The sequence below is a fragment of the Gottfriedia acidiceleris genome (assembly GCF_004138285.1).
GTDB lineage: Bacteria > Bacillota > Bacilli > Bacillales > Bacillaceae_G > Gottfriedia > Gottfriedia acidiceleris_A.
On record NZ_SCFN01000007.1, the window covers coordinates 1 to 57,671 of the forward strand.

The 57,671-nt window shown below is 33.0% G+C and carries 54 protein-coding genes, 1 tRNA gene, 6 pseudogenes and 1 riboswitch (1 of these 62 running past the window's edge); of the genes and pseudogenes, 21 read left to right on the top strand and 40 right to left on the bottom strand.

The genetic code is table 11. The features are described 5' to 3' along the window. Positions 1-226: pseudogene (locus EP747_RS24585) on the top strand (hypothetical protein); the annotation flags it as partial. Positions 227-1,066: 840 nt separating this feature from the next. Here EP747_RS24585 and EP747_RS25095 read toward each other — a convergent pair. Continuing rightward, positions 1,067-1,975 carry a hypothetical protein gene (locus tag EP747_RS25095; protein ID WP_213083852.1) on the bottom strand — a complete coding sequence of 303 codons (909 nt, stop codon included), beginning with the start codon at positions 1,973-1,975 and terminating at the stop codon, positions 1,067-1,069. 104 nt (positions 1,976-2,079) lie between these two features. Beyond that, the gene (locus tag EP747_RS24515; RefSeq protein ID WP_205753831.1) at positions 2,080-2,409 is read right to left on the bottom strand and encodes a hypothetical protein; all 330 of its coding nucleotides are present in this window, start codon (positions 2,407-2,409) and stop codon (positions 2,080-2,082) included. Between the two features lie 765 nt (positions 2,410-3,174). On the opposite strand from EP747_RS24515, the pseudogene EP747_RS25365 reads away from it, so the two are divergent. Beyond that, positions 3,175-3,396: pseudogene (locus EP747_RS25365) on the top strand (tyrosine-type recombinase/integrase); the annotation flags it as partial. Between the two features lie 493 nt (positions 3,397-3,889). Here the strand turns inward: EP747_RS25365 and EP747_RS11960 are convergent. The 9 genes from EP747_RS11960 to EP747_RS12000 form a co-directional block, all read right to left on the bottom strand. Next, positions 3,890-4,141, bottom strand: a complete 252-nt coding sequence (locus EP747_RS11960) for a dockerin type I domain-containing protein (protein WP_129690237.1) — start codon at positions 4,139-4,141, stop codon at positions 3,890-3,892. Positions 4,142-4,170: 29 nt separating this feature from the next. Continuing rightward, a complete protein-coding gene (locus EP747_RS11965; protein ID WP_129690239.1) occupies positions 4,171-5,748 on the bottom strand; it encodes a hypothetical protein in 1,578 nt (525 codons plus the stop codon). Positions 5,749-5,877: 129 nt separating this feature from the next. After that, positions 5,878-6,588 (bottom strand): DUF421 domain-containing protein, encoded by a 711-nt coding sequence (locus tag EP747_RS11970; protein WP_129690241.1) that lies wholly within the window; start codon positions 6,586-6,588, stop codon positions 5,878-5,880. A 261-nt stretch (positions 6,589-6,849) separates the two neighbouring features. After that, positions 6,850-7,680, bottom strand: a complete 831-nt coding sequence (locus EP747_RS11975) for a cupin domain-containing protein (RefSeq protein WP_129690243.1) — start codon at positions 7,678-7,680, stop codon at positions 6,850-6,852. A gap of 211 nt (positions 7,681-7,891) precedes the next feature. Next, the gene (locus EP747_RS11980) at positions 7,892-8,479 is read right to left on the bottom strand and encodes a hypothetical protein (protein ID WP_235832863.1); all 588 of its coding nucleotides are present in this window, start codon (positions 8,477-8,479) and stop codon (positions 7,892-7,894) included. 290 nt (positions 8,480-8,769) lie between these two features. Then, the gene (locus EP747_RS11985) at positions 8,770-9,291 is read right to left on the bottom strand and encodes a ferritin (RefSeq protein ID WP_129690245.1); all 522 of its coding nucleotides are present in this window, start codon (positions 9,289-9,291) and stop codon (positions 8,770-8,772) included. 926 nt (positions 9,292-10,217) lie between these two features. Beyond that, positions 10,218-11,630, bottom strand: coding sequence for an amino acid permease (locus EP747_RS11990; protein ID WP_098862703.1), 1,413 nt, complete (start codon positions 11,628-11,630; stop codon positions 10,218-10,220). Positions 11,631-11,965: 335 nt separating this feature from the next. After that, positions 11,966-12,883 (bottom strand): response regulator, encoded by a 918-nt coding sequence (locus tag EP747_RS11995; RefSeq protein WP_098862702.1) that lies wholly within the window; start codon positions 12,881-12,883, stop codon positions 11,966-11,968. A 5-nt stretch (positions 12,884-12,888) separates the two neighbouring features. Next, positions 12,889-14,169, bottom strand: a complete 1,281-nt coding sequence (locus tag EP747_RS12000; protein ID WP_235832864.1) for a sensor histidine kinase — start codon at positions 14,167-14,169, stop codon at positions 12,889-12,891. 154 nt (positions 14,170-14,323) lie between these two features. On the opposite strand from EP747_RS12000, the gene gltP reads away from it, so the two are divergent. After that, entirely contained in the window at positions 14,324-15,610 is a 1,287-nt protein-coding gene (gltP, locus tag EP747_RS12005; RefSeq protein WP_129690248.1) for a glutamate/aspartate:proton symporter GltP, read from the top strand. A 425-nt stretch (positions 15,611-16,035) separates the two neighbouring features. Here the strand turns inward: gltP and EP747_RS12010 are convergent, their stop codons facing one another. The 8 genes and pseudogenes from EP747_RS12010 to EP747_RS24520 all read right to left on the bottom strand — a co-directional run bounded on the left by EP747_RS12010 (position 16,036) and on the right by EP747_RS24520 (position 24,324). Continuing rightward, positions 16,036-16,935 carry a DMT family transporter gene (locus tag EP747_RS12010; protein WP_129690250.1) on the bottom strand — a complete coding sequence of 300 codons (900 nt, stop codon included), beginning with the start codon at positions 16,933-16,935 and terminating at the stop codon, positions 16,036-16,038. Between the two features lie 425 nt (positions 16,936-17,360). Continuing rightward, positions 17,361-18,005, bottom strand: a complete 645-nt coding sequence (locus tag EP747_RS12015; RefSeq protein ID WP_205753829.1) for a formylglycine-generating enzyme family protein — start codon at positions 18,003-18,005, stop codon at positions 17,361-17,363. Between the two features lie 271 nt (positions 18,006-18,276). After that, entirely contained in the window at positions 18,277-18,582 is a 306-nt protein-coding gene (locus tag EP747_RS12020; protein WP_129690254.1) for a hypothetical protein, read from the bottom strand. 246 nt (positions 18,583-18,828) lie between these two features. After that, positions 18,829-19,782, bottom strand: a complete 954-nt coding sequence (gene mmuM, locus EP747_RS12030; RefSeq protein ID WP_129690258.1) for a homocysteine S-methyltransferase — start codon at positions 19,780-19,782, stop codon at positions 18,829-18,831. Continuing rightward, positions 19,757-21,166 carry an S-methylmethionine permease gene (gene mmuP, locus EP747_RS12035; protein WP_129690260.1) on the bottom strand — a complete coding sequence of 470 codons (1,410 nt, stop codon included), beginning with the start codon at positions 21,164-21,166 and terminating at the stop codon, positions 19,757-19,759. Before mmuP ends, mmuM begins: the two co-directional genes overlap by 26 nt. An 83-nt stretch (positions 21,167-21,249) precedes the next feature. Then, a riboswitch (SAM riboswitch) is annotated at positions 21,250-21,356 on the bottom strand. Between the two features lie 252 nt (positions 21,357-21,608). Beyond that, a pseudogene (locus tag EP747_RS12040) lies at positions 21,609-22,322 on the bottom strand (NADP-dependent oxidoreductase); the annotation flags it as partial. Positions 22,323-22,788: 466 nt separating this feature from the next. Beyond that, on the bottom strand, positions 22,789-23,886 hold the full coding sequence (locus EP747_RS12045; RefSeq protein ID WP_129690264.1) for a spore germination protein: 1,098 nt from the start codon (positions 23,884-23,886) through the stop codon (positions 22,789-22,791). A 138-nt stretch (positions 23,887-24,024) separates the two neighbouring features. Next, a complete protein-coding gene (locus EP747_RS24520; RefSeq protein ID WP_205753826.1) occupies positions 24,025-24,324 on the bottom strand; it encodes a hypothetical protein in 300 nt (99 codons plus the stop codon). A 4-nt stretch (positions 24,325-24,328) separates the two neighbouring features. Between EP747_RS24520 and EP747_RS12050 the strand changes: the two genes are divergently transcribed. Continuing rightward, positions 24,329-25,444 (top strand): site-specific integrase, encoded by a 1,116-nt coding sequence (locus tag EP747_RS12050; protein ID WP_205753827.1) that lies wholly within the window; start codon positions 24,329-24,331, stop codon positions 25,442-25,444. A 283-nt stretch (positions 25,445-25,727) separates the two neighbouring features. Here the strand turns inward: EP747_RS12050 and EP747_RS24845 are convergent, their stop codons facing one another. The 3 genes from EP747_RS24845 to EP747_RS12060 form a co-directional block, all read right to left on the bottom strand. Continuing rightward, positions 25,728-25,946: an NUMOD1 domain-containing DNA-binding protein gene (locus EP747_RS24845; RefSeq protein WP_235832865.1), complete on the bottom strand. Its 219-nt coding sequence runs from the start codon at positions 25,944-25,946 to the stop codon at positions 25,728-25,730. Next, on the bottom strand, positions 25,928-26,185 hold the full coding sequence (locus tag EP747_RS24850; protein ID WP_235832867.1) for a hypothetical protein: 258 nt from the start codon (positions 26,183-26,185) through the stop codon (positions 25,928-25,930). The genes EP747_RS24845 and EP747_RS24850 overlap by 19 nt, the downstream gene beginning before the upstream one ends. 486 nt (positions 26,186-26,671) lie before the next feature. Further along, entirely contained in the window at positions 26,672-27,166 is a 495-nt protein-coding gene (locus EP747_RS12060) for a DUF6998 domain-containing protein (RefSeq protein ID WP_129690268.1), read from the bottom strand. A 201-nt stretch (positions 27,167-27,367) separates the two neighbouring features. Between EP747_RS12060 and EP747_RS24855 the strand changes: the two are divergent. The 6 genes and pseudogenes from EP747_RS24855 to EP747_RS12090 all read left to right on the top strand — a co-directional run. Next, positions 27,368-27,658 (top strand): annotated as a pseudogene (locus EP747_RS24855) (IS1595 family transposase); the annotation flags it as partial. Positions 27,659-28,067: 409 nt separating this feature from the next. Further along, a complete protein-coding gene (locus EP747_RS12070) occupies positions 28,068-28,640 on the top strand; it encodes a phosphoglycerate mutase family protein (RefSeq protein ID WP_129690272.1) in 573 nt (190 codons plus the stop codon). Positions 28,641-28,864: 224 nt separating this feature from the next. Continuing rightward, a complete protein-coding gene (locus EP747_RS12075; protein WP_129690274.1) occupies positions 28,865-29,578 on the top strand; it encodes a response regulator transcription factor in 714 nt (237 codons plus the stop codon). A 1-nt stretch (position 29,579) separates the two neighbouring features. Further along, positions 29,580-30,515 (top strand): sensor histidine kinase, encoded by a 936-nt coding sequence (locus EP747_RS12080; RefSeq protein WP_129690276.1) that lies wholly within the window; start codon positions 29,580-29,582, stop codon positions 30,513-30,515. Positions 30,516-30,612: 97 nt separating this feature from the next. Then, positions 30,613-31,536, top strand: coding sequence for an ABC transporter ATP-binding protein (locus tag EP747_RS12085; protein ID WP_129690278.1), 924 nt, complete (start codon positions 30,613-30,615; stop codon positions 31,534-31,536). Continuing rightward, the gene (locus tag EP747_RS12090; RefSeq protein WP_129690280.1) at positions 31,529-32,218 is read left to right on the top strand and encodes an ABC transporter permease; all 690 of its coding nucleotides are present in this window, start codon (positions 31,529-31,531) and stop codon (positions 32,216-32,218) included. Before EP747_RS12085 ends, EP747_RS12090 begins: the two co-directional genes overlap by 8 nt. Positions 32,219-32,470: 252 nt before the next feature. On the opposite strand, the pseudogene EP747_RS12095 reads toward EP747_RS12090, so the two are convergent. The 9 genes and pseudogenes from EP747_RS12095 to EP747_RS12135 all read right to left on the bottom strand — a co-directional run. Beyond that, positions 32,471-32,662: pseudogene (locus tag EP747_RS12095) on the bottom strand (type I restriction endonuclease); the annotation flags it as partial. A 58-nt stretch (positions 32,663-32,720) separates the two neighbouring features. Next, complete coding sequence (locus EP747_RS12100; protein ID WP_129690282.1) at positions 32,721-33,377, bottom strand: hypothetical protein; 657 nt, start codon at positions 33,375-33,377, stop codon at positions 32,721-32,723. 158 nt (positions 33,378-33,535) lie between these two features. Continuing rightward, entirely contained in the window at positions 33,536-34,621 is a 1,086-nt protein-coding gene (locus EP747_RS12105; RefSeq protein WP_129690284.1) for a tyrosine-type recombinase/integrase, read from the bottom strand. Positions 34,622-34,744: 123 nt separating this feature from the next. Further along, a tRNA-Val gene (locus EP747_RS12110) sits at positions 34,745-34,817 on the bottom strand. A gap of 134 nt (positions 34,818-34,951) precedes the next feature. After that, the gene (locus EP747_RS12115) at positions 34,952-35,146 is read right to left on the bottom strand and encodes a hypothetical protein (protein ID WP_129690286.1); all 195 of its coding nucleotides are present in this window, start codon (positions 35,144-35,146) and stop codon (positions 34,952-34,954) included. A gap of 283 nt (positions 35,147-35,429) precedes the next feature. Then, on the bottom strand, positions 35,430-36,644 hold the full coding sequence (locus EP747_RS12120) for a DUF6944 family repetitive protein (protein ID WP_129690288.1): 1,215 nt from the start codon (positions 36,642-36,644) through the stop codon (positions 35,430-35,432). 100 nt (positions 36,645-36,744) lie between these two features. Further along, entirely contained in the window at positions 36,745-37,401 is a 657-nt protein-coding gene (locus EP747_RS12125; protein ID WP_129690290.1) for a potassium channel family protein, read from the bottom strand. Between the two features lie 14 nt (positions 37,402-37,415). Then, a complete protein-coding gene (locus tag EP747_RS12130) occupies positions 37,416-38,732 on the bottom strand; it encodes a TrkH family potassium uptake protein (protein WP_129690292.1) in 1,317 nt (438 codons plus the stop codon). A gap of 165 nt (positions 38,733-38,897) precedes the next feature. Further along, positions 38,898-39,812, bottom strand: coding sequence for a DMT family transporter (locus tag EP747_RS12135; RefSeq protein ID WP_129690294.1), 915 nt, complete (start codon positions 39,810-39,812; stop codon positions 38,898-38,900). Positions 39,813-39,927: 115 nt separating this feature from the next. Between EP747_RS12135 and EP747_RS12140 the strand changes: the two genes are divergently transcribed. The 4 genes from EP747_RS12140 (at position 39,928) to EP747_RS12155 (ending at position 44,216) form a co-directional block, all read left to right on the top strand. After that, complete coding sequence (locus EP747_RS12140; protein ID WP_129690296.1) at positions 39,928-40,656, top strand: alpha/beta hydrolase; 729 nt, start codon at positions 39,928-39,930, stop codon at positions 40,654-40,656. Between the two features lie 113 nt (positions 40,657-40,769). Further along, the gene (locus EP747_RS12145) at positions 40,770-41,285 is read left to right on the top strand and encodes a YjcG family protein (protein ID WP_129690298.1); all 516 of its coding nucleotides are present in this window, start codon (positions 40,770-40,772) and stop codon (positions 41,283-41,285) included. Further along, complete coding sequence (locus tag EP747_RS12150) at positions 41,282-41,710, top strand: GNAT family N-acetyltransferase (protein WP_129690300.1); 429 nt, start codon at positions 41,282-41,284, stop codon at positions 41,708-41,710. Before EP747_RS12145 ends, EP747_RS12150 begins: the two co-directional genes overlap by 4 nt. Positions 41,711-41,921: 211 nt before the next feature. Next, positions 41,922-44,216 carry an ATP-dependent helicase gene (locus EP747_RS12155; protein ID WP_129690302.1) on the top strand — a complete coding sequence of 765 codons (2,295 nt, stop codon included), beginning with the start codon at positions 41,922-41,924 and terminating at the stop codon, positions 44,214-44,216. Between the two features lie 83 nt (positions 44,217-44,299). On the opposite strand, the gene EP747_RS12160 is transcribed toward EP747_RS12155, so the two are convergent. Both EP747_RS12160 and EP747_RS12165 read right to left on the bottom strand, forming a co-directional pair. Then, complete coding sequence (locus EP747_RS12160) at positions 44,300-44,506, bottom strand: cytochrome C oxidase subunit III (RefSeq protein WP_129690304.1); 207 nt, start codon at positions 44,504-44,506, stop codon at positions 44,300-44,302. A gap of 68 nt (positions 44,507-44,574) precedes the next feature. Next, entirely contained in the window at positions 44,575-44,925 is a 351-nt protein-coding gene (locus EP747_RS12165; RefSeq protein ID WP_129690306.1) for a DUF1360 domain-containing protein, read from the bottom strand. Between the two features lie 300 nt (positions 44,926-45,225). Between EP747_RS12165 and EP747_RS12170 the strand changes: the two genes are divergently transcribed. After that, positions 45,226-45,768: a CotY/CotZ family spore coat protein gene (locus EP747_RS12170; RefSeq protein ID WP_129690308.1), complete on the top strand. Its 543-nt coding sequence runs from the start codon at positions 45,226-45,228 to the stop codon at positions 45,766-45,768. 61 nt (positions 45,769-45,829) lie between these two features. Here the strand turns inward: EP747_RS12170 and EP747_RS12175 are convergent, their stop codons facing one another. Then, on the bottom strand, positions 45,830-46,360 hold the full coding sequence (locus EP747_RS12175) for a CotO family spore coat protein (RefSeq protein WP_129690310.1): 531 nt from the start codon (positions 46,358-46,360) through the stop codon (positions 45,830-45,832). Between the two features lie 243 nt (positions 46,361-46,603). Here EP747_RS12175 and EP747_RS12180 point away from each other — a divergent pair, with 243 nt between their 5' ends. Continuing rightward, positions 46,604-47,077, top strand: a complete 474-nt coding sequence (locus EP747_RS12180; protein ID WP_129690312.1) for a spore coat protein — start codon at positions 46,604-46,606, stop codon at positions 47,075-47,077. Between the two features lie 384 nt (positions 47,078-47,461). Then, positions 47,462-48,127 carry a DUF2642 domain-containing protein gene (locus EP747_RS12185; protein WP_129690314.1) on the top strand — a complete coding sequence of 222 codons (666 nt, stop codon included), beginning with the start codon at positions 47,462-47,464 and terminating at the stop codon, positions 48,125-48,127. Between the two features lie 468 nt (positions 48,128-48,595). Here EP747_RS12185 and fabI read toward each other — a convergent pair whose 3' ends face one another. Further along, complete coding sequence (gene fabI / locus EP747_RS12190; RefSeq protein ID WP_098844207.1) at positions 48,596-49,366, bottom strand: enoyl-ACP reductase FabI; 771 nt, start codon at positions 49,364-49,366, stop codon at positions 48,596-48,598. 251 nt (positions 49,367-49,617) lie between these two features. Here fabI and EP747_RS12195 point away from each other — a divergent pair, with 251 nt between their 5' ends. Together EP747_RS12195 and prpE are read left to right on the top strand one after the other, a co-directional pair. After that, a complete protein-coding gene (locus EP747_RS12195) occupies positions 49,618-50,781 on the top strand; it encodes an FtsW/RodA/SpoVE family cell cycle protein (RefSeq protein ID WP_129690316.1) in 1,164 nt (387 codons plus the stop codon). Positions 50,782-50,943: 162 nt separating this feature from the next. Further along, positions 50,944-51,702 (top strand): bis(5'-nucleosyl)-tetraphosphatase PrpE, encoded by a 759-nt coding sequence (gene prpE, locus EP747_RS12200; protein WP_129690318.1) that lies wholly within the window; start codon positions 50,944-50,946, stop codon positions 51,700-51,702. A 222-nt stretch (positions 51,703-51,924) separates the two neighbouring features. On the opposite strand, the pseudogene EP747_RS12205 reads toward prpE, so the two are convergent. From EP747_RS12205 to EP747_RS12220, 4 genes and pseudogenes are all read right to left on the bottom strand, one after another. Further along, positions 51,925-52,813 (bottom strand): annotated as a pseudogene (locus EP747_RS12205) (RluA family pseudouridine synthase). A gap of 14 nt (positions 52,814-52,827) precedes the next feature. Beyond that, on the bottom strand, positions 52,828-53,619 hold the full coding sequence (locus tag EP747_RS12210) for an NAD kinase (RefSeq protein ID WP_097973651.1): 792 nt from the start codon (positions 53,617-53,619) through the stop codon (positions 52,828-52,830). Positions 53,620-53,634: 15 nt separating this feature from the next. Further along, positions 53,635-54,258, bottom strand: a complete 624-nt coding sequence (locus EP747_RS12215) for a GTP pyrophosphokinase (RefSeq protein ID WP_069032993.1) — start codon at positions 54,256-54,258, stop codon at positions 53,635-53,637. Positions 54,259-54,275: 17 nt separating this feature from the next. After that, entirely contained in the window at positions 54,276-54,656 is a 381-nt protein-coding gene (locus tag EP747_RS12220) for a hypothetical protein (RefSeq protein ID WP_129690320.1), read from the bottom strand. Between the two features lie 136 nt (positions 54,657-54,792). On the opposite strand from EP747_RS12220, the gene EP747_RS12225 reads away from it, so the two are divergent. Both EP747_RS12225 and EP747_RS12230 read left to right on the top strand, forming a co-directional pair. After that, complete coding sequence (locus tag EP747_RS12225) at positions 54,793-55,383, top strand: CYTH domain-containing protein (RefSeq protein WP_129690322.1); 591 nt, start codon at positions 54,793-54,795, stop codon at positions 55,381-55,383. 690 nt (positions 55,384-56,073) lie between these two features. After that, entirely contained in the window at positions 56,074-56,946 is an 873-nt protein-coding gene (locus tag EP747_RS12230) for a DsbA family protein (RefSeq protein ID WP_129690324.1), read from the top strand. A gap of 272 nt (positions 56,947-57,218) precedes the next feature. On the opposite strand, the gene pepF is transcribed toward EP747_RS12230, so the two are convergent. Next, positions 57,219-57,671, bottom strand: partial view of an oligoendopeptidase F gene (gene pepF, locus EP747_RS12235; protein ID WP_129690326.1) — the 3' portion only. It continues 1,368 nt past the right edge of the window; the window shows 453 of its 1,821 coding nt (coding positions 1,369-1,821); its start codon lies beyond the right edge, outside the window; the stop codon is at positions 57,219-57,221.

Here is a 57,671-nt window from a genome sequence, read left to right on the forward strand (position 1 = left end):
TCCGTCTGCTCCTGTTGTTCCCGCTGGACCTGTTGCTCCCGGGCCTCCCGCCGGTCCAGTAGGTCCAGTAATTCCGGTTCCTGTCGGGCCTGCTGGGCCTCTTCTTCCCCTTTCTCCTTGTTCACCTTCTTTTCCTCTTTTTCCTCTTTCTCCTTGTGGACCTGTTGCTCCTATTGGACATGGAAAACAGCAAGTACATTCACACGGAGTACAATCACATCGATGACATTTATATTTACATTTACATTTACATTTACATTTACATAAATCATTATTGCATTCGTGACATTTACATTTAAATAGATCATTATTGCATTCGTGACATTTACATTTACATTTACACGGATTACAATAACATCGTTGACATATCGGTTGAGACGGTATAATACTAGGTATCTTTCGTTGTTGTGACAAATTCTACACCTCTACTATATAATGTATGTTCACATTATATTAATATAGGACAAAGTGTTTCTTATAACTTAGAAAAATAAGCAATATAACTATAAAGTTGAATTAATCTACTATTTATACTTAAGTTAAAACTTTAAAAATCTAATAGTATAAGTGATCTTTTTGAGGCAATAAGCAGATACTAAGTTCCAATTGCAAATCTTTTGTTCTTATTCAACTGATATGAACGAAACTGTCAACTCACCATGCCCAAATGGTTTTGATTTTATTTTTTTCTGTTTTTAGGCAGACTTATTCTATTACTACCAACTTAGTTTTTAATTTTTACTAAGTATGTGAATTATCATTCTTTTATGAATCTTATCATCCACTTTGTTACAAATCATTTTACATTCTATAAAACTTCTAATCCCGCCCCAGTAACTTCACCATATTTTTGCGATTACTTCATTTTGAATTTTATAGATTACTCCACTAGGATTGCTATGAAACATCTATAGATTCCATAGTCTTCTTGATCATAAAAATAAACCTGTCATATAAATGACAGGTTTATTCCAAAATTAGAAATATTTTCAGGTGTGTCGGCTCATTTTCCTGAATCAATCATCTACACGTGTAACAAATAGCGGATTTAAATGCTTGAAGCTTATTATAAAGGAGTATAAGATAGGCTGGCGCTAAATGAGAGTTGGGTAATATCAGCTGCTGAGGGATCAGTCGATGCAAGCGTCCTTACACGAATACCAATACGATCACCCGCTGCGACAAGTAATGATCCTCCGATATTTATATTGGTTGCTGTACGGAAAGTACCGGCAGTTATAATATTATTAGGAAATCCAAATCTAACCGAGCTAGTCAGCGGAGTTGTCACATAAGATGAAGAAATATGATCAATCCCATTATTAGGAACTGACGGTGCGCGGAATACTTCAAAATCATATTGAAGACCTAGAGTATTAATTGAAACCACAGAAGCAACCAATAAATCTGCACTTATTTGTAAATTTTGAACAGTTCCCGCAAATGGAATTGGGAAAGCAAAACCTCCTGCTTCAGGCGGCGAAGTTGATTGTCCAGATCCATCAATAACTTCAACTGTGTGATTACCAAAACCCATTAAGATTGGAGCAGCTGATACTACTGTAGCACCACTGAGAATGATACCCGTTGAAAATGGAATTAATCCTCCAGCTCCTGCTGGACCGGTTGCTCCGGTTACTCCTGCTCCTGTTGCTCCTGTTGCTCCAGCTGATCCTGTTGCTCCGGCTGTTCCTGTTGCCCCTGTTGCTCCTGCTGGACCTGTTGCTCCCGCTGAGCCTGTTGCTCCCGCTGGGCCTGTTGCTCCCGCTAGGCCTGTTGCTCCCGCTGGACCTGTTGCTCCTGCTGGACCTGTTGCTCCCGCTGAGCCTGTTGCTCCTGTTGCTCCGGCTGTTCCTGTCGCTCCTGTTGCTCCGGCTGGCCCTGGTGGTCCTCCTGATGGACCTGTTGGACCTGTTGTTCCTACACCTGTTGGACCAGTTGGGCCGATTGGGCCTGCTAATCCTTGTGGTCCCATAGCACCTTGTGCTCCTGCTGGACCTCTTCTTCCTCGTTCTCCTTGTTCACCTTCTTTTCCTCTTTTACCTCTTTCACCTTGTGGGCCCGTTGCTCCTGTCGCCCCTATTGGACATGGACAACAGCAATGACATTCACATGGATTACAATCACATCGATGACATTTACAATTACATGGGTCACAATTGCATCGATGACATTTACACTTACATGGGTCACAATTGCATCGATGACATTTACAATTACATGGATCACAATTGCATCGATGACATTTACACTTACATGGATCACAATTACAGCGATGACATTTACACTTACACGGATCACAATTACAGCGATGACATTTACACTTACACGGATCACAATTACAGTGATGACATTTACATTTACAAGGATCGCAATTACAGCGATGACATTTACATTTACAAGGATCACTATTACATTTTTGACATTTCGGCTGCGATGATTTTAGACTACGAATCTTTCGTGGTTGTGACAAATTTTACACCTCTCCAAAAAAAATGTTTGCTCACATTATTTTATTAAAATAGGACAAAGTGGTTCTTTTAGATTAGAAAAATCAGCAATAGAACTATACTTAATTTAAATAATTTAATTAACATAATGATTGTTAGGCATATCTTGGTACTTCTGTTCCTACAAGACCACCTAATATCAAAAAATATTACATACAACCAACAGGAAGAAGGACTCGTACGATATATTAATAAAAGTAAGTAAGAGAGTTTTTCGTAGTTAATTGAGAGCAGAGAATACATGCAAGAAAATCCTTATCTATTCAATCGGTTACTTCGCCACAAATATGAAATTGAACTAGAAATTGAGTTAATTAGAGAATGTACTAAAAAAGAAGGATGGAACGAAGAATTAACATTTTTATGAGTTTAAAATGGAGTATCTTGATAGATTAATGACAAAAATCAACCCCATTTATATATAGGAGACAGCGAAGACTGAATAAGTAGTGAACATGCTTATCCAAGCACTTAAAGAGTTTATAGACAATATGACGAAATCGTTTGAACGCTTGATAAGCAGATTGAATCTTCGAGGCGACCGATTTGACTTTCACTAAGAAGATTTTTCCTTAAACATTGAACTCTCAAGGCTTTAGAGAAACTAGGATGAACGAGCCAAACTCCAAAAAGGATTAAAAGCTGAAATTGTTGGCGTTCGTTTAAACAGCGCATTCAAAAAGCGAATTTGCCTGATATTCCTTTTCATAATTTGTGCCACACTCATGCAATAATTTTAATGAGAATGGGCGAGAATCCGAAAATTGTTAGCAAGAGATTGAGCCATTCAAGATTTGAAACAACACTTGGTATTTACTCACATTTAAATGAGGAAATGCAGAAGTATACAGCTGATCAATTTGATGAGAGATTTGGATTAAATTAGTCGTGTAGTTTCTGTGCAGTCTATATGAAATGAATAAAATTCATAAAAAAAATGGCACTATCTTAAAATAAAAAAAAGCCCAAACCCTTGATACATTTAGGTTTGAGCCTGCTAATTAGTATGATCCCAACTGGACTTGAACCAGCGACCCCCACCCTGTCAATTACAGAGTATCATTATAATTCAGTATTTCTAAATATTTTAGGTCAATAGAGTCCAGTAAATCAAGCGGTCGATGAAATTTTATTCATTGTTATTCCACTATTTCTATTGTTTCTAGTTAGTCTGTGCAATTTGTGTGCAATTGAAAGTAGAAGTTTATTTTGAGGTGAGTGTAACGAACAGGATTACAGCCGATTGCATGACGAGATATGAAATAAAATCCCCCAATAGTAGACTGCCTATCCATTTTATCAGATAGGCTTTTTCATATGTCTACTATAAGGGGATAATAATATTCTCCAAATTACTTTTCCTGCTTTATATACGCATACTATTTTAATCCTAACTTCGTCAAAATACTTTCCAGTGTCGCCCCTTTATATGATGTCTTTGCTTTTGGTGCATTTGGAACTGAACTGTTTCGCAATCCAAAGTTTTTCACAACATAATTCATATCTTTTGCATCAACTACCTTATCGAAGTTAAAATCTGCTGATGCTTTATTTGTACCCCAGAACGTCTGAACTTTAAGCGCGTCTAACACATCGATTACATTATCTTTATTCGCGTCTCCAGCAGTCAATATTGGTGTTAAATAACGGACCGTTCTACCTACAGTTTCACCTGAACTTGATCAGAGATAACTAGTTGAACATTTTTCGTAAAATGGCCAGGTGCATCAAATGTTAATGTATAAGGTTTACTGTCAGCTTTAAAACCATCCACTCCAATTCCACCATTTGGCGATGTTAAAGGAACATTAATTGATTTTCCTTCATACGAAGTTAATGTAATTTTGGCACCAATAGTTGTTTGATCAATTTTATAATTCGTTTGGTTTGTAGCAGGATTGAGCGTACCTTCTAATCGGATAGAGCCATTAAGTGAAGATGTCTTCATCTTAAGAGTTGGTACTTCAAAATAATTGTAAACATTTTTTGTTTCGACATTAGACTGGTCAATTGTTGTTGCATTGATATTTCCACCCAAAGGGTATCTTATTTGATAACCATCAAGTGTTTTAATATCAAAATTGAATAATTGTAAGTCTTCAGGTAATTCTTTATCACCTAAATAAGTAAATGTCATCGTGTAATTGGTTGAGGTTGTAGTTCGGGGTGAAGTTTCTAATTTTACCTTTGCATCACCATATTGTTTTACAGCATCATTTACTGTGACATTTTCAATCGCAGCTGAACTATTCCCCATGTTTATTACAAATTTAGATGTTTTTAGTTTCTTAATATTATTAGAACGGACAGTGTAATTAACCGCCTCTCCGTTTGTTACTTGTTTTTTATTTACCTTCAAGTAATAGTATGGTGTTGTGTTTTTTGTAAATGCTACAGAGTCAATTTGACTAGCGTTTCTAGCTGCATCAAATGCATAGTAACTTACCGTTAAGAATGGAATACTATTTTTCACTAAAATTTGATCAGTATAATCACCATTTTCATCAGTTTGCATGGCAGGTGATGGAAATGACGAGTTATAGAAGGTTACAATACCATTTTGTGATTGATCCACATTTATACCATACCGCTTGGCTTCTTCAATTTCAGGATCATTTACATTAATATTAAAATCATAAATCATTTCACCCTTTGAATCTAGTTGACTATCTGTATATTCAATTACTTTTTGGTCTACTGAATCAAAACTAGTTGTAACATTTGGTGCACCAGATTCGAATAATATATCTTGTGCCGCTGAAAATGTTTTACCTTTATCATTCGTACCAATTAATCGCAATTTATAATGACCTTTTGGTACTAGTGCTGCTTCTTTACTAACTGGATTATTTTGGTCCCCAGTAAATGGAAAGTAAACACCACTAAATGCCTTTAAAATCAAATATTGTTGATTTTCATTCATTAATGTCGGGTCCAATGTACCTAATAAACCAATGTCCTCACCTGTAGTTGGATCTTGTAGCACTAAATCAATAGATCTCATATGTGATTTTAATGTAAAATTCGCATTAATAGTTGGTAAAGCTGTGTCGGGCCAAACAACTTTATCAGACATTAAAGGATTAAATAAATTAAATGCAGCAATTCCTTCTTCAACAACTCGCCCACCGAACGGAATTTGGTAAGTTTCAGTTGGGTCTGCCGTATTCGTAAATGTAACATATCCCTCATATGTTCCCTTCTCTGCTGTTTTCGGTATGATTAAATTTGTTGACAATTTCCCAGCTATTGCAAGTGGCCGTGAGAATTTCCTGAATTTTTATATCCTGTTTATGCTAAAAACCTTAAAATCTAAATCATCTTTTTATTAGAGATTGTTCTAGTTTTTTTCAAAAAATTTTAAAGCTCATTCTTGGTCCATTGGAGAAGTAATGTGATCTTTATACGTATCAATGTAGATATTTCCATTTGCTGCTAGCACAGCATAAGCAACATCCTTTGTATGGAGGTTACGTTTTTTTAGTTCGCGTTGTAACTCAAACTCCGTCTGATTGTTTTGTCTTAGGTTTTCTGTCATAATTTCTCCATCCATAATCAGCTCGATAGGGAGATTACTTTCTGATGTAGTCGGTATATTTAAATCTTGTTTTGTTACATTACGATATTGGGGTTTTTGTAAAACAGATACTCTACCATTTGTTTCAACAACAACATAAAGAACTTCTTCTATGTTAAAAATACTTTTTTCTCTTAATTGTTGATTTAAATAGTCCAGAGAATAACGCATTTTTCTCATATTGGCTTCCAAAATCTTTCCATTTTCAACAATTACTGTTGGATTTCCAGCAAATAAATTTCTTCCAATTCGACTTTTCATGGAAATATAGCTAACAATTATAATGATTGATACTAAAATTATAAAAGCGATGACTGAATGATGGATTTTTATATTTAAATTAAATGCTAAATTGGCAATAATACCTCCAATAGAAATAGCACCTATAAAATCAAAGGTATTCATTTCAGCAATAATTTGTTTTCCTAAAAGTTTGGCACCAATAAACAAGATCAAAAATGCTAGCATTGTCCTCATAATAATCTCATAATGTTGCGGCATTAGCAGTTATCCCCTTTAAATCAATTAATTAAATTGTAGTATTCTATACAGGGATAATATTTATCCTTGAAAGGAATGTATTATAAACAATAGTCTAAAAATCATTTATGTAATTGAATGAACTCTTGTAAAGTGACTATATTCTACCTGTAGATTTTACATTTTATATAATGTAAATATAAAAGGGGTTCAGCCACTCTGACAAAACCCTTAAAATTATGAAATAATTCTTTCTTTTAACTATATGCATTTACTCTAATTCTACATTTTTTTACTTTGCTGGAGAAGTTTGGATTCTCCTGTACGTTCCCATTCTTCTACTGTTTCAAATGCTTTTTCGGGAGAATATCCTTTCCCTACAAGTACTCCCATTAGAATAAATTCCTGCAGAATGTGTGTAGCATTTATTCCTCTTTTAACATCCTCTAACCCTTTATTTACTAAAAATTCCGTGTACTTTATCCATTCGTCTGGAGTCCTGCCAGAAATAACTGTCTTTCCATTGCCATGACCGTAACTATCTCTTTCAGTTGCTGCATCTGCTTTTGTTACATGAACTGTACCAAATGGATGGTTTGGAGGAGCATATATTGAGTAAAGTTTTAGTGGAATATTACCTGTATTGACTACATTGTGCCATGTTCCAGCGGGTATCATTATTGCAGAATCATCATAGATATTTCTTTTAAAATTTAATTTATCTTTACTATTGCCCATTTGAACAATCCCCTGACCTTGTTCAACACGCAAGAATTGGTCAACGTTAGGATGTATTTCCAAACCGATATCTTCACCAACATTGAGACTCATTAATGTAACTTGCAAATGAGTTCCTGTCCATAAAGCGGTACGGTACGTATTGTTTTGCTTAGAAGCTTCATTGATATTAACAACAAACGGTTCTGATCCATAATCTTTTAACAAAATCCTGACATCACTATTAGAAGTGCGAGCAAAACCAAGTTTGTTAGCATATTCAACTCCAACTGGATAAGTCCAGTAAAAAGACTGTCTATCATAATTATTTATTGGTACATTATGATAATAAGGATAATGATATTGATACGGATACATATTTGGAACATAGTACATTTTTTCTCCATCCTTCCTCAGCTTATTAAATTATCCTATGCTCTATGTTAAGGAAATGTACTCGTAACAACTTCTAATCTCCATTCATAACAATCTTTAATTGAATATGACATGTATAATCAAAAAAAATAGTGCAACTCATTTAAGAATTGCACTACTTTGTATAGAAATTAATATACTACCTGTGATTGATTACTCACACATCATATGACTATGCAAACGTAGCGTGTAGCATAAATAAAATTAGAAAACACATAGCCATTTTTAAATGCCATTTATTATCTTTCTTTTTATATCGTTTTAATCCCATAAACATTACTATAAATAAAATAATTATAGAGATTAAACCAGAAAAATATGTAAAATTTAATTCAAATCCTTTTAATATTGCCAAATATCCATGTAGTATAACAATACCTGTTGATATTAATGCGATTGGTACATGCCATGATCTTACGATTTTTCCAATAAATTGTAATATAGTTTTTAATTTAATTTGTCCGAATGCAATGTCCTTAATATATTTTAGTTTTATTAAATAAAACACAGGAAAAATAGATAATACAATAAAGAACCCGATTCGTGCAATTGATCCAACTTCCTTAAATAAATCCTTATAGGCATGCATATTTGTAGTTTGCCATTGAAGATAATGCATTGTAATATATAGAATACCTAATAAAAATAATGCACCACCAATCAAAAGTGTTAACATTATTCTTTTTCTTTCATTTGGATTTGGAATATAGGTCTTTAAAAAAGTTTGTTTTTCCTTCATTCCCAAATTATTTTTTTCCAATCTAAAATCTCCTTTTACATTATTACTTAGAATATAAATTCAAATTTTAAATTAATTTTGAGGTTAATGTGAACTCTAATTTTAATTCTCCTTAATCGCTTTCTAAAATATATAGCAGTTTTATGAAAATACGATGAAAATTTCATCAAAAATAAAAGGTCTAATAAGTTTTCCCAAATATATTTAAATAAAGTACTACCTGATACTCTCAATTGTATATTCAAACTTATATGAAGCCAGAAAAATAAAAAGAGCCTATAAAGGCTCCAAAATATTTAGTCATATTATATTCATCCACCAACAGCTGGTGCAGCAGGAGGTGCAACAGCAGGTTTCCTTTGTCCTAGTTCTTGATCAATAAGTAATAATGCTGAAGGATTACTATCAGCCAATTTTAAGCGATTAACTATTGTAAGTGTTTGCGCTTCTTCATCAATTTGTTCCCTTAAAAAATCTTGTATAATAACAGTTGCTTGTGGATCGACTTGATTTACATAATTATACGCTTGTCGATAAGAATTCGTAACATATTGTTCATGTTCAAGTGCTTTTTGAAAAGCTTCCAATGGAGTTCCAAAATTATTTGATTGAGTGGGAATCGTCATTAAATCCACAGTGCCATCTTTATCAACAACGAAATCAACTAATTTAAGCATATGTGTACGTTCTTCTTCTGATTGTAATCTCATCCAACTTGCCATTCCTGTTAAATTCAATTTTCCAAAATATGCAGACATTGCTAAATAAAGTGATGATGAAACATTTTCAATTTGAATTAAATTGTTGAATAATTTTTGAAGATCTTCATTCATATTTCTTCACTCCCTCAAAAAATAAAAACCTTTACTTAAATTGTTTTTTATAAAGTAGTATAAGAGCTAGATTACAGATAAAGTTGTAAATTTATAAAATAAAGTCCTCATATATTTTATGAATGAAATACAAATAAAAGAATCCATTTTTTATTTAGTTAAATAAGAAAATATACTAATTTTTAAATCAATAAAGTTTTTCTGCCCCAATCCTGCCCCATAAAACTGTTTCACCAATAATTAAATTCTGTTATAATACAAAAAACCTCTTGATATACAAGAGGTTTAGGTATGATCCCAACTGGACTTGAACCAGCGACCCCTACCCTGTCAATTACAGCGTAGCATTATAATTCAGTATTTATGTATATTTTAGTTCCATTGAGTCTAGTAAATCAAGCGGGTGTGAAATTTTATTCATTGTTTATTCCTTTATTTCAATAGTTTCTAATAAGTCTGTGCAATTTATGTGCAATTGAAAAGTAATTGGTTAATATGAGGTATGGTGCATATAGTAATTAGTTATTGATAACTCAGCTAAAAAAGACGATTCGAAGACACACATGCAGATACCAATTCTTCTAAAAATTATTGAACGGAGTCAAATTGAAAAAAATTGTTAACAACTTCATCGGTTACATCTGTAATTTGTTTATATTCATAGTTCGGTGGCGAAAGTACTGCTCATACAAGAAGATATATACATGTTCCAAAAACAAAAATGTCTATGATTAGCTTATATTAATCAGCTATGGAGACGACCAATACATTTTGGAACTAATTTGAAGGGAAAACAGTTTTATTTTGTTATGACGGAAAGAACTTGCATAGGAAGTATGTGCAATCCACTTAGTAATAGGTGATTTTTTGTATTTAAAAGGGCTTCCCAAAAGTCAGTTCTCCTAACTTAAGGGATAGCCCAATTTTTATTTATGCAGCTTTATTTGTGGTGCTTCTATACTGTCACTCTGATTTAATTTACTGTTTTTATAACCGTAAGTAGCGTAAATTACTAAACCTATTACTAACCAAACTACGAATCCCTTCCAAGTAAATGCTGAAAGTTGGAACATTAAATATCCACAGAATAAAATTGCTAATACTGGAACAACAGGAACCCAAGGAGTTTTAAATCCACGTTTTAAGTTTGGATGAGTTTTTCTTAAGACTAAAATACCAAGTGATACAGCTGAGAAGGCAAATAATGTTCCAATATTTGTTAATTCAGCTAGTTTATTTAATGGAATTAAACCAGCAAATGCAGCAACTAATCCACCAGTTACCCATGTACTTACAACCGGTACTTGAGTTTTACCATTAACTTTTGATAATTTTTTCGGAAGTAAACCATCTCTACTGATTGAGTAGAATAAACGTGTTTGTCCAAACATCATTACGATTAAAACTGTAGTAATACCAATTATTGCACCTAGTGAAATGAAACCAGCTGCCCAATCTTGGTGGATAAATGATAAAGCAAAAGCAACAGGATCTTTAACACCAAGTTGATCGAACGGCACGATACCCGTAAGAATTAAGGAAACAACGATATATAAGATTGTACAAATTGTTAATGCAGAAATAATACCGATTGGTAAGTTACGTTGAGGATTTTTTACTTCCTCAGCAGCAGTAGATACTGCATCAAAACCAAAGTAAGCAAAAACAACAACTGCAGCTCCAGCTGTTACACCAGAGAATCCCATTGGCATAAACGGTGTCCAGTTTCCTGGCTCAACATACCAAACACCTATAGCGATGAAAAGAATTACTACTGCTAATTTAACAATTACCATTACAGTGTTTAGTTTTGCAGATTCTTTTACACCTCTAGTAAGAACGAATGTAACTAATAATACGATAAGAACTGCTGGTAAATCTATAAAAGTTCCTTTAGAAGGATCAAATGCACTTGTTAATGCTGTTGGGAAATGAATTCCAAAACCTGATAATAAACTTTGGAAGTAACCAGACCATCCACTAGCTACAGCTGATGAAGCCAGTCCATATTCAAGTACCATATCCCAACCTAAAATCCATGCCACAATTTCACCGAATGCGACATAACTATACGTATATGCGCTACCTGCCTCAGGAATCATTGATGCAAATTCAGAGTAACATAATGCAGCAAATGTACAGGCTAAACCTGCAATTATAAATGAAAGTATAAGTGCTGGACCAGCATAATCTGCTGCTGCTACACCAGTTAGAACGAAAATCCCAGTACCAATAATTGCACCTATTCCTAGCATTGTTAAGTCAAATGCACCTAAAACTTTATTAAGTGAACTGTTAGATAATCCACTCGATACTGATTTTTTTCGAAATAAATTCATAAAAACCTCCTCTAAATTCTTGTGCTACTTTTCCAATTTTAATTATTTAGTACTTTCATAGTTGTTTGTAAAAAATAGAAAATTCGGACAACTAAAACCATAAAAATTTAATTGTTTGAATTAAACGCGATTTTTATCTTATCATACGATTTGTAACTATACAATGCATTTTTCAACAAAATAAAATATTCAGAAAATGTGTAGAAAGACTATATTCAGATCCTTTTCTAAAATTAAATAAACAAAGACAGCATTGGCTTATTATCCGTACCCTTGTTACAACCTGACTACAACACTTTTACACTCCCTGCAATTTGAAGAAACAAATTTATTGGCTAATCCACCAACTGCTTTGATTCTAAATAGAGCGATTGAATGAATTTTTTCATGTTGATTCGGCTTTGATTAGTGCTTTTTTCACTTTTACCTTCAAGCTCTAACATTTTCTTTCGGACTTCCGAGAAATCGAAAAATGTGGATGAATACGCTTCGAATTTTGGATTCGTGTAATCTGTTAATCCTAATGAGGCAATATGGATGAGCACATGGTAAATAGCTCTGCGAACCCGTTGTTCGGAGGCTTTCGATTCTTTTTGTATTTCCGCCTCGGTAGCCTGTTCTCCAAGCGTTTTTTTTGCATATCCATAAAATATGTCTTTTAGAGACGGAAAGATGTAGAAGGATCCAAACTTTTGTTTTTGGTCCTGCAGGAATTCTAAAATATTCATCAAGTCTTCACTACCGCTTTCTCCGATAATCCCTAAATCCGAAATCAATGAACGGCCGGCTTCGATTATGTTTTTTGTATGAGAAGAGCCGAATGGTGGCGACTGATGACCTTTTAATAAAGTTAACGATTCTTGTATGCCTCGAATTGATTTTTCCAGAATCACCCGTTCGTTAACCTTTTTTAACACTCCTGAGATTTCAATGCGGTTTAACGGCTTAGTGATGTAGTATTCTGCTCCTAAACTATATACTTCCCCTATGAGCTCCTTTGCCTCTACTTGCGAAATCATCACGAATTTCCCCTTGAATTCAGAAGAAAGAACACGAATTGTTTCAATTCCATCCCTCTTTGGCATCAGTAAATCAATAAGTACTACGTCTACTTTTTTGAGCGCAAGCAAGTCATTGTCTACCAATGATCCGTCTTCTGCTTCACCCATCACTTTGCCTAAATCCTCATCCTCAATCAAGTCTATCAGCATCGCTCTAATAGCTGGATCATCGTCTATTATAAAATAATTCATTTGATTTATCCTTTCTGTATCATCGCATTAATTGGAAGCTCGATAACAAATACTGTTTCTTTATGACTTTCTTTTAGCTTAATATGTCCGCCAAGCTTGTCCACGGTTAGTTTCACATATGAAAGTCCAATTCCTGTAGAAGGATTGCCGGAAGCATCATACTTAGATGTAAACCCCTCTTTAAAAATGACTTCTTTCAACTTCGGTGCAATGCCTGGTCCATTATCACAGACATGAAATTCTACAATCCAGTCTCTTCGAATGACATACAACGATACATGTCCCTCTTGCTCAATGGCTTCCACCGCATTTGCGATTAAGTTATTTATCAAAGATAATACCCTATATACATGATATGGCGGATGTTCCCCTTCGACGTGCATAGAAAACGAAATGTGTTTATTCAATAACTCTGCATACCGTCTATTGGAAACAAGGATAATGTTACTCAGTAACTCAATGCCCATGTAGTCCTCTAGCTTTTCAGTAGAAATCAACTGTGATAGTCCAGCATAAATTCGCTGATTATCTTTTTTTACTTCATGCACGAGACTTGCAATTTGCAGTGCGGTTTGGGAAAAATGGACATGAGAAACTTCCGATTTCAACCTACGATAAAAATCATAACTTATGCGGGTGATTTCTTCCGCATTTTGCATTGTTTTCTTAAGCTGTACCGATTCCTCATACAAATTCGAAATGAACAACAGCATTTGCTCGTTTTGTCTACGCTGCTCTTCCACTGCCAATTTTGATTCTCTCAGTTTAAAAATGTTAAAAAAGCCAAGTACGAAAAAACTTCGAATAAACGCGATAAAGATAATCTGTTCGATTGAGTGAAATGCAATCATTTTATCCGCTATAGAGTATCGAATCACCATTTCAACTAAACTTGCACCAATTTCTATGACCATTCCTAGTAATCCTATCATAAATGGCTTGTTATGCTGCTCATTCATCTTAGTAAAATGAAAGATGAAAGCGAACACCACGTAATAAAAGAGTACCGGAAAATGACTGTAAAATGCCTCATCAACCGGTATGTCACTGATTAGAACCGCCAAAAAAAACCGAAATACAAACACACTTGTCCCAGTCAAAATTCCTGCAATATTCGGGTGAATGCCCCTTCCCAATAACAAAAATAAGAAAAATGCCGGTGTCCCCAGGCTGACACGGAAAGCATCATTGAACGGATAGAATTTAAACTCTCCAGCGAGCGGAACGGTTATCATCAAAAATACAACTGCTAAAATTCGTTCCTTCAGTTCGACACCTCCAAACATTAAACATTTTACTCAAACCTTTGGAAAATTGAAATAGTTGTGAGAAAATTATTTATTTTTTATTTTTTATTTGTAGGTTTTTGTATGATTCGGTATGATTTCGAGTGGAATCGCTTACATTCATATTCTTAATAACCTTGAAGGGGTGTATGGGATGAAAAAACTAAAACTTGGGTTAGCTTGGCAGATTGTAATTGGTCTCATTTTAGGTATCGCAGTTGGAGCTGCCTTTTATGGAAATCCAAATATTGAAGGATTCCTAAAGCCGATTGGAGATATTTTTATTCGTTTAATCAAAATGATTGTTATTCCTATTGTTGTCTCAAGCTTAATTGTCGGTGTTGCCGGTGTTGGGAATATGAAAAAGCTTGGTAAACTCGGTGGTAAAACAATTTTATATTTTGAAATCATCACAACTATTGCCATTCTTGTTGGATTGCTAGCGGCAAATATCTTTCAACCCGGTAGCGGCGTTGATATGTCATCATTACAGAAAACAGATATCGGAAGCTATATACAAACAACCGAAACGACGAAAAGCCACGGTTTTGCTGAAACTTTCGTCAATATCGTTCCGCCAAATATCATTTCAGCAATGACAGAAGGAAACATGTTAGCCATTATTTTCTTTTCTGTTTTATTCGGACTAGGTGTGGCAGCGATAGGTGAAAAAGGAAAACCAGTCTTAAAGTTTTTCGAGGGTACAGCTGAAGCAATGTTCTATGTGACAAATCTAATCATGAAGTTTGCTCCATTTGGTGTATTTGCATTAATTGGTGTAACGGTATCAAAATTCGGTGTCCAATCACTGATCCCATTAAGTAAGTTAACGATTCTTGTTTATTCAACGATGATTTTCTTTGTGCTAGTTGTTTTAGGACTTGTTGCAAGATGGGCAGGCATTAACATTATTCATTTTATTAAGTTATTAAAAGATGAACTGATCCTTGCTTATTCAACGGCAAGTTCTGAGACTGTTTTACCTCGTATTATGAATAAAATGGAGAAATTTGGATGCCCTAAAGGAATCACATCGTTCGTTATCCCAACAGGATATTCTTTCAACTTAGATGGTTCTACGTTATATCAAGCATTAGCGGCCATTTTTATTGCACAAATGTATGGTATTGATTTATCGATTAGCGACCAAATCTCATTAGTACTTGTATTGATAGTAACATCTAAAGGAATTGCAGGGGTTCCGGGAGTGTCGTTTGTTGTATTGTTGGCAACGCTCGGTACAGTTGGAATTCCGGTAGAAGGATTAGCGTTTATCGCAGGTATTGACCGTCTTTTAGATATGGCGAGAACAGCAGTTAACGTCGTAGGTAACTCGCTTGCGGCAGTTGTTATTTCTAAATCAGAAGGTCAATTCGATAAACAAAAAGCGCAAGCTTATATTAAATCACTTGATTCCGGTAAGCAAACAAATGTAGCATAATCTTTCTTAACATGATAATTGAGTAGACCTAGATTCACTGACTACTAAATTGCAGGCATTGACTACATTTCTTATGAATTCTCTTTTTTAAAATGAGATCAAGCTCTACTTCTTGTAATCAACTAATATATATAACAATTAATCGTTGAAATTAAAAGCCTGTATCTTCAAATACCAAGTAATTTTCGATACAGGCTCTTTTTATCTATTAACATTGTTATGTTTAGACTGACAAAAAAGAGAAACTCGCAGGATAAAGAGTTTCCCTAAAAAATAGATGATATTGGTAAAAAAGAAAAATGCAACTGTACTTTATTATATAAAAATTATTATGTATTGTATTAGTTATTCGCCTTTCTTGTTGGAAGTCTTTTCCACCGTTATATAACTAAAGCAATACATTAGTTACACAAGAAAAGCCTTAGTTAACCCTGTATAGGCAATTTCATATTCTGATTTCTCGTTCCAAAACCTAATGCAATCGCGGCGCCAATACAGCAAAAAAAGCAACCAGCAATCAAATACACTGATGGATCAGACTCACCGATTAAAACAGAGGCCACTCCACCAATTGCGGGGAAAAGGGCAACCATATAGCCACTTTGAGCTCCTCCAATTTTTTCTACTAGCTTCAAATAGAATAACCATGCAGCAAAAGAAGCAACCAGCGTTAAATATAGCAACGCAGATAAGTACGTAAAAGAAGTTGAAATAATAATTTCTTTCCCTTGAAACAATATTATTGCTCCCATCAATAAACTGCCCACTGTAAATCCAATTGCATTTGCATAAATGGGATCAACCTTGCGATTTGCATTTCTTGCCGAGCAGGCGTCACCAATCGCTGTTAGGAGAGTACCTAGGAAAGCGAAAATAATTCCTTTTATGTCATGGAACCCTTGAAAATTTTCCAGTGAAGGATAAATTAGAATACACACTCCCACTACACCAAGAATACCTCCAATTAGAACTCGCGAATGTAATTTTTCTTTTAAAAAAATCCGGAGAGCAATCGGAGTTAAAATCACTTTTAAAGAAAATACCAGTGTTACGATTGCTGCAGAACTCAAAATTGTAGCGTAATAAAGACACAGATAGCTTAATGCAAAGTTACATATACCAAATGCCATTACAAAGGGGAGATCCTTTCTTGTTGGTCTCCCCTTTGGGCGAATGAACAAAACAAGAACTAAAAATAAAAAGGCTGTCATAACTAGTCGAAAAGTTAAGGATAATTCCAAGCTTATTGGAGTTCCTTGAATTTTTACAGCAATAAAATTAAGTCCCCATACAATCAAGCAAAACATATACATAAATTTTATCATTAATATTACCTCTTCCTACTGTTCCTCCAGTAATTGTAACAAATCAAACTAAAGTAGTTCAAAAGATTCTCGATTCATTTCTTTCAATAATTTGCTTTTTAGTCCAATTAAAAAGCGACCTTCTATTGAAGTATCGCATTGCATTAGTTGAACAAGAACTCACATTTCCGTTAATTTATTTGCCTTCGTGCCAAGCTTTTAAGACATAATACAAAAAAAATCTACTATTATAGAGTTGACATTCACAGAATTAGAAAATCTAATTTTTAAATTCTAGGTTGGTAGTCTTAATTTAAGTCTGTCTAAAAAATGAAAAATCCCTAAATTAAAACCTTTTTGGTTTGGTGGTTTGACAGTTTCGTTCATATCAGTTGCATAAGAACGTTTAAGCATTGACTAATAACTGTACCCATCCTTTCAGGAAATTAAAAAGACCGTGCAAGACGGAATCCAAGGTCGTCTATGCAAAATGACGGATGGCTACGACGACGACATGAAGCGCCACAACCTCTTGCTACCTCTGCCCAGCTACCACCTCGAAAAATTCGATATGACCCATAGACCTGTTCATCATATAAATCCCAACACCACTCCCAAACATTTCCTAACATATCATACAGACCCCATGCATTCGCTTCCTTTCTTCCTACTTCATGTATTTTATCTCCAGAATTTTCATTATACCAGGCAATTTTATCAAGTTCACCGTATCTATAACCCGTCGTCCCTGCTTTACACGCATATTGCCACTCTGCTTCTGTAGGAAGTCTATAGCCATCTGATTCCCAATCACAAAATATGTTTTCACCATCATTACTTATTGAATAACACTCTTTCAGTCCTGCTTTCTGTGAAAGTAGATTACAAAAAGAAATTGCATCATTCCAAGAAATATTCACAACTGGTTTTAGATCTCTGACAAAAGTATTAAGTGATGTATTTGTTATAGTATTGTATAAACCCATAGTTACAGGATACTGGGCAAGAAGAAATGGTCTTATTTCAGTTTTCCATTTACTTTTTATTCTATCGTCTCTTAATTCTATATTTCCCCCTGGAATTTTTACCATTTGATAGTCAATGTAACTCTTAATTTCATTTGACACTCTGTCTTCCTCCTAATGATCATGATTTAATAAAAATCACCTCGTTAAGAACTATAAGATCAATTCAAAAATTACGTTGGTTTTTTGTAGATAAAAATCCGTTAGTAAAATAAAAAAGTCTGCAAATCAGCATATTCGTTATACAACAAACGCATACGTTAGTTCAAAAAGATATTTATTATCTATGTGTTATAAAGTTAATAATACTTACCAAGTTTGGGGCTCTAATCGTTTATTACGTCATGCACCAACATAAAGGATCAGTTCCACCACAATGAGGGCAACACCCTCCTGTATAAGTAATTCTAATTTGATCTGAATGAAGTACATAATAATCAGTAATAGGTTCAACGCCAGGGATCACTATCCCACCTGGAATCTCCGGTAATTTGACCTCCCGCACTGTCATGTCAGACCACTTGCCGATCCAGGAACAAATACTGCACTTTAATATCTCTTCCGAAAAGTTCGGAGCATTTTGGATGACAAAAATACATTCTCTACTATTTGTATTACAATTAGGACAATCGTGTACTTTCACGAATCTCCACCTCACATCAAATTTAAAACTTTTCAAGTACCTTCTTTTTATTATTCTTTTTAACAGTCAATTAGTCCTTTTTAATAAAATAGAGGATAATCAAATGATTACCCTCTAAATGTTGTAAAACTAACGCATGCGTTAGTTGAATAACTTTCAGCAATATGAACTATTTTTTGAATAACTAAATTAACCTCTTCGTTAACTTTAATTACGAATAAATAGTCCCCTTCACCTTCAATTGGTTCAATACTCGGAAGAACGCCACTTGTTCGATATCTCCTCAATGTGATAAGGTGTCGTTCTGCAGCATCCACCTATTAAACGTGCACCTGCTTGGTACCATTCTTCAGATTGAATATCCAACACTTTACATTGTTCATGACCATGCCATGTTTTTGTTTCTGGATTATAAGTTTCACCAGAGTTTGGATAAACAATAATCGGTTTTTTGGTGTTTGCCCTCAACTCTTGTATTGCACCAGTCACAACGGTTACTGGCGCACAATTGATGCCTATCGCTACAATTTGTTCACTTTTCTCAAAAACTCGTGCACACTCTACGAGTTTCATACCTTCACTAATCTCTTTCTCATTTTTTAACGAAAAGGAAAGCCACGCATATGTTTCTGGATACTCACGTAATAATGTATCTAATACTCTTGCTTCTTGCAAGGAAGGGATCGTTTCAAATGCCAATAGATCTGCACCTGCTTCAATTAACGCTGACATTCTCGAACGGTGAAAGTCTGCTAATGTTTTATCTGTCACACCATAGTTGCCTACATACTCTGAACCATCTGCAAGGTAAGCCCCGTACGGCCCAACCGATGCAACAACCAATGGTTTAGGCCTATTCGTTTGCTTATTTTCCTTCCAAAAATCATCTCTTGCCCTTCTTGCAAGTAACACCGTTTTCTTAATTAATTCCAAAGCTTCCTGTTCTTGTATTCCACGCGCGGAAAAACCACTAATAGTAGCTTGATAGCTTGCTGTTATGGCACAGTCCGCACCAGCACGAAAATAGTCCGAATGAACCTGATAAATAAGTTCCGGATTTTCTAGTAACACACGTGCCGACCAAAGGGGATCGTCCAAATTACATCCATGCGCCTCCAATTCTGTAGCTAATGCTCCGTCAAGAAGCATAATGGAATGTTGGGATAAAATAGCATCAATTGGATTGACTTTGTTCGACATAATCTACGCCCCTCTTTTTTAAATTTTTTGTTAGATAATAACTTCCATAGCAAAACAAAATAAACGGTATGCCGCAATATAAGGCAATTCTCTGTGTTGGATCGAATGCAATTCCAATACACGATGCCAGACAAAGGATAAAAGAAGCAATTGGTACTAATGGATACAGTGGTGTGCGATAAATCAAGTCCTTTTCAGAATTTCCTTCTTTCAAAAATTGTCTGCGAAATAGGAACTGGGAAGCACTAATACTCATCCAAACTACAACTACTGCTAGACCGGAAATGGAAACAAGTACGATATAGACAGTATCTGGTGCCACAATACTTGAGAGCAAAGCCAAAGCTCCACCCACCATGCTGAAAATGACGGCGTTGATTGGAACACCTTGCTTCGTCATTTTTCCAAAAATCGGAGATATCGTATTCTTATTAGCAAGCGACCAAAGCATTCTAGAAGAGGCATAAAGGCCTGAATTTGCCGCAGATAAAATAGCTGTTAAGATAACGAAATTCATTATGTCAGCTGAATATGGCACCCCAATTCGTTCTAGAACTGCAACAAAAGGGCTCTCTAATACACCAGCATCGGAAATAGGCAATAACGCAGATAAAACAAAAATCGTTCCTACAAAAAAGATGATCAATCTCCACAGAGTAGTTCGAATGGCCTTCGGTATCATTTTTTCCGGGTTCGCGGTTTCTCCAGCTGCAATGCCTATTAATTCTGTTCCCGAAAAAGCAAAATTAACCGCAAGCATGGTCATTATAATGCCCGTAGCACCATGAGGAAATAAACCTCCACTTGTAAAATTAGAAAATAATGGTGCTACTTTTGAATTACTCATCGGAAGAAACCCTAGCATTGCCGCTGCTCCTAAAACAATAAAAATCACAATAGCTATAACCTTTATCGATGAAAACCAAAATTCGGATTCGGCGAAAAATTTAACAGTCATGACATTTAATACAAAGATCAAAATGGCAAAAATAGCACTCCATATCCAAACATTAATCGATGGAAACCATCGCTTCATAAGTAATCCTGCGGCTGTAAATTCAGAACCTAAAGCAACAGTCCAAGTTAACCAATACAACCAGGCTACTGTATACCCTGTACCCGGTCCAATGTATTTAACTGCATAACTGTGAAATGAGCCCGTTTCAGGCATATGTACGGAAAGCTCTCCTAAACATAGCATAACTAGATAAACCACTAGCGCACCAATCAGATAGGATAGTATTGTTCCAAACGGGCCAGCTTGTTGAATAGTGTAGCCCGAGCTTAAGAATAAGCCAGTTCCAATCACCCCACCAAGTGATAGCATGACTAAATGACGTGCTTGCATGTTCCTTTGAAATTCTTGCCCATTTTTGTTCCCCATTTCTACTCTCCTTTAGTTACTATCCAGAAAAAACAAAAACGCACTCTAAAAAAGAGTGCGCTACTGACAAATAAAAACGGAAGCTCTCATCTATCAGGTTATCACCCGCTGGAATTAGCACAGTGTCTACTTAAGCAGACCTGTTGCTGAGGCTTCAAAGGGCCAGTCCCTCCACCTCTCTGGATAAGAAATATTTTTTTATAACCATATCAATCCATTCGATAATTGTCAAGATAATTCGGTTTTTTTAAAAAATTATCAATTATTGACTTACTATTTTATCATTTCTTATGCAACTAAACTGCCAAATACCTAAATAAAAAACCAGCCAATGGCTGCTCTTGATCTTCAACTATCGCATGCGTTAGTTCTATAAGCAACCTCGATAAGTTAAAAAAACAAACACTTTCTACCTAAGGAAAGGTTTGTTAGATAAGACTAATTATTTTAATTTAAGTACTATTTTTCCTTTTGCTCTTCCCGCCTCTGCATACTCCAATGCTTTTTGGGCATCTTCGAAAATAAAAACTTTATCAAGTGTAGGCTTAATCACTTCTGACTCTAACATTTTTGTTAAAATTTTCAACTGCTCTCCACTATGCTTCATAAAAAGAAACGTGTATTGGACATTATGTTTTTTTTCTAGCTTCGTAAGTTTATAACTTGCAATTGAAAATAAGGTTTTTTTCAATGAGCTAAATCCATTTTCTTTAGCAAAGCGACCATTAGGGATTCCAGATATAGAAACAATCTTTCCTCCTTTTTTTAATGTTACAAATGATCTCTCTAACGTCGCCCCCCCAATGGTATCAAGAACTGCGTTGTAGTCACGAATCGAATGTTCGAATTTTTCTGTCTTGTAATTAATAACTTCGTCAGCGCCAAGAGATTTTACTAAATCACTACCATCACTAGCTGTAGTTGCGACAAAAGCACCCATATGTTTTGCAAGTTGGATAGCAAATGTTCCTACTCCCCCTGATCCTGCATGTATTAATATTTTATGTCCTTTTTCAATTCGCAGAATATCATGTAAAGCTTGGTAGGATGTCAATCCGACTAGAGGGATGGAGGCGGCTTCTTCAAAACTTAAATTTTTAGGTTTTAATGCAATATCTTCTTGGTTAACAGAGAGATAATCAGTAAAAGTTCCCATCATTAGTTGAACAAAATGATCGGCTATTTAGTCGATTTTTTTTAGATTCAATAGGTACATTATTTTTGTATTTATTTTTTCTATTGATTTTAAACATTCGTTTTTTTACAAACAAAACAACTTTAGGTAGTGAAATAGTTTTTAGTATTGTGCCTGTGTTCTTTTTTTATATTTATTCAAGATTTGAGATGGTTGTAAAAAAATAAGATCTTATTGAACTAACGCATGCGTTAGCCAACCATGAATCCTCAGATTCACCACAGTAAATGGAAGGTTATATCTTACTTCCATAGTAGTTGAATAGCGGTCAAACGGACCAGGCATCTTCAGTGAATTTATTCCATTCCACTTTAAAACTTTTCGCCTTAAGTTTAATACAACAATTTCGTTGTTGTTCTAACACCTAATAAGAGACAGAAGCAAAAGAACTAACAGTAAGACTAAAAGAAACCATACTTTGTTATGATTATGCTTTATACATCCTCTTTTTCAATTTTAAGACAAGCAGAAGTAGTGGCGGTTGTATACCAAATAAAAAAAACGCAACATTGCCCATCGTATCCCCAAGTTTAAATAGGTCATTCGTATTTTTCGGGGTCATGGAAATGATATAAATAACCGAAAGTAAGCCAAACATAAATGGATGAATGTTTTTTTTAAAGAGTTGGGCAAGCCCCAAAGAAGCAGCATAATGACTAACGTTAAAGCAAGTAAACATTTGCATAATCCATATTACAAGCAACAAAGACTCAAACCGTTCAAATAGCAAACCAGGCATTTCAAAACCTCGCATGAGATCAATCGTTGGCCAAGTTTTGGTTACCACACCATCGACGGATAGTGCACCGATGACCATTACGATAGTTATCACGTAAAAGATCAGTGGGATGAAAATTCCAACTAAAACAGCTTTTACTGCTTGGTTTGGCTGTTTCATAAACGCCATTATAATCAACAGGCTTTCAAAACCTATATATGAGAGAGCCGTTGTTTTGATTCCTTTTAGTACGGGTATGATCCCCAACCCCAGTACCGGGCGCAGATTATCCACTTCAAATATTTTAAAACTCATAAAAGTAATCACCAAAAAAACGCCGACCGTAATGGGGAAAATAATTTCAAACAGACGGGCAATCGGATTTATGCCACCCATAATTAAATAGAGACCTGTCCACATAAATGGCATCGCGATGGCCCAAGATGGGGTACCTTTCAACAAAAATAAACTTGTTACTTCTACTAATGCACGGATATGAAATCCACCCATCATTACAAAATAACATACAAGGATTAGACTTAGTAACTTACCCATCCATTTCCCTACAATTTCTTGGCTGTATTGATAAAAGGTTTTTCCTGGAAACCGTTGTCCTAATTTGACCATAATAACTCCTGCCACCATCGCAATCAGCCCGCCTAAAATTACAGTTAACCAGGTATCTGGTGTTTTCACTTTCTCTGTAGCTGTTCGTGGCAAGGTCAGAATTCCCGTTCCAAGTATATAATTGATAATGATAACAACTACTTGAATTGTTGTAATACGGTCTTTGGGGCTAGTAATCATCGCAGGTCACCTCACTTCTCATTTTTCCACATTTCTTCTTATAAATGGTACAATTTTACATTTCCAAAAAAGAATAAAAATTATGCATATTGTATTCATGTGAAGTTTACATAATAGCAAGCCTTCCAAGAGCATTACTTATTTTATTTCCCGTCTTTTTTTGTATAAAAACTTGTATAAAATTAAAAAGAAATTCCCTTTTAGGAATTTGAATGTTTCAACTAATTTCTGAAAATACTCCTTCTTTACGCTTGTTGCAACTGGACAGTAATCCCTAATTTCAGAACCAGTAAACCGTTCTTCAATATGTATTTCATAATAATCTTCTAAATTAAAGTTCGGTTTCTTCATGTCTCTCATGTAATAATTATCATATTTATTTATAATTTTTTTTATATTGGGACCGACTACAGCCCCAGGAATGCGATGAGCCGACATCGAGGTGCCAAACCTCCCCGTCGATGTGGACTCTTGTTTTCGAATCGAAGCAGGTATAGATCCAAAAACAGGTAATCGTAAACAAATTTACCGTAGCGGATTTAAATCCAAACGCGAGGCCCAAGAAGAAATGACTAAGCTTAAAAATGAAATTGAAGAAGGAATTTTCATTGAACCTTCGAAAGATCTATTTAAAGACTTCATTACAAGTTGGGTCAATTCAACATACAAAAGTGAAGTTCAAATAACTAGTTTTGAAAAGGCTCAAACAATAATTCTTGTCCATATAATTCCTTATTTTCAATCAACACCTTTAGCTAAAATCACAACATACGACATTGATCAGTTTTATGCTTCAAAATTAAATGAAGGTTTATCCAACGCATATGTAAAAATAATGCATAACATTTTATCAAAAGCGTTTCAGAAGGCTTTGCAATGGGAATTGATAAAAACTAATCCGGTAAAGGAAGCTACACCTCCAAGAATTTCAAAGACTAGAAAACAAACTTGGACAGTTGATGAAGCAAAATTTTTTTTAGAGGTGTGCGAACGAGAAAATTATTTAATCCCATTTCAATTAGCTATTTTTACTGGAATGCGTCGAGGTGAAATTTTAGCTCTTAGATGGCGTAACGTTGATCTAGTAAAAGGCGTCATTTATGTTGAAGAAAACTTAGTACGATCGAAAAATAAAGGACTTCTTGCAAAAGAGTTAAAAACCGATCATTCGCTTCGAGAAATCTTTATTTCAGAAAGCGTCATTAATTCATTACAAAAGCATAAGACCACTCAGGATCAGATGAAGTTAAAAATAAAGAACTTTAAAGATCTCGATTTAGTAGTTTGTGCAATGAACGGAAATTACTTAGAGCCTAGAAATTTAATTCGTAAATTTAAACAGCTTATCAAAAAAGCGAATTTGCCTGTCATTCCATTTCATAATTTGCGCCACACTCATGCGACAATATTAATGAGAATGGGCGAGAACCCGAAGATCGTTAGCGAGAGATTGGGCCATTCAAGAGTTGAAACAACACTTGGTATTTATTCACATTCAAATGAAGAAATGCAGAAGAATACAGCTGATCGTTTTGATGAAAAATTTGGTTCAAATTAATATGTTCGTGAAGTTTCTGTGCAGTCTTTGTGCAATGCATATTATTCATTACAAAAAATGGAAGTAACTGAAAATAAAGAAAAAGCCCAAACCCTTGATACACTTAGGTTTGAGCCTGCTTATTTATATGATCCCAAACGGGTTCGAACCGTTGACCTCTACCCTGTCAAGGATTCGTTAACTCAATTGAGATTTTGTGATTGATTAAACGTTGGCACAATCACGTTCCGTACATTCTATTGTGCCAATTATACCGCATTTGATCGAAACACTACAAGAGATTTTAACTATAATATTTAAAATAAAATCCAGTTGAATGTTGTTTCTCATTTTTCAAATAAAGTTGAATTGTATTCCTTGGAATGTTTAATATTCTGCTTGCTTCAGATACTGAAACAAATTGAATTGTTTCATTTTGCGCCAACGCAACTATTTTCTTCTGTTGTTTTTGGTATGCAAATTTCCTATTTTCCTCAGCAGTAACTACCACACAATTTTCCAATGAATATATGTTTCCACCTTAATATCTTTGTCGAGCTGATGTTCTTTTTCGTAAAGAAATTGTCCATTTTTTAATCGAGTATCTACATCATAAACAAAATTATCAAAATCATGCCAACGCTCTGAAACTGTTGTACCTTTGGCTCCATAATATTTAAACTTGTTATTGTTTGATTTATAGCACCTATCTAACATGGCTTTCCATCTAAAGTACAATGGATGCTTTTTCTTATTTTTCATTTCGTCCTCCAAAATAGTATTTACTACTATTTTATTGACGATTTTTATTTTGTAAGGAAGATTTCATATTATCCTATTTTTGAATATTAATATTCAAATAGCCCACCATTAGTAGTGGTTAACCAACAACTCTTCGCTACTCATTATGCAAGTAACCAAGTTATACATATTTAATGTTTATATTCGGATCATCAAATAAATATTTTGTATATATTCTGCCCACCAATGAATGCATATAAAATAGATATGATTGATATAGGATTTATGCATCTTATGGAATTGCACAAGTTAAATATGTACAAAATAGATATGGTGTATATACAAAAAATGCCAGCCAACGAATCGAATTAACGGAACGCTGGCTGACTGTCATAGCAACAATATTTAACTTTCGGAGTTAATACTATTATATTGAATTGATTAAGATTGTAAGGAAATTCTTGGTAAAATTTTAATTTTATTTAATAATGAAAGCATAACTGAAGATTAAAACACTAGTTTTGCATCTTTCTCGAAATGTTTAGATAGGCTTAAATTCCATGTTCTCTTCGAACTATTCCACTTTTTATGATGTAAAAAGTTTTTCCAATTAATTTCATAAATTGCTTTAACTGAATAATCCGAATTAAGTTGTACAATTATGACATACTCAAATTGCTGTTCTTCAGGTATATCTGTATTAATATCATTTAATCCATTAAATACACCTGTTGATTTATTTCTCGTTGCCTTTATGCTATATCGATCTCCATTTATACTAATTGCATCAAAATGCTTTGTACCTATTGGAACAGATTTTAAATTGGGAAGTTCAGGATTTTCATTATAATATTTAAGTGCGTAATATTCACCTATTTCCCCAACGACATTATTATTTCTAATAATTTTTCTTTCTTTTAATTCATCCAACCAGTAATTATAAACCTGTACAATTTCCGTATCATTCATTACACTAAATAATTTTTTAATCTCTTCTTTCATCATTCATCCACCTCTCAAATATGATAATTTTAGTATTCCCAAATCTAAGAAATAAATACCAGAATAATAGAAAAAAAGAATAATAGAAAAAATCTTTATATAAAAACTAAATTTTATTATAAAAAAGAAATCTACAAATTCGAAATCAGTAGCTATAAAATGAGAAAAAATAAACCGTTTCAAAGGTGGCTTTTTTGTGGAATCGTGAAACCGAAAGTCGTAGAATCAATTAGACATTTATTTCAGCAAGATAGTATCCTTTTTGCAGATACATGGCGAGCTTACATGACCTATCAAAAAAAAAAGTTTGATCTTTATAAAATCCATTCAAAAACGACTGGACATGTCATTAAAGGCCTTTATCATATCCAAAATGTAAATGGATATCACATGGTTCCATTTTCTTGAAATGATGGGGTACGATGTCACTACATCTAATATTAAGAGGTATATGCCCTTACAGGCCTTTGCAAACATCATTTAACAAATTAAGGTATTCGCCAATCTACGTTAACCACTGACCAGAAATTTTTACTTTCTTATTCAATTAACTGGCAGTTTAGTTGAACAAGAAGTTTTAAAGAATAACTAAATTCATTCCAAAATATGGTAAAATTAATCAGTCAGTAATTAATTTTTAGGAGTTTATTAACTATGAAAAATAAATAAACCGTACTATTTTTACTTTTGTTTATTGCCTCAATTATGGGTGGCTTAGCACTTAAAAATGTTCTTAAGCTCTCGATGATATTTGGTGTGGGACTAGGTCTTATATTTTTAGCTTGTTCTTTTTATTTTGTAGGAAAAAGTCAGAAGAAAATAAGTGCACGGTAAATTTATTCTTCAATTAAAGTAATGAGTTAGTTTAATAGGTATTAGAAAATAATTTTAGGAGTCTGCTATGAAAATTTCATTAATAAGACATGGTAAATCTCTGTGGACTGAAGATAAGCCAATAACAAGTAAAGAGTTTAAAAATTGGATACAAAAGTATGATGAGAATGGGGTCTCTGAAGAAAAGACTTATCCATCAGAAACTCTAAAAATAGTAGCTAATACGAAAGTAATCATTACGAGTGATTTGATAAGAACAATTAAATCAGCTGAGTTTTTGAATCCTTATGATATTTCATCTAAAGCAGATCCATTGTTTCGTGAAACGGAATTACCTACTCCTTTTACAAATTTGTTTGGATTGAGGCTAAAACCCAGTTTTTGGGCAGTAATTTTAAGATGTCTATGGTTTTGTGGTTATTCAAGTAACTGCGAGTCATTGAATGACGCAAAAATTAGAGCTGAAAAAGCATCAAGATTATTAATAAAATATGCCCAAGAACATACTGATATTGTATTGGTCGGACATGGATTTTTTAATATTTTGATTGCTAAAGAACTTAAAAAGACTGGTTGGAAAGCAAATAAAAAAACAAGTTCGAAACATTGGGATATAACCACATTTTCAGTCAATAGTTAAAAGATTTTACGTTTACTTCTTAAGCAACTAAAGCTAGTCACATATAAAATGTGTAATGTAGAATATCAAAAAATAAAAATTACTCTGGATTTCAAAAGTGGAGAAATTTACATGTGAAATATTGTATTCTACTACTACTCCTTAAGATATTTTTATCTTGGGAGTATTTTAGTGTATTAATATAGTTTTTATGAAAAACCAGAATAAAAGTTGAGGATGGGATTATGAACAATCGAATCTTAATTGTAGAAGATGATCACTACATTAGTGAAATGATAAAGGATACTTTGGTGAAACATGGATATGCAGTTTCCACCGTCTTTGATGGTGAAGAGGCATTACAGATAGTTGAAGTACAAAATTTTGACTTAATTTTACTTGATATTATGATTCCGAAAATTGATGGGATGGAATGCTTAAAGATTATTAGAACCAAAAGTATGATCCCAATTTTAATTATGTCTGCAAAAGGAGAAGACGTCGATAAAGCGTTAGGTCTAGGGTTCGGTGCAGATGATTACATTGCAAAGCCATTTTCAATGATTGAACTTGTCGCTAGGGTGAAAGCCATTCTTAGAAGAGAAAAACATTATTTGGACTTAACCAATCAAGTGGTAAATCCGACTTACCAAGAAGAAACTATTCAACTAGGTGATTTGATCATTGATATGAAAAACTATTCTGTAAAAAAATGTGGTCATGACGTAAAGCTTACGTTAAAAGAGTTTAATATCTTAAAACTATTTATTACAAGACCAAATCAAGTATTTACAAAAGCACAGGTTTACAGCCTTGTTTGGCAAGAAGAATACTATGGTGATGAAAATGTTATTAATGTACATATTCGACGTCTCAGAGAAAAAATAGAAGATAATCCTTCTAATCCTAAATATTTAAAGACTTTATGGGGTATTGGTTATAAATTGGGGGAATTTTAACATGATTTATCTTCTTGTATTATTTCTAACAGCTTCCTTAATTTTTAATATTTATTTAGTTCAACATCAAAGAGTGGCGAATCAAGAAATTTCCTATGTCGAAAAGAAGCTTCAATCCATCATTGAACAACAAACTGATGAAAATGTTCTACTTTACACAAGCAACTCTCAAATGAAATCTTTATTAATTCAAATCAATCGCCTCTTAGAACACAACCAGAAAACCGTGGCCAATTTTCATTCTGTTGAACGCTCAATGAGAAAAATGCTCTCGAATATCTCGCACGATTTAAAAACGCCACTTACTGTCATTCTAGGTTATATTGAAATCATTTTACACGATGAAACAATTAATCAAGAAAAAGAAAAATCCTTATTACAAACTGTTCATTTAAAAGCAGAAGAAGTTTTAGAGTTAATCAATCGCTTTTTTGATCTTGTTAAACTTGAATCCAATGATGTTCATCTTGAAATGTCCAAAATTGAATTAGGAGAGATTTGCAAAAAAACAATTCTGGATTATTATGAGATACTAACAAAAAAAGAATTTGACGTATCTATTAATATTCCGAATGAACAGAATTTTATTTGGGGAAATAAAGGAGCGGTTGAGCGGATTTTAAATAATTTAATTTCTAATGCTCTTCAATATGGTTCAGATGGAAAGGTAATTGGGTTACACCTAAGAAGTACAGAGGATAAGGTTTACATAGACGTCTTCGATCGGGGAAAGGGCATTCTGGAAGATGGTAAAGATCGAGTCTTTGAACGATTATACACAATGGAAGATTCAAGAAATAAACTCTATCAAGGTAGTGGATTAGGTTTAACTATAACGAAAAGATTAGTCGAACAACTGGGCGGAAAGATTTCATTAGTAAGCATCCCCAATCACAAGACCACTTTCACCATTGAATTGAAGCGTATGACGTATTAGTCGAAATTGTAATACTTAAGAATTTTGTAAGAAATGGTTAAGAGAAAAGAAAACATTCATCGATAGAATGAGATTAAAAGATGAAGGAGGGAAAAACATGACCTATATTATTCAAACAAATAATCTTACCAAAAATTATAAAGGTACCACGGTCGTTTCCAATGTGAATATGCATGTCAAAAAAGGCGAAATATATGGCTTCTTAGGTCCGAACGGTGCAGGAAAAACAACCGTTATGAAAATGATTATGAACTTAATCAAACCAACGAGTGGGGAAATTATTATTTCTGGCGAAACAGTAACCCCAAAATCTTATGAAATATTGAAGCGCATGGGGAGCATAATTGAATATCCCGTTTTTTATGACAAGTTAACAGCACGGGAAAACTTAGAGCTACACTCCGATTATATGGGTTACTACAACAAAAGTGCGATCGACACGGCTCTTGATATGGTACAACTAAAAAATTTTGAAGGAAAGGCTGTCAAAGATTTCTCTTTAGGGATGAAGCAGAGGCTTGGCTTAGCTAGAGCAATTATTACAAAGCCTGAAATCCTTATTTTAGATGAGCCAACAAATGGCTTAGACCCTGTAGGAATTAAGGAATTTCGAAATCTATTTCAAATGTTAAGTAAGGATTATGGAATGACACTATTAATCTCCAGTCATATTCTTGGAGAAATCGAACAAATTGCCGATACCATCGGAGTAATCAAGGACGGAACGTTAGTAGAGGAAGTATTAATGGAGACAATTCGTCTTCAAAATACAGAGTATATAGAGTTAAAAACGGATGATGTGAAAAAAGCGTCATACGTCATAAAAGAATCATTGTACATAACGAATTTTAAAATACTCGATGATGTTACCATTCGTATCTATGACATGAACACAACTCAAGGGAAGATATCTAAAACCCTTGTGTTAAATGGTGTATTAGTGGAGTCAATCAATAAAAAAGATAATACATTAGAAGATTATTTCTTAAAGATGATCAATGGGGGCGTGATCCATGCTTAAACTTATTAATCTTGAAATAAAAAAATTTAAATTATGGCACTACTGGAAAGGTGTTTCTATATGCAATATCGCATTTATTGCACTTCTCAGTATGATGTTTTTTATAGAGATAGATGGTGGAATACCTTTTGAAAGTTTCGATATGGCGGTCAGCATAATAGGTGCAATGGTACGGACAACATTTACAATTTTTGCATCAGTAATTATTGTGAAATTAATAATAGATGAATTTAGAAATAAATCAATAGATGTATTATTCACTTATCCCATTAAACGCAAAAAAATTATTTCCGCAAAGTTAACAATCGTTTTTGTTTTTACTTTTGTCAACGTTTTGTTTTCAACATTATTTCTAGAAGGCCTCGTTAATTTAGCGGACGTGAATTTTAATATTCTACCGGGAGCGATCGAATTAGAAGATATCTCAAGACATTTATTGACTGCTTTTATGAATGCTATTGCGACAGCAGGTATCAGTCTTATTCCTCTGTTCTTTGGCATGCATCGTAAATCGTCGCCTGCAACCATTGTATCTTCAATTCTTATCGCTACAATTTTGAATTCAACAAGTGAGGACTTTACCTTATTTTCAATTATAGCAGTTCCTTTATCACTAGGATTGTTCGGTTTGTATATCGGATACTATTCAATTCGAAACATAGAAAAGAAAGATTTAGTCTAAGTCATTGATGAAACATATCTAATAATAGCATGGGAGATACAACTAGTTGGAAACAATTCTTTATTAAAATAGTAATTGTTGTGATTATAATATATATTATATTTCAGACCATTTAAACAAATTAACTAACATATGGAATTTTCTTATTTAACTAAAGCATGCATTGGTTGTATTAGATCGTAAGAGGACTGTCCAATTTTAGACAGTCCTTTTTCAAATATTAAATATCAACATTTTACTTTAAATGAGCCAAACAAAACCATCCCCATTTGAAGAATACACAAAAGGTACTTTCAACATTTCTCCATATCCAATAGCTTGTTGAATACCATGTCCAACTGAATGTTTATTATCTTTAGCCTCAATGATAGCAATAGGTAAATTTGATTTATAAAACAAAACATAGTCTGCTCTTTTTTTAGAACCACGAGTAACAAGATTTCCTATCAAAGAGACAGGTATCGTATATTAAGCGCTGCCGTATCTCGACTTTTAGTTTTGACTAATGAATTAAAACATTATCTACAATACGTTTATGTACATATTCAACAACTTTGTTTAATGCACTTTTAATATATGCTTTTAAATTACGAATATTTTTTTTCTCAAGGATCTGACTCAATACTTTTTGAAATACGGATTTATTAACGCCTTTTGAACGATATTCCAAATATACATCATTTATTATTTCCGATTGTTCAACACTGTTAACAACATTATTATTTAAAGTTTTATGTTCATCGTTTATTTCTTGAAAAGAAATATTTAGGTCTTCAGATGGGTGCTCAAGAGGTTGTTCATCTTGTTGTAACTCCATTTGTTGCTCAACAATATACACATTTGCCGATTGAGAATTGTTTTTACGTTTCGCTTCATTTTTTGATAACAACCCTAATTTCTCCATAAGTGCGAAAAATCGTCTTACCGATGATAATGAGATTTCCATTTTAAAACGCTGCTCGAACATTTTCTTGAATGTGCTGTAAGCTACAGAAAATACGCCATTGTCATTTTTAGCAAGGTCAGATATTAAATAGATGCTTCTGATTTGTAATTCGCTATATTCCCATACTTCCTTAGCTTTTTCGATGAATTTTCCTGCTACATAATTCACTTTCGAATATCGTTTCAATTCTTCTACTTTTCCGTTAATTAACATTTATTTTTCTCCTTTGTCACAAAGAGGAGAACATGCTAAAATAAACATGATAACTCTTTGAGTTATTGTCCGAAACGAATGGTAGAGCGCCAACTCTTTGACCCATTCGTTTTTATTTTTATTCTAACATAGAACAAACGTTCTCTTAAGAGGTTTTTTTAAAATAATTTATTACTTCTTTTTCTTGTTGAACTGTTTTCATTGCTGAAAAATCCATGATTCGAATGTCTTTTTATTAAAGTATCATCAGACATATGAATATAATTTTGAACGATTCGATAATCTGCATGACCTAGTATTTTCCTTAGACTTTCAATGTCTCCTGAAGCAGATAAATAATGAGTTGCTACAGAATGACGAATTAAATGTAGGTAGAATCTTTTTTTGATACCAGCTTCTTTCGCCAATTTCTTTAAATCTCGTAAATAATTATTTTTGCTCAACATCCTACCACTTAAGGTTAAGAATATTAAATCGTCTGTTTGATCTTCAAATGCTTTGTTTTCTTCAATTAATTGCACGATTAAACGATATGTCTTATTACTCAATGGTATAATGCGAGCTTTACGAGATTTAGCATTAACTGAACGTATTATAATAGTTCTATTCACATGATCAATATCTGTTGGTGCAATCAATAAAGCTTCAGTTATACGAAACATGCAATCAACTAATAAATGTAATAACACATAATCACGAAAATGCTTGTACGATTTTTTTGAGTAATTTTTAGCCACCTTCAATAAATTATCAATTTCATCTCGTGTAAGAATGTCAATTTCATTTGCATTTTGCTTAAATCCTTCAAATTTATTAAATGGATTCACTTTTATTCTTTCTTCTTTCAAGCACCAATTAATAAATGTTTTTAAGCGTTTAATTCTACTTTGTATTGAAGCATCTGCTAATCCTTTAGTTTTCGCATAGTTTGGTACATATTTATTTCCATCGAATTTAACACACTCATGTTTTAGCCAATACACGTAATCAGATATAAAATTTGTTGTTATGTTTGATAGATTAAATGGTCTGTCACTTCTAGTTGCATGAAATGATTCAATACTATTGAATAAAAAAATAAATTGATTCAATGATTGTGGTCTTAAGTTCTGCTTCTTCTTTGCCTCGAGAAATTTTTCAAATACCACTTTAGCAGTATCACTTTTCTTAACTTTTGTATCTTTTCGGATATGTGGCTGACGTTTGCCTACTTTTACTTTTTCATCAAAAAATTTTAAAGACAACAAAAAACACCTCGCTCTTTCTAAAATTTAGAAAGTACGGGGTGTTTCGGTCAAAACTTGATTGCAACTCTTCATGCAATTTGTTCTGACAAACTATTGTGCCAACGCTGTTATGGCAAGGTATGATCCCAACTGGACTTGAACCAGCGACCCCTACCCTGTCAAGGTAGTGCTCTCCCAGCTGAGCTATGGAATCGTAATATATGTGGAGAAATCATTCTCTCTAATTAAGTCTATTATACTATTTTGTCTAATACTCTTCAACAAATATTTAACAAAAAATTTCGAATATAAGTCCACTTGAATATATTTTCCATTTTTGAAAAATGCTCATCTATTCGACTTTGCTTCTATATCGCTTATTGTATGCATTAAATCTTTCCATCTCATATCTTTGTCTCTTGGTATATTGCTTAATAGAATACTACCAATCACAATTGTTAAGAACAATAATAAAACACCCACACCAAATACAAACGTCTGAACTTTATAGTTTTTAACGATTTTAATCATTCTACTTTTCATAGGCCATCTCTCCAATAGTTAAATATTAATATTCCTTAACCAAAAATGGTGAAGGTACACTCCCTTTACTATTAATATTTTCCTGTTTGCCTATTATGTAAACAAAAATTCTGAAATCGTTTACTATTGAATATTATGATTCCTTTGTAAATGTGCAATCACTGCTAATAAATATCATGTACCCTTACTATTTCCACAAGATTATTTTAAACTCCTTAAAGGACATGCTTTTTTCTCCACTCTATGTATCTAGAACTAACATCCACACTATAACTTATTTTTGTTAGCTCTTTTTCTTTATCTCTGTATATTCCGAGGTTTTCCTTTTCTCTTGATTTGATTCGAACTTATTTCCCGCCGATTTTTTCCGTCTATTTCTTCTTTTTGAGTTTTTGTTCTCTTCTACTGCTTTTTTCTCTAGCTCCTTTTGTTCAGCATTCGCACTAAATAACTCTTTTTGTTCAGAGTAAACAGATATGATTGAACCACCAGCTTGAATCCAACTTCCACTATATTTTAATAATAATGCTAGTTCTTCGTATTCCTTAACTAATGGGTTTGTTTCAGTTTCTTCTGCAACTTGTTGAAGTACATCAAAAATGACTCCGTCCGATAGATCACTTTGCCCTCCTTGTTCGCTAGAAATTGATTCATCTTGTTGACTTAGAATCGTTTCATCTAGTTCATCAATTGGTTCATAATCTGGTAATCTACCAAAAAGATTCTCTATTTCATTTAAAATTTCTTCATTTACAACTACAGGTGATTTGGCATTATGCGCTTCGACTTCATTAGATACTTCTACATTTGATAGGTCACTAGCATCCTCTTCGAGTAATCTACCTGGATATTCTTGTACTTCATCAAATATGATTCCGTCAGAAAGTTCACTAGCATGATATTCTGGGACACCATGGTATTGTTGAAGTACGTCAAATATGATCCCATCGGATAAATCACTTGGTTGTTCTACTTGCCCAGTTTCTTTTAAATAATCTTTTAAATCCTCTATTTCTAGCTCTACGAAACCAGCCAATACTTGTAATGTATTTCCAATCGCTTGTAAAAAATTTCCCATAAAACCAGATACATCAAATTCCTCATCGCTAAATTCCTCTAAGGCTGCAATTAGTCCACCAAAAGCTTGTTGTGCATTCCCTGTTATATTTAATTTGATTGCTCGGTCTGCGTCTTTTTCTTCTTCTACTTTTTCTTCCTCTGCTCCTGCAGCTAATAAACTAAATAATACAGTGACATTACCTGAAGCTTGGATAATTTCACCTGAATCTTCTAATACACTAGGTTCTCCTAAAAAAGCTTCTATTATATTACCGATTGCTTGAAAGGAATTTCCACCAAAATCTAGATGAAAACTTATATCCTCCCATCTTTTTCGGTTTTCTCCTTTTAATCCTCTCATGGGTGTACTACTAATTGCTGAACTAATTGTTCCAATCGCATTCACCCATGCCCCAATAACCTCCATAACTTGGCTCATTGTAAAACACCAATCCTTGATTAGTCATTTAGGATTAGTATATTCAATTATGACGTTTAAACGTTCCAAATAGGTAAATGTAATTGAGCCCTAAATAAATTTATCCAACTTTCTTCTTAAACAATTCAATTTTTGATTTTTCTCCTACAATAAAAATTAAATCACCACTTTGAAAAACTACATCTCCAATTTGTGATACCAGTGGCTCACCGTCACGGATGATTAGGACAACAGTTATGCCATATTTCATCGAAAAACTCATTTCTCTTAATGTTTTACCAACTAATTTCTCAGGGATGACCGTTTCAACTCCTGCAATATTTTTTGTAATTTCGATGTATTCAATTATTCCACTCATCGCTTCCATGCGTGCTGCTTTATGTCCAGCTTCCTCTTCTGGATAGATTACTAAATCCGCTCCAATACTTTCTAAAATCCCACCAACTTCACGATTATTCGCTTTACAAATAATTCTTTTTACTTTTCTCTCTTTCAACCTTCTCGTAATTAAGATAGAGGCTAAAGAATCCGTTCCAATCGCTACAAATACTGCATCAAATTGACTCACATTTAAGTCTTCAAGAATAGACTCTTCACGCAAATCGCCAATTACAGCGTATTCTGTGTACTCTTCTAATTGCTCTAATGTCGTCTTTTCTTTATCGCAAACTACAACCTCATGGCCTAATCGATCAAACTCTTTTACAATTCCTCGACCAAAACGTCCAGCACCTATTACCAAATATTGCTTTGGCATATAAAATCTCCTCCTTACCCAACTGCTAAGTCTTTTTCAACATATTTTAATTTTTGATTATCTACTCGAAGTACGAAATAAATCAGCGTGAAGATCCCAATTCTTCCAATAAACATTAGTAAAATTAATGTAATTTTTGACACGCTATGAATATTTGTAGTAATTCCTAATGATAATCCTGTATTTGTAATTGCCGAAATAACCTCTAGTAAAATTAAGTCTAATTGAAACGGTTCAAAAACTGAAATAAAGATTGTTGCAAATGTAATTAAAATAATAAAACTCATCGCGATCACAAATGCACGGTCAACTACCTCTTTCTTTACACTCGTTCTAAAAATAATAGTATCGTCTTGTGACTTAATAACTGAAAACATTTTTGCAGCTAACACTGAAACTGTTGTTAATCGTATACCTCCTGCTGCACTCGATGAAGCTCCACCGATATACATCAGCACTAAAAGTATTAATATCGCAGGCAATGTTAGTTCTGCAATATCAAGAGGTGCATATCCACCATTTCGACTCGTGACCGATAAAAAAAATGAGTTTGTTAGTTGATCAAAAAAATTTAAATGTTTAAATGCATGGCCTCTTTCTAAAAGCCAAAAAACAATTGTTCCAAGAATCATAAATGAAAAATGCAGTCGCATATTAATCCTTGTAAATAAGGATTTCTTCTTGTTGTATTTATAGATGTACTCCATAATAGTCGGATATCCTAATCCACCTATAAAAATTAACGCCGCAGTTACAATTAGAACTAAATTATTTTTTTGAAACGAAATTAAACTATTTCCAAATAAATCAAAACCTGTATTTGTAAAACTTGCAATAGAATGGAATGCTGTAACTAGTAAAGTTTCTTTTACTGAGTTATATTTTTCTCTAAATTGACTGTAAAAAAATAACCCACCTATGAATTGAAAAAATAATGATGTATATAAAACTGACAAACTTAATCTTCTAATTGACTTAATACTACTTTGATTTTGGTCCTTGGAAACTACTAGTAAATTTGAAATCGTCATCCGTATACCGAGCATCATAAAACCGTAACTAATAAAAACAACAATTCCAATTGCACCAATTTCCATTTGGATCATTAATAGTATTTTACCCCACACATTAAATGTCTCAACTAAGTTTACTGTTGTTAACCCCGTCACACTAATCGCACTAGTTGAAACAAATAAACTGTCTATATAACTTATATTCGAAATTCGCGTAAATGGAAGATGGTATAAGAATGAAAATAAAAATGTAATGATTATATAAGAAATAAATATATAATGGAGAGGATTTTTGGCTTTTTTCTTCTTTTTTTTCATAAGTAGCTCTTTTCTCCTTTAATTAGCTGGATAACATTTTATGGAATATTTTTCTAATAGCTATTATCTATTCTACCTATTTTTAGTTAAAAAACAAAAAAACTTTCAAACCATATGAAAGATTTGAAAGCCTTATGAAATAATTTTTTTATTTAATTGGTTGATCTAAGCTGATGAAGAATTATCTGTTTTGACTTGTATTGATGAAACTTCTTTTTGCTGTTGATATAGGTACAAGAATACACTCACAATTACGATAGTACCGCCGATTAACTGAAATGATGATAACATTTCGTGAAGAAGGAAAACTGCTAAAATAGATGCACCAACTGGTTCCCCGAGTATACTCATTGATATTGTCGTAGCATTTACGTAATTTAATAAATAATTATTTATAATATGTGCTAATGAAGGAATAATGGCAGATGCAATAAATATGATCCAATCTTTTGATTGGTAATCAAAGAAATTATCCATCGTTACGATATTATAGATTGTTAAAAACGCAGCTGAAAATGCGAATACCCAAAAACTATACACCCAATGAGATGTATTTTTTACGGTTGTTTGTCCAACCATTAAATAGAGTACTGCAGCAATTACACTTAAAAATGAAAGAATATCACCTTTAAACGCTGACATACTTAAGCCGATATCACCGAATCCTATTAGGCATACACCAATAATTGCGATAATCATACATATTTTAGATTGCATAGACGTTCGCTCTTTAAATACAAAGAAACCAAGAATCATTGCTACTAATGGCTGAAGAGCTAATATTATAGTTGAGCTCGCCACTGAAGTGAAAACTAATGAACCATACCATAAAATAAAATGGACAGCTAACATTAATCCACCTAAAGCGAATGATTTATAATGCGATTTTTTTAAAGCTTTTAATTCATTTTTTCGCTTCAATACAAATGGTAGCATCCATATACATGTAAACCAGAGGCGATACATGCTTAAAACAGATGGAGAAGCATTCGTCCATTTAGCTAATATAGCTGAAGTTGAAATCGCAACAATGGACAAAATTAATAATGACATCATTGCATTAGGTTGTTTTTTATTCATGTTTCACCTCTTTTAGACTATTTTGTAAGCGTTTAATACATTTTACTTTTCTAAATTTTTTGTATGAAGTAACATCTAATTATATCATCCTAGGGAAAAGAAGAGGAGACATTTTATGATTCAAACAATTGGTACTAGAGAAGAACATACATTATATAGTGAACACTTAAAAAAAGAAATTACATTTACAATATACTATTCAAGCATGTACACTCCGTTAATAAAACATCACTTATTAATTGCCCAAGATGGACAAGATTATTTTAATTTAGGAAAAGTTCATCGAGTAATTGAAAAATTAACAAAAGAAGGTTCAATTCAACCTACAATCATTGTGGGAATACCATATTCTTCACCAGAGGAGCGCTTTAAACTATACCACCCTTCTCAAGTGGGTCAAAAAAATTATATTCGTTTTTTAGCTGAAGAATTACTTCCATATTTAGATGATCATTTACCTTTACTAGGATTAGCCCATAGCAGAACATTAATCGGCGATTCATTAGGTGGTACTGTTTCATTACAGGCTGCATTTACATATCCTAATACTTTTGGACAAGTCATTATGCAATCTCCATTTGTGAACGATGATGTTATAGAATTTTTAGAGAAATCCAAATTAAATTCGATTCTTTCTATTGTTCAAACTGTTGGAAAACAAGAAGAAAATGTTTTTACACAAAGTAAGCAATGGGTTAATTTTGTCAAAGGTGGTTTACAGTTAAAAGATTATTTAACTAACTTCCCTGTAGAATTACATTATGCAGAATATGAAGGGGACCATACCTGGACAAACTGGGAAAAGCAACTTGAAGATGTATTAAAAATTAGTTTAGCAAAATAATTCGCGAAACTTAGCGATTTTCAAAAAATTTGGTATAATTAAAATTAGTTATTTTTCTTTCGTTAATTTTTTCAAATTAAAATATAAAGTATCGTAAACAGGAGGTAATTTTTATGAAATGTGGCGTTGTTATTTTCCCATCTAATTTCGTTCAAGAGAAGGCTAATGAGTATAGAAAACGTTTTGATCCAGCTTATACGTTAATCTCTCCTCATGTTACATTAAGAAGTGGATTCGAATTAAGTGAAGATCAACTTCCAAATATTATTTCACAATTACATGAAATTGCGAGTCAAATTGAACCATTTGAATTGGAAATTAATAAAGTAAGTTCTTTTGCACCAGTTAATAATGTCATCTATTTAAAAGTTACACCTGTTGAAGCATTAAAAGAGCTTCATGAAAAAATGCACACTGGAGAATTTCCTGCAACAAAAGATTATGCATTCGTACCGCATATTACAATTGGTCAGCAATTACAAGATGCTGAATTTGCTGATATTCTAGGCCAGTTACGTATGATTCAATTTAGTTACAATGAGGTTGTAGATAACTTTAAATTAGTTTACCAATTAGAAAACGGTGCTTGGGAAGTTTATGAAACATTTAAATTAGGAGCAAAAAAATGAGCATTCGCACAATAGTAGCAGCAACAGACGAAAGTATACAAGACGCTCTTAAAGTAAGAGTAGAAGTTTTTGTAGAGGAACAACAAATTTCAAGAGAATTAGAGTTTGATGGCCTTGACGAAGAATGTATACATTTTGTTTCATACGATGGAGAACAACCGATTGCTGCAGGTCGACTTAGATTAAACGAATCGACTGGAAAAGTTCAGCGAATCTGTGTTTTAAGTAACTATCGAGGAAAAAAAATTGGGAATGAAATTATGTACTTAATTCATAAAACTGCAAAGGAAAAAGGTTTAAATCAATTAGTCCTACACGCACAAGAATCCGCAATTCCTTTTTATGAAAAATTAGGTTATGAAATCTCTTCCGAAATATTTTTTGAAGCTGGAATTCCACATGCAGAAATGAAACTAAAATTATAAACACACTTAAAACTATGATTCAATTGAATCATAGTTTTTTCATGGGGATTTAAAAAACTATACACGAGGCTATGTGACAAACAACGGTCATACTAATGTATTTAGTTCTATACATATGAAAAGATACTTTTTTCCCATTAAAATTCACTTTTCGTACACAAATCTTTTTGGTAACATAGATGAGTCTGCTTTAATTTTAAGGGGGAAAATAATGAAAATTGCAAACTATCAAAATCAATCAATCTATTTACCAGAATTCCCTCGATCAAGATATGAGGAAATATATCAAGCCAGTATTCGCGGGGAAGTTAAATGTGTTAATTGCCATCAGAAATTAAATTTCACTTTAACTATTTATGATATTCCTCATTTTTATCATATAAACAATGAGCAAAATCTAGCATGTATGAATCATAACGTAGAGTTGGAGCAAGAAATTGTTGCTAGATTTGAAAATAATAATTCTACTACCGAAAATACTAACGATCGTATTATTAAACTACCTACTAAGCGTTCAATCTCAAATACAGCTACAATCGAAAAAACAGATGAAAATCAATTTATTAACAGACTACCTTTTTACAATATTCCACCATATAAAAAAAATGAACAAAAGACGGATGAATTTGTGATCAATCAAATTTCATTAGATTCTCAACAATGGAACGCTGTTACACATATCGGTTCACCATTACTTGTACTTGCTGGAGCTGGGAGTGGTAAAACAAGAGTTATTACAACTCGAGCAATGCACTTAATGAATAGTGGTATACACCCGCATGAGATGATGCTCGTGACATTTACGTCAAAAGCATCTGCAGAAATGAAGGAACGAATGAAAGGACTTGGTTACCCTATTCAACAGATGGAAATTGGTACCTTTCATAGTATTTTCTATAAAATGCTTTTACGATTTGATCGTACAAAATGGGATTCAAGCCGATTAATTAAATCAGATTTTCAAAAGGAGATCATGTTAAAGCAAATTGGTCGACGACTTGAAATTGATGAAAAGTCATTTGCATACGACCAAGCTATTCAACAAATAGGCTTATGGAAGAACTCTTGTGTTTATCCACATGAGATTAGATCAAAAGATACTTGGGAAGAACAGGTCACTTCTCTTTATGAAGGCTATGAATCATTAAAAAAGCAAAATGGACAATTTGATTTTGACGATATGTTACTCGGTTGCTTTGAAATGTTAAATGAAAATAATGAATTACTTTTACATTATCAAAATCGATTTAAATGTTTATTAGTGGATGAGTTTCAAGATATTAATAAAATCCAATTCAATATTCTAAAAATCCTTTTTCAACATACAGAAAATATAACGGCTGTTGGTGATGATGACCAGTCAATTTATGCGTTTAGAGGAAGTGACCCTCGATTTATCTTAGACTTTAAAGAGCATTTCCATGGATCTAAAATTTATCATTTAAGTGAAAATTATCGTTCCACCCACGGGATTGTATCATTGGCAAACGAAGTCATTAAACCTAATAAAAACCGTTTTGTAAAATCAATGCATGCTCAATATGACTACGATCAAGTACCCTCTTTCTTCTTTCCATACGATGAAGAAGAAGAAGCAACGATGATTATTAATGATATGAAAGAAAAAATTAATAACGGTGCAAATCCAGGACAATTTGCAATTTTGTATCGCACTAATACTGCATCAAGGGCTGTTTTTGAGCGATTAATTGGAACAAGCTTACCATTTACAATCGATCAAGATGGTGACTCATTTTATGATCGACCTATTATTCGAAAAATGATCTCTTTCTTACTATTAATAGGAGATGAGGACCACCAAGCAGCATTAAAAGAAATATTACCTGTCTTTTTCCTAAAACAACAAGCATTTCAAGATGCAAAAATGAATAGTGTAATGCAAAATCTATCTTTCTTAGAAGCATTCACTACTATAAAAAGTGCAGCACCATTTCAAATTAAAAAAATTGAAAACCTGATAAAGATTTTACGTTATTTAAAACACGCATCTCCATTAGAAGCAATTGAGCGAATTGAAGAAAGTCCAGCATTTATGGACTATATTAAAAAGCGTGGAAATGAGTCTAATAAAATCGAACGACCTTCTGATGATTTAAGAGATTTAAAGGTCGTAAGCAAAAATTTCAAATCAATTAGAGAGTTTGTTGAACACGCATTTCATATCTCTGCTAAATTTAAAGAATATAAGCAGAAAAAAAATCAGTCATCGCAAGGTAATATTTCGCTTTTAACAGCTCATCGATCAAAGGGATTAGAGTATGATTATGTCTATATTTTAGGTGTTGTAGACGGGGGATTCCCTCATGATTATGCTTTAGAATCTTTAAAAAATGGTAACTTAGATCAACTAGAAGAAGAACGCCGCCTTCTATATGTTGCTTGTACAAGAGCTAGAAAGCTATTATACTTATCGATTCTTCAAAAAAGAAGAGGGAAAAAAGCAAATTCATCAAGATTAATTAGACGTTTTATTAATAAGAAATGAGATTGATCAACTATTAAAAATCAAATTTTGTACAAAAAACTAAGGTGAGCAAAAATATGCTCACCTTTTTTTATTTTTATGGATTAACGTCGTCTAGTTGTTCTACCGCCGCAGCCACAACCTGATTTTTGCACATAGCCCGCAGGAGCTCCTTGGTAATATGGGTTATAGTTCGCTTGATTCATTTGTTGCTGCATTTGTTGTTGTTGTTGTTGCATTTGGTACTGTTGTTGTTGTTGGATTTGCTGCCATTGATAAGGTGTATATTGACCTTGACCTTGATTATACATATCTTCCCTCCTAAAAAAGTTTATTCATAATAGTATATGAAAGGAATTTTCAATCGTTCTACCTAAAATTACGAATTCAGTCTATTAACAATCGTTTCTATTACGCCAGCTGCCCCTGCAATAGCTAATAAAATGATAATGAACTCTCCCACATGTGGAAAGAACACATATATTAATAGTAAGATCGCTGTACACCAAATCCCACTACACCAAGTACAACTTAATAACTCACCAATAAAGTATTGGACTCCACTTCCTTTAATCCTTGTATAAGTAACTGGCATCCCATTCTCTTCAAGCGTTATTTCATCAATAAAAGGTCTTCTTAGAAAAGCTGTTATTTTATCGTGAACAACTAAACGAGTCAATCGAAAGCTTGCCAAAATTAAGATGAATAGCATTAACCAACTTATATCCATGTTAAGTACGAAGGACAAGGGATATAGATACAAGGGGTAATAAAGAATAAAATAACCTCACTTCCTTACCCTACATTTATGCTCCTCTTATCCCTTCCAACCCTTCTCCTCCCCTTTTCTTTTTACTCTCCTTATTCCCCTATTACAAATCTAGGCTCTTCTTTGTCCTTCCTGCTTTTGCTGTACTACTTGCACCTAAGCCCATTTATCTAAAAAAGCAAAAATCTTCAGTAACCGTTTTTCGCCTGCTTAATATCATAGTAATGTAATATCCATCTAAAGTGATAAGGAGTGAAAATGATGAGTTGCAAAGACAACCACGACAAAAAAAGAAACCATTGCGTATGTGACGTTGTAAAATTCATAAATGATCTACAAGATTGCGCAACAAACACTTGCCCAACAGGTTGTGACGTTCCATTTTTAGGTGCTAACCCAAATGTACCACTTGCAAATACTCGCCCTTTCCTATTGTATTTAGCAAACGGTGAATTATTTAGAGTACCAGCATTTAATAATAATATGATGTCAATCATGGCACAACAACGTGATGGTGGCGATCAAAACCAAAACCAAAACAAAAACGCTCAAATCAACAATTGCCAAGATACAGTTGTTTTCCGTGTTGAAAGTGTAGATGATGATTGCTGTGCAGTGTTAAGAGCATTAGTTCCTGTTAAAACTGGAGACGGCAAAGACAACAACAAAAATGACAACCAAAACACTTTCTGTGAACTAGTAGACGGCGACATGTTTGTTGCTTCAAACACTTGTGTAACTGTTGACTTAGATTGCTTCTGTGCAATCCAATGCTTACGTGACGTACACGTTTCAAATCTGTAAGTTTAATGTAAACTAAAAAACTATGGGTGGTAGATCATGTATCTACCACCTTTTTAACGCCTTAAATACCTACCATTTGAATACTTACAATACTTTGAATATCCAATTCAATATCATTAATTTTTGAAGAAACTTTAATTGAAACCTTTCCTTCGTTGTAACCCATAATATAGCCGATATATAAATCCTTATCTGTTCGAATTCGGCACTCAACCTTTGGAATATAGTGGGGCTTATTTATTATAAATAAAACTTTTTCTTCATTCGTCATAGCTTTAAATGGTTTTTTCATCCAAGTATTGTCTGCTTCAACTTGTTCTTCTTGTTGCTCTTCTTGTTCATCTAAATTCATAACATCTTCTAATTCCTCTAATTCCTCTAGTTCTTCTAGTTCTTCTAGTTCTTCTAGTTCTTCTAGTTCTTCCACCTCTTCGTATTTAGAAGCTACATATTCTTTATCCTTTTGTTTTTGATCCTGATTATTTACTTTGACCACATAAGAGTGTTGTACGTTCAACTTGGCTTCTTTAAAATCTGGCTGCGCAATATATAATAATGGCTTTACACCCTCTTTAGACTCTTTTCTTGCCATTGTTGTTCCTCCCTCGTAAGTGTGCTCTCATAAATTATATGAACGGACAATATTTATCATGTTACTTTTTTCTCAATCAAGTAACCTATAGATTTATACGAAAATAAGAAATAAATGCCTATCAACACTTGACTAATTTTGTACATATTCATATAAATTGGACAAATATCCTAGTACAAACAATTGACAGGGCACATATAAATACATTGTAACCGCACAGAAAAAACAAGGAGCGATGAAAAAGTGAATAAAGAGTTATTCTCAGTATTCGTAGGTAAAGGAGTTAGAATTGGTCGAGGAGGTCATGAATCTAAAGAAGGTTTATTACTTGGTGCATATGGAACACATATTGCTCTTTTTACAGAGGCTGAAGGTGTAATTTACTTCCCTTATACTCATATTAAAAGCGTAACTTCATTTGCAAAAGGTAGATTATCTTATGATGAAATGTACAATACGATTGAATTATTACCAAACGAGAATTTTGTAGACTTATTAAATTCTCAAGTTAGACAATGGGTAAAAATTAATCGCGGTGGCCACGACAAAGTTGAAGGTATTCTTCTTGATGCAAACCATGATTATGTAGAAATTTCTTTTAACGATGAACTAGTGTATCTTGCTACTTATCATGTAAAAAGTGTAAGTTTCGGAGAAAAATTTGAAGTTTACGAAAGAAGTAATACGACAAGCCAAACATTAAGAAGAAGAAAATAATGTTTAGAAAGGTCGTTTTATGAAATAAAACGACCCTTTTTTTATAAAACTTTGACCCTCGATGCCATTCTAATTATGTAAAACCATTATAAAGTAATTTGAAACTATACTTAATTTTGAGTGGTAATCAATAGATCATTGGAAGTATGCTGTTATGAACTAACTAACTGATCCAACTATAAAATGTTCAAACTTAATAATCTTTTTTCATTCATATAAGACAGGCACTAACAACCTTGCCAATCTTTTATTGAAATGATTGATTTTATTTAGACAAACTATCATTCTAATCGATATGCCCATATTAATAAAATTGAAAATCCTTTTTCAGAAATGAACATGTCTGAATAATAATGATTTATCTTTTTAAGAAAGGAGAAAATCATGGCAAGTTTCAAAAATTTTCTCAACAAACAAGTTACAATTGAAATATCTGGTAACAGTAATGTTGATGGAATCTTAATTGAAGTCGGAAATGATTTATTAGTTGTTTTCAATGGTGAAAATTTCCTTTATATTCCACTACTTCATATTCATAATCTAAGTGAAAGTACACTCGAAGAATCCTTTGGTGTTGTTCCTTCCCTACAAGAATTAGAACACGAAAAAGATGAGTTATCTTTACGTAAAGTATTAACTGCTGCTAAAGGGATTTTTGTAGAAATTAGTCTATCAAATAATCGTTCTTTTCATGGCTTTATTACAACAATCATGAATAATTACTTTGTATTCTATTCACCGATCTATAAAATCATGTATATATCCCTACAGCATTTAAAGTGGTTAACCCCGTATCTCACTGAAAAAACCCCTTATATGTTAAGTAATAATTTATTACCTGTTAATCCTTCTAATATCCCTCTAGCACGCACGTTAGAAGTTCAATTAAATAAGTTGATTGGTGAATTAGTCGTAATGAACAGTGGAGAAAATTACGAATATATAGGTAAGTTGAGTTCCATTGACTCAAATTTCATTGAGTTGACTACATCTAGAGGAGAAAGCAAATTAGTAGGTCTTCGTCACTTAAAATCAATTTTTATTCCGTAAGAATTAATAAAATTAAAATGCCACATTTACAATAAAAAAGTGCTTATCTATGATCATAATAAGAAGGCACTTTTTTTATTTGACTAATGTCAGGTTGATTTCTCTAACTGAATGTTTACCCATATAAGGAAGAAAGCTTATTTACACTGCAGGTTGTAAGCTTTTCATGGGGATGGGGGCATGAGCTGAGCTTCCTCGTCGCTTTTTAATCCCGCATCCCAATATGAGTTGAGTAACATCCGTTTAAATTGATATGAGTAAGGTATTTTCTTGCTCTGGCAGTTTTACTTACTCATGAACCCTTTATGTGTATGTATTTTTTATCTTCATGCTGTACTACTTACTCATGAACCATTTATGAGTAAAGTATATTCATCTTCTTGCTCTTTTACATACTCATGACTAGGTATGTTATGTCAACCCGAAAAAAAATAGAAGTCATTTAGACTTCTATTGTTCTTACTTTTCTTATCCCATTATATGGTATCCTGAATCAACATGAATGTTTTCTCCAGTAATACCTCTTGCTAAGTCACTAAATAAGAATAAAGCAGAATCTCCTACTTCTTCTTGTGTTACATTTCTACGTAACGGTGCTTTTTCTTCGATCTCTTTTAAGATTGTATTAAAGTCGCCTACTCCTTTTGCAGAAAGCGTACGGATTGGTCCTGCAGAGATTGAGTTTACGCGAATATTGTATTTCCCTAAATCGTTCGCTAAATAGCGTACAGAAGCTTCTAGAGCTGCTTTAGATACACCCATTAGGTTATAGTTTTGCATTACACGCTCTCCACCTAAGTAAGTTAGCGTAACAATGCTTCCACCTTCAACCATTAATGGTTTTGCTTCACGAGCTACACCTACTAAAGAGTAAGCACTAATGTTTTGTGATAATAAGTATCCATCACGGCTTGTGTCTACAAACTCACCTTTTAAATCCTCTTTATTAGCAAAAGCGATACAGTGTGCTACACCATGAATTGTGCCTACTTGCTCTTTAATTGATGCAAAGCATTTTGCTAAATCTTCATCACTAGTTACATCACATTGAACTAAAAGATTGTTAGGATTTTCTAGTGAGTCAGCTAATTCACGAACACCTTTTTCTAATCTTTCATTTGCGTATGTAAAAATTAAATTTGCTCCCGCGCTATGTAATGATTGTGCAATACCCCAAGCGATACTACGGAAGTTTGCAACACCCATAACAACAAAAGTTTTTCCTTGCAATGAAATCATATCATTCATCTCCTTTATTATTAGTTATTAGTACTAGATACTAAAATAGTAGCACAAATACGATGAATTGAAAATAGTAAAGTTATATATAGCTTTATCCACAAAAAATATAAATATAATAGTTTATTTAAAAAGAGTTTATAGTTTTGAATTCCTTTAAAGGCAAAAATAAACTATAATGATGATTGTCGTACATTAAATGTGCCTATTTAAAAGCATACTAATAAAACTTATTATAGAGAGGTGAGGACATGAAGGAAGACCGTACATCTCCCTTTCAAATTGATTTCAAATTACTTTTTATCCTTTTTTGTATTGCCGCTGTAAGTTATCTTGCAATTACTAGTGCAATGCCAAGCCTTCCTGCAAATCTAAGAAGCATCAATTTCGCTGGACAACAAATTAAATGGTATATCATTGGACTTGTTGGTATTGCCTTTATTATGATCATTGATTTTGATCGATATAAAAATGTTATTTGGTATATGTATGGTTTTGGACTACTCCTACTACTTGGATTAGAACTGCATATTCCAGGTGCTAAAACCATCAAAGGTGCAACGGCATGGTACACCTTACCTGGTATAGGTAACTTCCAACCATCTGAATTAATGAAAATATTTATGATCATTATTTTAGGAACGATTATTTCAAGACATAATGAAATGTACGCTGTTCGTGGAAAGAGAGAAGATATTTTACTTTTAGGTAAAATATTCGGTATTTCATTGCCTCCTCTACTACTGATTGCGAAAGAGCCTGACTTAGGAAATACAATGGTTATGTGTGCAATTATCGCAACAATGATTTTAATTTCTGGAATTCGTTGGCGCTATATTCTTGGACTAGTTGTATTAACAATTGGCCTTGGTGCATTCATGGTTTATCTATACTTTTATCATTTTGAATTTTTCACATCGCATGTACTTGAGGAATACCAGTTAAATCGATTTTACGGTTGGTTAGCACCGTATGAATACCCTTCTCAAGGTTATCAGCTTACTCAGGCATTAATGGCAGCTGGTTCTGGTTTGCTTACAGGTAAAGGGTTCCATAACGGTGAAGCATACTTCCCTGAACCTCATACAGATTTTATTTTCACTGTAATATGCGAACAATACGGTTTCATAGGAGCAAGTGTAGTAATATCATTATTCTTCTTATTAATTTATCGAATGATTCATATTGCTTTAGAAAGTAACGACAAATTTGGTAGCTATCTTTGTGCTGGTGTAGTCGGAATGTTTACTTTCCAGATTTTCCAAAATATTGGTATGACAATCGGTCTACTACCAATTACAGGGATTACTCTACCATTCGTAAGTTACGGAGGAAGTTCTCTAGCAACTAACCTTCTCGCAATTGGATTCATCCTTAATGTAAGATCTAGAACAAATAAGTATATGTTTGACTGATAGAGTAGAGATACAAAAAAGACAGGGGTAAAGATCTAATAAAGATCTTTACCCCTTTTTTTTATTAGCAATACCGCTTCTAGGAAAGTTCTTTGACGCTGCTTTTTTGGGGCATACTACGATTATTACTTGTTGAAATAACAGACTAAAAGGATTGATAGGATGAAATACGATATTATAGGTGATATTCATGGTTGTTATAATGAATTTGTTGAATTAACTAAAAAACTTGGTTATTCGTGGGAGAATAATATTCCTGTTCACCCTGAAAATCGAAAGTTAGTTTTTGTTGGTGACTTAACGGATCGGGGACCTAATTCTCTTGCAGTTATAAAAGTAGTATATGAACTTGTGATGAAACATAAGAAAGCACATTATTCACCAGGGAATCATTGTAATAAACTTTATCGTTATTTTCTTGGTCGTAATGTAAAAATTCAACATGGACTTGAAACAACAGTTGCTGAATTAGAATCAGTTAGTGGTAAAGAAAGAAGCCACTATCAAGCATCGTTTAAAAAACTTTATGAAGGTTCCCCACTTTATAATGTTTTAGACAATGGAAAATTAGTTGTTAGTCATGCTGGTATACGTGAGGACATGATTGGTAAGCATTCAAATAATGTTAAAACATTCGTTTTATATGGAGATATTAATGGAGAAGTGCTTCCAAATGGCATGCCTGTAAGAAAAGATTGGACTAAAGAGTATAAAGGTAAAGCATTAATTGTTTATGGTCATACTCCAATTAAGGAACCAAGAGAATTAAATAATACAATTAATATTGATACTGGCGCTGTCTTTGGTGGTAAACTAACAGCATTTTCATATCCAGAACGTAAATATACTCAAGTACAATCTTCCATGCCATACATTGAAGAAAAATTTAGTTTTTACGAAGAAAAAGAGAGCAGAGTTTAGGAAAGTCATGATGAACTTGTAATTTTAGCTTAAATAGATACAAAAAAAAGTAGGTTTCTGATCGGAACCTACTTTTTTGCTGATAATGTAAGCGCTCACTTATCAGCTTAATATATTAGTCTCTTCCATCCCCATGGAGAAACACTACATACTAAAAATAATCTATTATTCATATATTGTCAATAAATTATACAAAATTTAGACAAATTTATTACTTGACATTTACGATTCCAATAACATTTTTAAATCCGCAGGTAAAGCGATTTCAAAGTTTTTTTCCGTATGATCAATTGGATGAATAAATGACAATTGATAACTATGCAACGCCTGTCTTTTTAAAAGATCAGTATTACCTCCATATAAGTCATCCCCGATTAATGGATGACCAATCGAAGACATATGAACCCGGATTTGATGTGTTCGTCCTGTTTCTAATACTAATTCAACAACTGAGTGGTCTCTACTTACTAAAAGGACTTTATAATGTGTGATTGCTTCTTGTCCCACTTCAGAAACCATTCTCTCGATAATACTATCACTTTTCCTAGCAATCTTTGCACGTATTACCCCTTCAGTGTCATTCATTTGTCCATGGACAATCGCTAAATATTTTCTTTGTACATTTTTTAATTCATTTTTCGAAAACAAATAATGAATATAACGATTTTTGGCAACTAACATTAATCCCGAAGTATCTTTGTCTAATCGAGTTACAATATGAATGGTCGATTGGAGACCAATTGATTGATAATAAAATAATATACCATTTGCAAGAGTACCATTAGGATGTTCTCTAGAAGGTATACTTGGTATTCCAAAAGGTTTATTTATGACTAATACAGCATCATCTTCATAAACAATTTCAAAAGGAACATCTTCAGCTATAAGATCCTCACTTGGTTTCTCGATTGGAAAATAGATTTGTACTAGATCTAATTCTTTTAAAATTGTACGAACAGTTTTTTTCTTCATTGTTTACTGTAATTTTTCCACCTTGAAATTTTATATCTGTGAGAGCACGTTTAGAGAGCTCCTTTAATTTAAGAAACTCTCTAAGTAAAATTCCATTATGCTCTTTTTTTACTTCCCATGATAAACTAAATTGCTTCATATTCTTCACCATTTTTATTTAACAAAAGAATCAACGACACGCTTCCAAAAAGGAAAAGGTCTAAAACGTGCAAAACGTACTTTTTCATGAGCTACTCGACATTGAATCGATTTAACATCTTGATGCACTATTGTTTTATGATCTAATGTAATTTGAAAATTTGCGTTTCTTACAGGTTTAAGTAAGCAAGTATGATGTTTAGGTAAAACAAGTGGTGAACCAATTGTACGAAAAACTCGATTATTAATTGAAGCCATCTCAGCAATTTGAATCGCTTCAATTGATGGATGAATAATTGCTCCACCAAGTGCTTTATTATACGCTGTACTACCTGAAGGTGTAGAAATACAAAGACCGTCACCTCTAAATGTCTCAAAATGCTGACCTTTTATTTCAACATCAATCACTAATGTACCTTCAAGACCTTTTATCGTACATTCATTTAAAGCTAATGTTTGCATTTCTTTTCTTCCATCCTTATAACGGATGATTACTTCCAATAAAGGATATTCAACTACTTGAAATGGAGTCTTCGCAATTGCAATAACAAGCTTTTCTACCTCACTTGGTACCCAATCAGCGTAAAACCCTAAATGCCCAGTATGAACCCCTACGAAAGATACTTTATCGAGAAGATGAGTGTAATTATGAAAAGCATGAAGTAAGGTCCCATCACCACCTACAGATATAGCGATTTCAGGCTCTTCTTCATCAAATTTAAAATTAAAACTCTCTAAATAATCTCTCATTCGTTTCGTCAGTTCATTGGACTCTTGATCGCCCTTAGACATAATTACGAATTTCATTTTCTCGCCCTTTCCTTATTGGTCGTTTTTTTTCGAAAACTCTGCTTGCGCCTCTTGAATCTCTCCTCTAATAAGAGACATTTCTTCATCTAATAGAAACGCTGCTTCAGCCGCTCTTTGTAATCGTTCATGAATATTTTCAGGATATTTCCCTTTATACTTATAATTTAAAGAATGCTCTATTGTTGCCCAAAAATTCATCGCAAGAGTTCTTATTTGAATTTCAACTAAAACTTTTCGTTCACCTTCAATTGTTTGAACTGGATATTCAACAACTACATGATAAGAACGATATCCGCTATTCTTTTTATTTGTAATATAATCTCGCTCTTCTACAATTGTAAAATCTTTACGTTTGCGGAGAAGCTCCACTACATTTTTAATATCTTCTACAAATTGGCACATCATTCTAAGACCGGCAATATCCTGTAATTCAGTTTCTAAATTCGCTAGTGGAATTCCTTTTCTTATTGTCTTATTAACAATGCTGTGAATAGGCTTAACTCTCCCAGTTACAAACTCAATAGGGGAATGCTGATTAGTTTCTTCAAACTGTTTTCTAATCCCTTTTAACTTTACTTTCAATTCGCTAACTGCTTGTTCATAAGGTGCTAAAAAACTTTCCCATTGACCATTCATAAAAAATCACCACCAACTTACTTCTCTTCTAAAAATGCGCTTTGAACTTGCTTAACAAATTCTTCTCCATAGTTAAAATTACCTTCAACATTTTGGATTAAATAAGTTAACTCTTCATTCCAATTATTTAGTGAAAGACTCTTTTCACCGACCTTTAAAAATACGTTTAACTTTTGATCATTTGCTTTTTTCAAGTCCGACCAATACTCATAAGGAACTGTGACATATACAAATTCTTCATTTTCTTCTAATATATACAATAGTGAACTCTGGTCTGAGTCTGCAATCATTGTTCCTACTTCATGACACTGTTCTAAATCCATTTTTGTATCGTCGATTAATAGAAATAAACCATCTTCATTTATATTTATTCCATTTATTTCAAGCATTTTTCTCATCACTAAAACCTCAACCTTTTTAATGTATGTATTTTATTTAAATTTGACCATTTCTATTGTAACATATCAAATAGAAAATAGACGACGACTAGCACATTCAACAACAAAAAATAATACTAAAAATAAGGAGTTAATTATGGCTAAAGAAATTGAAATTGAATTTAAAAACTTATTAACAAAAGAGGAATTTGAAAAGCTTAAATCATATTTCCAAGTTAACGAGTCAAGTTTCCAATCACAAACTAATTATTATTTTGAGACACCTGATTTTACAATTAAAGAACATGGTGGAGCGTTAAGAATCCGAAAAAAGTCACTAACTTCATTTACTTTAACTTTAAAAATAAAACAAGCAGTCGGACATTTAGAAATTAATCAAAAAATTAGTGATACTGAAGCATCTACTATGCTAAAGACATACATTCTTCCAGATGGAGAAGTAAAAGAATATATCAACGAAGTAAAATTAAACTTAAATGACCTAGTATTAATAGGTGACTTAACAACAAACAGAGTAGAATTTCCTTATGAAAATGGACTCTTAGTTTTAGACCACAGTACATATTTAAATCACGAGGATTATGAGTTAGAATTCGAAGTTTCGGATGAAAAAATTGGTAAACAACAGTTTATCAATCTGTTAGAGAAGCAACAAATTCCTATGCGTAAAACATTAAATAAAATTAGACGCTTTTTTAATGTTAAACAAGGAAATCAGGCTAACTGACATCTAAGCTCCATTTTTAGTTTAAAAGGGATGATTTAATTTACGAATACTTTGCAAACATTAAGTTGTGAACTTGCTGATTATACGCCAAGTTTGTTGAAATAGCACAGCGCAAATAGTTACTTTTGAACGCCGGAAAAACCTAGAGGGGATATTTCGGCGTTTTTTAGTATGTAGCCGATTTTATCATCCTTTTTATAGAGTACTACCAGATTTTGCTCAACCTTTTAACCGATTAACTAAAAATAAAGCTAGTTTGCCATTTGAAACTATCTACTTATGTACAATTTTACGTCTTATTTGCGATTCTCTAATTTTATTTGCAGTTCTAACAATTTTATTTGCGATTATGGAATTTTATTTGCAGTTCATACTTACTTGCAAATATAAACTCCTTATTTGCGGTTCTCTCATCCATTTTTGTAAACCAGACTCTATTCTCGGTTTTTTATATTCATTTCACAAATCTATTTTGCGATTCGATCGGACTTTTGAGACACCCTCTTTTTATCACCTTACTCAAATGAATTAAGGAAATATTAATAGATTAATGAAAAATAGTGCATCATATTTGAAATATTAACTATCCGTTGCTACAATACCATTAGAGAACAAACGTGTTATATCTTACAAATTAATTTTCAAGTCTGTTATAGTACGGACTTATGAATTGCATTAAGGGTGAAATATATGAATGACAAACAATATAAAAATGAATCAATCACGCTTCCCGAGCAGAATTGTACAAAAAAATCGATTGAATTGTATGTATTCATAGATCCACTTTGTAGAAATTGTTGGGATTTTAGTACAATTTTAAAAAAGTTTCACTTAGAATATGGCCAATATTTTTCATCTACTTATATTCCAGTTAATCGATATTACACAACTAAAAAACTATTAGAAAAACGACCTTCTCAGCTTGCATTCGTATGGGAGAAGACAGCTAGCAGATCGGATATCCTTTGCGACGACCATTTATGGATTGATAATAAAGAACTTTACCCATACTACTCTGCAATTGCATTAAAAGCAGCTGAGCTTCAAGGTAGAGTAGCTGGCGTTAACTATTTAAAGAAGTTACAAGAATATTATTTCTTGATGGAATTAGACATTACAGATCAAGATGTTCTTATCGAATGTGCTAAAGATATAAATATTGATGTAAAAGAGTTTATGGAAGATTTACACAGTACCCACTCTATTAAAGCTTTGCAATGTGATATTAAAGTTACTAAAGAAATGCATGTAACTGAAATTCCAAGCGTTGTATTTTTTAATGAAAATATTGAAGAAGAAGGTTTGAAAGTTTCTGGTTTTGAAAGCTATCAGACTTATGTAAAAATATTAGAACTAATGACTAATTCGAAGTTAGAAAAACGAGAACTACCTGATTTAGCTGAATTTATTAAATTTCAACCATTTGTTACTATTAAAGAATTATGTATGATTTACGAACAATCTACTCAAAGTATGGAGTTAGAATTAAAAAAATTAATCCTGCGTAGAAAAGTTAAGAAAATTGTCCAAAAAGATCAAATTTATTATCAGTATGTAGTTTAAGAAACAAAAAAAGACCTAGCTTTCGCTAGGTCTTTTTTTTGATGTAATATTTTACATCAAGGGGATGGGAGAAATTTTCACGTTCAACAAAGGGGTATTTGTGTTTGTGAAGTAATTCACACCCTTATAATACAATTTATTTTAGAGTTTGGCAACCATTTGAGAAATATTTCACATTTTAGACACAAAATAGTAGGTATAAAGATATAGAAAAAGTCAGATAAAAAAACAAACACATATAGTATGATGCTACATGTGTTTGTTTAAATAAGTTATTCGTTAAATAAAAGTTCTTCCATTTCGTTTAACATTTCTTCAAATACTTTCAATGCTTCTACGATTGGTTGTGAAGAGGTCATATCAACGCCAGCTTTTTTCAATACTTCAATTGGATAATCAGAGCTTCCTGCTTTTAAGAAGCCTAAGTATCTTTCAACTGCTGGTTCGCCTTCTTCTAGAATTTGTTTTGATAGTGCTGTTGCTGCACTGAATCCTGTTGCATATTGGTAAACATAGTAATTGTAATAGAAATGCGGAATTCTACTCCATTCTAAACCAATTAACTCGTCGATTACAATCTCGTCACCAAAATATTTTTGGTTAAGCTCGTAATATGTTTTCGTTAATAAATCTGGCGTTAATGCCTCACCATTTTGAGCTAATACGTGAATCTGATGTTCAAACTCCGCAAACATCGTTTGACGGAATACAGTTCCTCTAAAAGT

Excerpts from the sequence above, each read along its gene's own strand:
- EP747_RS12165 (WP_129690306.1), bottom strand. The coding sequence starts at position 44,925 with ATGGATATAAGTTGGTTAATGCTATTCATCTTAATTTTGGCAAGCTTT.
- EP747_RS12225 (WP_129690322.1), top strand. The coding sequence starts at position 54,793 with ATGGCTAAAGAAATTGAAATTGAATTTAAAAACTTATTAACAAAAGAG.
- gltP (WP_129690248.1), top strand. The coding sequence starts at position 14,324 with ATGAAAAAACTAAAACTTGGGTTAGCTTGGCAGATTGTAATTGGTCTC.
- EP747_RS11970 (WP_129690241.1), bottom strand. The coding sequence starts at position 6,588 with ATGCCGCAACATTATGAGATTATTATGAGGACAATGCTAGCATTTTTG.
- EP747_RS12100 (WP_129690282.1), bottom strand. The coding sequence starts at position 33,377 with ATGTTAATTAACGGAAAAGTAGAAGAATTGAAACGATATTCGAAAGTG.
- EP747_RS24520 (WP_205753826.1), bottom strand. The coding sequence starts at position 24,324 with ATGTCGGCTCATCGCATTCCTGGGGCTGTAGTCGGTCCCAATATAAAA.
- EP747_RS11985 (WP_129690245.1), bottom strand. The coding sequence starts at position 9,291 with ATGAATGAAGATCTTCAAAAATTATTCAACAATTTAATTCAAATTGAA.
- EP747_RS12140 (WP_129690296.1), top strand. The coding sequence starts at position 39,928 with ATGATTCAAACAATTGGTACTAGAGAAGAACATACATTATATAGTGAA.
- EP747_RS24850 (WP_235832867.1), bottom strand. The coding sequence starts at position 26,185 with ATGAAAAATAAGAAAAAGCATCCATTGTACTTTAGATGGAAAGCCATG.
- EP747_RS12085 (WP_129690278.1), top strand. The coding sequence starts at position 30,613 with ATGACCTATATTATTCAAACAAATAATCTTACCAAAAATTATAAAGGT.
- EP747_RS12170 (WP_129690308.1), top strand. The coding sequence starts at position 45,226 with ATGAGTTGCAAAGACAACCACGACAAAAAAAGAAACCATTGCGTATGT.
- EP747_RS11975 (WP_129690243.1), bottom strand. The coding sequence starts at position 7,680 with ATGTACTATGTTCCAAATATGTATCCGTATCAATATCATTATCCTTAT.
- prpE (WP_129690318.1), top strand. The coding sequence starts at position 50,944 with ATGAAATACGATATTATAGGTGATATTCATGGTTGTTATAATGAATTT.
- EP747_RS12210 (WP_097973651.1), bottom strand. The coding sequence starts at position 53,619 with ATGAAATTCGTAATTATGTCTAAGGGCGATCAAGAGTCCAATGAACTG.
- EP747_RS12230 (WP_129690324.1), top strand. The coding sequence starts at position 56,074 with ATGAATGACAAACAATATAAAAATGAATCAATCACGCTTCCCGAGCAG.
- EP747_RS12010 (WP_129690250.1), bottom strand. The coding sequence starts at position 16,935 with ATGATAAAATTTATGTATATGTTTTGCTTGATTGTATGGGGACTTAAT.
- EP747_RS12215 (WP_069032993.1), bottom strand. The coding sequence starts at position 54,258 with ATGAATGGTCAATGGGAAAGTTTTTTAGCACCTTATGAACAAGCAGTT.
- EP747_RS12155 (WP_129690302.1), top strand. The coding sequence starts at position 41,922 with ATGAAAATTGCAAACTATCAAAATCAATCAATCTATTTACCAGAATTC.
- EP747_RS12125 (WP_129690290.1), bottom strand. The coding sequence starts at position 37,401 with ATGCCAAAGCAATATTTGGTAATAGGTGCTGGACGTTTTGGTCGAGGA.
- EP747_RS12075 (WP_129690274.1), top strand. The coding sequence starts at position 28,865 with ATGAACAATCGAATCTTAATTGTAGAAGATGATCACTACATTAGTGAA.
- EP747_RS12120 (WP_129690288.1), bottom strand. The coding sequence starts at position 36,644 with ATGAGCCAAGTTATGGAGGTTATTGGGGCATGGGTGAATGCGATTGGA.
- EP747_RS12195 (WP_129690316.1), top strand. The coding sequence starts at position 49,618 with ATGAAGGAAGACCGTACATCTCCCTTTCAAATTGATTTCAAATTACTT.
- EP747_RS12135 (WP_129690294.1), bottom strand. The coding sequence starts at position 39,812 with ATGAATAAAAAACAACCTAATGCAATGATGTCATTATTAATTTTGTCC.
- EP747_RS12160 (WP_129690304.1), bottom strand. The coding sequence starts at position 44,506 with ATGTATAATCAAGGTCAAGGTCAATATACACCTTATCAATGGCAGCAA.
- EP747_RS12115 (WP_129690286.1), bottom strand. The coding sequence starts at position 35,146 with ATGAAAAGTAGAATGATTAAAATCGTTAAAAACTATAAAGTTCAGACG.
- EP747_RS12175 (WP_129690310.1), bottom strand. The coding sequence starts at position 46,360 with ATGGCAAGAAAAGAGTCTAAAGAGGGTGTAAAGCCATTATTATATATT.
- EP747_RS12000 (WP_235832864.1), bottom strand. The coding sequence starts at position 14,169 with ATGTTTGGAGGTGTCGAACTGAAGGAACGAATTTTAGCAGTTGTATTT.
- EP747_RS12150 (WP_129690300.1), top strand. The coding sequence starts at position 41,282 with ATGAGCATTCGCACAATAGTAGCAGCAACAGACGAAAGTATACAAGAC.
- EP747_RS12070 (WP_129690272.1), top strand. The coding sequence starts at position 28,068 with ATGAAAATTTCATTAATAAGACATGGTAAATCTCTGTGGACTGAAGAT.
- EP747_RS12060 (WP_129690268.1), bottom strand. The coding sequence starts at position 27,166 with ATGAAAGAAGAGATTAAAAAATTATTTAGTGTAATGAATGATACGGAA.
- EP747_RS11995 (WP_098862702.1), bottom strand. The coding sequence starts at position 12,883 with ATGAATTATTTTATAATAGACGATGATCCAGCTATTAGAGCGATGCTG.
- EP747_RS12080 (WP_129690276.1), top strand. The coding sequence starts at position 29,580 with ATGATTTATCTTCTTGTATTATTTCTAACAGCTTCCTTAATTTTTAAT.
- EP747_RS12130 (WP_129690292.1), bottom strand. The coding sequence starts at position 38,732 with ATGAAAAAAAAGAAGAAAAAAGCCAAAAATCCTCTCCATTATATATTT.
- fabI (WP_098844207.1), bottom strand. The coding sequence starts at position 49,366 with ATGATTTCATTGCAAGGAAAAACTTTTGTTGTTATGGGTGTTGCAAAC.
- EP747_RS11990 (WP_098862703.1), bottom strand. The coding sequence starts at position 11,630 with ATGAATTTATTTCGAAAAAAATCAGTATCGAGTGGATTATCTAACAGT.
- EP747_RS12145 (WP_129690298.1), top strand. The coding sequence starts at position 40,770 with ATGAAATGTGGCGTTGTTATTTTCCCATCTAATTTCGTTCAAGAGAAG.
- EP747_RS25095 (WP_213083852.1), bottom strand. The coding sequence starts at position 1,975 with ATGGGACCACAAGGATTAGCAGGCCCAATCGGCCCAACTGGTCCAACA.
- EP747_RS12185 (WP_129690314.1), top strand. The coding sequence starts at position 47,462 with ATGGCAAGTTTCAAAAATTTTCTCAACAAACAAGTTACAATTGAAATA.
- mmuM (WP_129690258.1), bottom strand. The coding sequence starts at position 19,782 with ATGTCGAACAAAGTCAATCCAATTGATGCTATTTTATCCCAACATTCC.
- mmuP (WP_129690260.1), bottom strand. The coding sequence starts at position 21,166 with ATGGGGAACAAAAATGGGCAAGAATTTCAAAGGAACATGCAAGCACGT.
- EP747_RS12015 (WP_205753829.1), bottom strand. The coding sequence starts at position 18,005 with ATGGTAAAAATTCCAGGGGGAAATATAGAATTAAGAGACGATAGAATA.
- EP747_RS12220 (WP_129690320.1), bottom strand. The coding sequence starts at position 54,656 with ATGAGAAAAATGCTTGAAATAAATGGAATAAATATAAATGAAGATGGT.
- EP747_RS12090 (WP_129690280.1), top strand. The coding sequence starts at position 31,529 with ATGCTTAAACTTATTAATCTTGAAATAAAAAAATTTAAATTATGGCAC.
- EP747_RS12045 (WP_129690264.1), bottom strand. The coding sequence starts at position 23,886 with ATGATTACTAGCCCCAAAGACCGTATTACAACAATTCAAGTAGTTGTT.